The organism is Candidatus Krumholzibacteriia bacterium (assembly GCA_030748535.1).
GTDB lineage: Bacteria > Krumholzibacteriota > Krumholzibacteriia > JACNKJ01 > JACNKJ01 > JASMLU01.
This window is the reverse complement of sequence record JASMLU010000007.1, coordinates 1-57671: the sequence shown is the minus strand read 5'-3', so window position 1 is coordinate 57671 and position 57671 is coordinate 1. Positions and strand designations below refer to the sequence as shown.

The window sequence follows — 57671 nt, the reverse complement described above, 5'->3', positions numbered from 1 at the left end:
GCGTCCTTCCCCAGTGGGTTGATCTGTTCACGAACTGCCTCTCCCTGCTTCTGAAAAAGCAATTCGTGAACCACTGGAAAAGCGGCTCATTCAGCAAAGACGGGTATTTCAGGACCTTCGACGGCGCGCGTCAAGGATGCGCCGAAGCGCAAGATCAAAGTCCAGGTCGGTCTCGATGGGAAGATAATCGATGCGATGGGAACGGCATTCCCTTTCGAGTTGACGACGCCACTCCGCCACACGATTGCGCATCGTTTCCCGCAGGAAGCGGGGATGGCTCCGGATCTCTTCTCCGGTCTCCAGATCCTTCAACTGGAGTTCGTTTTCAAGATCCAGATCAAGCTCCAGGGGGTCGAGAATGTGAAAGACCAGCACCTCGTGACCCCGATGGCGTAAGTGTTTCAATCCAGCCAGAACTTTCTCCGGCTCGTCCATCAGGTCGCTCAGAAGAACGATCAGTCCCCGGCGACGCACTCTCTCTGCGGCGCGATGCAGGATCTCTCCCAGATCCGTCTGTCCACCTGACTCATTGTTCTGAAGCGTGCGAAGAATCTCGTATAAATGAGAACGGGAAGAACGGGGCGGCAGGATTTCGCGGATTTTCTCGTCGAAGGTCATCAGGCCCACGGCATCCTGTTGCCGAACCAGTAGCCAGGCGAGCCCGGCGGCCAGAAGCGAAGCATAGCGATCCTTGCGAATCCGGTCCCGGCTCCCGGAGAACTCCATCGAGCGGCTGGAGTCGAGAAGCAGGGTAGCTCGCAGGTTCGTTTCCTCTTCGAAGAGCTTCACATAGTGACGATCCGTTCGGGCGTAGGCCTTCCAGTCCACGTCTCTGGCCGATTCTCCGGGATTGTGGGGACGGTATTCGGAAAACTCCGCGCTGAATCCGTGAAAGGGACTACGGTGAAGGCCGGCCATGAAACCCTCCACAATCATCCGCGCGATCAACTCCATATTGCGAAGCTCGCTTACGGTCTTCGGCTCAAGAAATCGGCGGACTTGGGAACTCATGGGCTTTCCTTTGATCAAGATTCCAGCATAAGGATAGGCTGTTACTTTACGTAACTTCCAGTGAAGTTATCTCAGGACTGTGGCTTTACGTGTTTTAAACACCTCAATGGTCCAACATTGAATACTCCAAGTGCAAGTGGTCCAACCAGAACACGAAGCTCGGACTGCCATTCCAAACCCCTATTCTGCCTTCAAATACCTCCGCTTATTTTGAACACAATTGAGGTGAGAATATCGCCCCTGTAATCCAGCCAGGAATTGATACTGACATTTACCATGCTACATATAATCGACCAATACGGATGTTTTATTTGATAACACAATCGCATCATAATTGCTTTCTTTACTTATGCTTATGTTCATTTTATCGCTTGACAAACATGTACGTCATGGCTATTATTTCTGTGAGTGGCGGGTGTGTAACATAATTTTAACCCGCGGGTCTGTGTTTCCGGAGAATACCACTGCCAAGAAGGAGGGCACATGATCGCAAGCAATGTCATTAGATCTGTCACAGGAGCAAACAGGAGGAGCCTGCTGGCACTTGCCCGTGCTTATGCGGGCGTCAACACGGCATTTGGCATCGTCCCAATGCGTCAAATGATTGTCCCGCAACACTCTACGGAGGTTATTTCGTCGGTTTTTGTGTCAATGTTCCTCTCAGAGTTGGGTGCAAACCACAAGGATCTTCATCGGTTTAACAAGAAACTGCATGGAGGAGAGACAGACAAGGATCAACATACGGAGATGGCTGCCCGTATCATCACAGAACTTCTCCCCTCTCTCCTTGCAAGAGGGGTAATCCGGCAAGAGGTCTTGGAAGAGTGGAACTACCCGATGGACAGAATTACGAGGGCCGCGAGTTTCCTGCGTACTGAACTTGAGAAAGAGGAGGATGAGCATGAGAACTCATGAAACAAGTCAACACCAGATGGAGCAGTATTCCAAGCCGGACGTTCGCCATGCACTTTCTATCCTGAGATCTGCATTGTGGGGACGCGTTCTGGAGCGATTTCAGACTCGCCCAAATACAGTGCGACAAGAACTGGTCGCTCCAGCTAAGTATAAGCTGGAGCGGTTGATCAACATCAAGGAGGGAGAGAGGGGACACGACTATAGACTGATATTTGGTCCATATCTAAAGGGAGCTCAGGAAATCATCCTTCGGGAGCCCTATCTTGAGAATGTCAATCAATGTCAAAACCTGCGTGACTTTCTTGAACTCGCATGGAGCCAATCCAGAAAGCTCAAGAGAGTAACATTGGTCACAAAGAATGAACTACGAGGGAAATACCCAGGTGTAAGGAGTTCCCTTATTCGACTGGCACAGGACCTAAACAAAAAAGGAGTTCGCCTGGAAACCAGGTACGACAACTACATACATGACCGCCTACTGAAGATCGACTCTCAATGGGAGATTGGGCTGAGCAGAGGTTTAGACATCTTCTATACTCACCATGGAAGAGGTCTCGGTAATTCCCAGCAGGCTCTTAGAGCCTGCCGGGAAACCCGAATCACCGTTCTGCAGTCCGTTAAAGCCTAGGCAGGATAGTCCGCCATGCGAGCCATCTCCAGCTTCCGGATCTCCTGAGCCAGTTCGTATCGGGAGATCTTCTCATTCAAGGTCGAGCGACTGATCGAGAGATCGCGCGCCGCCTGGGCCTTGTTTCCCCGCGAGCGGGAGACCGCATCCAGAATGGCGTGCCTCTCAGCATCCCGGACGACACTGGCCAGATCCTTCCTGCACTCCCCCAGAGGGCTGAAGTAGCGCTCCGGCACAAGATCCGGACTCAGGATTCCGGTCTCCGCCGCAAAGAGCGAAGCCCTCCGGATGAAACTCTCCAGTTCCCGAACATTGCCGGGCCAGGGATAGTTTCGAATCAGGTCCAGAACCTGCTCGTCCATCTCGATGTTGCGACCCAGATGATCGCTTTCCCGGTGCAGGAAGTAGCTCGCAAGAAGTTCAGCATCGCCACCCCGTTTGCGAAGGGGGGGAAGCTCCAGAAGAACGTGGTTCAGGCGATAGAGCAGGTCCTGTCGAAACTCGCCCTGCATGACTCTCGCCTCCAGATTCCGGTTCGTCGCCGAAATCACGCGCACATCCACCCGAAGCTCCCGATCGGAGCCCACGGGGCTGAAACTCCCGTCCTGAAGCACTCTCAGGAGCTTGGCCTGAAGCCGGGGTCCGAGGTCGCCGATCTCATCGAGGAAAATACTGCCCCGGTTTGCCTGGGAAAACTTCCCCTCGCGCTCGCCGTGAGCACCCGTGAAGGAACCTCTCACATGGCCGAAGAGCTCGCTCTCCATCAACTCACCGGGGATCGCCGCACAGTTGACAATGACAAAGGACTCCTCCCTGCGGTCGCTGAGAGAGTGAGCGGCCCTTGCAATCAACTCTTTTCCGGTTCCCGTTTCTCCGGTCACGAGAATCGCACTACGGGAAGGGGCCACCGTCACCAGGGTTTCCAAGACACGGGTCATGCTCGTGTCGGCCGTAATGATGTTGTGCTCCTGTCCCAGTTGGGCGATTCGGATTCCTTCAGGCGCCGTAAAGTCCCTGCGGGGAAGCCGATGCCCCAGAGTATCGAGCATTTCGCGCATCTCTGCCCGGCGAGACTCGATTCCCATTTCCTCATAGAGACCGAGAGCCGCAGCAGCATGCCGGAAAGACTCGTGGAGATCCTCTCCGTGATTCCTGCGCTGGTAGAAGCGAGCAAGATGACGCTGGCTCTTCGCCCTCTCCACCTTTTCCTCCCGCTTCAGGTAGAAGTCGATGGAGCGCAGGAAGAGACTTTCAGCCTCACTGCTCTCTCCACGCCTTTCCGCAAGAAGAGCCAGGGTCCGGAAGATCGCTCCGATCTCGTAGACCTCGTTGACCTTTTCGCAGACTTCCAGAGCAAGGCGAGCCATCTCGAAGGACTCCTGGTCTCTCTCCAGTTCGTAAAGAACCTGTGTCTTGCGACGATACAACTCACCAAGAAGGTCATTGGAGTCGGAGATCCCCAGTGCCAGTTCAATCCCCTCGTCGAGCGTCAAAAGCGCCCTGTGCCAATCCCGATCCAGGGCCAGAGCGTCCGCGCGAGCCTCCAGATTCACGATCCGGCTTCGGAGCGCGGTCTTATCGCTCATCCGCCCTTCAATCTCCTGAAGCAGAATCCCGGAGGTACTGCGATCTTCAAGAGCAATGAAGAGCTTAGTGAACTCGTTGAGATAGAGAACCCGACGCGCATCGGGAAGAGGCATCTCCTGAAGGAGGGCAACTTCCTTTCTGCACTCCTGCAGTTTTCCCATTTTCCGAAGAAGAACGGAACGATTGAAGCGGGCGCGCGCCTCCAGCTTCCGGTGATTCGTCTTCTGGAACAGTTCCGCCGCTCGTTCGAAGAAACGGGAAGCAAGGGCAAACTCGAGGAGGCCCTTGTTGAGAATCCCCTGATAAGTGAGGCCCAGAGCCCGGAGTGCTTCGTATTCATGACTTGCACCCTCAATGGGGAGAAGTGAAGAAACCCGCTCCAGGCAACGCTCTGCAAGTTCTGTCTCGCCCATCTTCCGATACAGGTTGCCCTGAAGAATCCGGAGTCGAATCTGCAATTCAGGGGGAAGGGAAGATGTCTCCAGCCCGGAGATGATTTCCAGAGCCTCCGCCTCCTTCGACTCAAGGCGAAGAGAAAGAACCCGGGTCAGTTCCCGCAGGGTTTCAGAGAGAGGGCTTCCCCCTCTAAAATCCTGAAGGGGTCTCCAGATAGACCTGAAGCCGGAAACATCCCCTTCGGAATAGTAATGCAGGAGTAGCCGGAAATGGGAGAGTTGCGCATCCTCCGCGGTCGGATCCATGACGGGCAGTTGATTCTCAAGCTCCACTACTTCCTGGTCCCTGAGAGAAACCCAGGAATAGGAAATGATCTTCAGATCATTGCTCTGCTTATGACTCTTCAGTATCGCTTGGGTCATTAGAACCACCACCCAAGACAGAAGTAGAGGTAGAAGCCCTTCAGCAGAGTTTGGAAACCGGTGTAGGCCATGAAGTCATCGTCGTCATCGCCGATGACCTGTGTGATTTCGCTGCTTATTTTGGGCGGATCTTCCGGCCCCCCCAGAGCTTCGACAGCAGGACTCATTGTAAACAGGAGAATCAATACAAGAATCAGGGAGAGGGGTTTGCAACGTTTCATGGAATCCTCCTTGCTTGAGTGCGACGAGAGTAACAGCTGGCGGAATGCCGGTCAAGGGAATTATTGATATTAACGCAAGAAAACCAAGTCCGACACACCCATGTTACTTTATCCACAATGGGGCCAGCAAGGGACAACCCTCTTGTATTGTAAGCCAGAGCACCATTTCTCAAGCTATTGCCAGACAATGGGTTTATAATTAACGGGTTGTTGATATTCGATCATTGCGACCGGACACACAATAATGTGTCCGGAAATCCGGACACTGCGACCGGGAATCCGTCAGGCGGAAACCGCCTCCAGGAGGCGGGATACCAGGTCGTCGGGGCGAATGCCCTCGGCCTCGGCATTGAAATTCGTCACCAGGCGGTGGCGAAGAACCGGGCGAGCCACGGTTCGGACGTCTTCGATTTCGGGAACCGGGCGACCCTCCAGGGCGGCCAGACTCTTGGCGCCCAGGACCAGGTACTGAGCGGCCCGGGGACCCGCACCCCAACTGACAAAGTCGCGTACGAAGTCCGGGGCATCCTCGCCGGGACGGCTGGCGCGGGCCAGACGAACCGCGTACTCCACCAGCTGTTCAGAAGCCGGAATCCGCCGCACCAGCGCCTGAAGCTCGACAATATCCTGACGACCCAGAACGGGGCTCAGTTCGGGGGACTCCCCCGCCGTGGTGCGCTCCACGATCGAGACTTCCTCCTGCTCGGAAGGATAGTCCACGAGTATGTTGAACATGAAGCGATCCAGCTGGGCTTCGGGAAGAGGGTAGGTTCCCTCCTGCTCGATGGGATTCTGTGTGGCCAGAACATAGAAGGGCTCTTCGAGCGTATGGGTTTCCCCGGCCGCCGTCACCTGATGCTCCTGCATGGCCTGAAGAAGCGCAGCCTGAGTTTTCGGGGGCGTACGGTTGATCTCGTCAGCGAGAATGACATTGGCGAAGACGGGGCCCTTCACAAAGCGGAAGACCCGCTTGCCCGTGGACTTGTCCTCTTCCAGAATCTCGGTACCCGTAATGTCTCCGGGCATCAGATCCGGCGTGAACTGCACTCGATTGAAACGAAGGTCCAGAGCCTGAGCCAGCGTGGAAACCAGAAGCGTCTTGGCGAGTCCCGGCACCCCCAGCAGAAGACTGTGGCCGCCGGCAAAGAGGGAGATCAGGATCTCCCGCACGACGGCATCCTGTCCAACGATGACCTTGGAAACCTGTTTCTTCAGTTGATCATGTGCCGAGTGCAATGACTCGAGTTTTTCGATATCCAGTTCGGGCCTCCCGCTTTTCTGCAGGATAGCGGCTGGCAAGCAGCGGGTCAATCCATCAGAAGGCGGCCTTCAGCGTGGAGAAAGACTCCCGCGCAAGACCGTTCGCCGGTACAGATGTGGCATTGCCCACCGTGTAGAAAATGTCTGCCCGCGTATCCTCGCTGCCATGAAGCAGAATCGTCACCGGAACATCGGCTCCCGGCGGCAGGGATCCGGTACTCAGGAGAAAAGAGAAGGACTCGTTTCCCGAACCCGAAAAGCTGGCCAGCGAAGTTCCATCGATCAGGATGTCCCCGCTAAAGGGAGCTTCCTGAGAAGGCATACAGAGCATGGAACTGACCGAAAACTGCAGATCGAATTCGCCAGCGAGTTCCGAACCTTGCGGCGGGTCAATGCCCCACGCGTGCGTATCTGCGCCCACATAATCTCCGTCAAGGAAACAGAAGTCGAAGCCGGTTGGATTGAAAGTGAAAATACCCCGAGTGACATAAAACTCCTGACCGTAGACATCGGTCGAAGTCGGATCCGAGACTTCCACCACATGGTCCGCTTCGGGCCAGCCCGCCGAGAAGGACATCAGGGTGAGTCTTCCCAGTTGCAGATAATGCGAGCCGGAAGCAAGTGGTGGATCGAATGTGAAGTAGTAGCGATTGCCGTCTTCCTGCACCTGAAAACCTCCCCAGTCCAGATTGCAGAGTCCGTTGCCCGGGTCTTCGGGAAGATTCTCCAGAGAGAATTCGAGGGAGGAGACCGGGTTGTCGTGGTCCGAAAGATGGGCAATGATCAGGATTTCATAGCTCAGAAAGGGAATGATCGGAGTCTGGCACTCCGTGGCCGCAGGGTCCAGAGACAGAGAGATCCAGTCATTGATGCAGTCTGTGGCAAGAAGCGATGAGGCTCCGAAAAAGGACAGGAGAAGAAAGGTCTTCATAGTCCGACTATAGCACAAAAAGCCTAGAGCCTGTCCTTTACCCAGTTCTCCAGGCCACCGCAGAGAACCAGTTCCTGGGCCGCGGCTCCCACGGGGCTCAGCGCATAGTCCTTGCCCTCCACACTGAGCGAGGCCTGACGGAAGTCCAGTCGCGCTTTCATGCCACTGCGACAGGTAAGTGCATCCGTACCGAATCGCTCCTTCAGATCACGGCTCAGCTCCGGGGCTTCCAGAACGAGAAAACCGTTGTTCAGGGCATTGCGCTTGTAGGTTTCACTGAATGAGCCGGCCAGCAGCAGGCGCAGACCCCGGTGTTTCAGTGCCGTGGCGGCCTGCTCGCGGCTGGAACCCGTGCCGAAGTTGAAACCTCCCACCAGAAAATCCCCTTCGCGAGCAAGATTCTGGAACTCGGGGTCGTAGTTCTCCATAGCCACACGAGCCTGCTCTTCCGCCGTGATGTCATCCTGGTAGGTGTACTTTCCGGGGTAGATGCCATCGGTGTTCAGATTGTCTTCGTGGCAGAAGAGAAGCTCGCCATCGAGAACTTCCGGAAAGCCATCGAGAATCTGCACCGACGCTGCTTCTGTCGGGGGCTTCTCGCTTTCACGGATGTCCGCATTCAAGGGAGCTTCTTCAAAGTTCCAGGCCTCGGGAAAAGTGATCTTCCCGGCGAGGGCACTCGCTGCCACCACGGCCGGCGAAGCCAGGTAGGCTTCGGAGTTTGCAGAACCCATGCGACCCCGGAAGTTGCGGTTCGTTGCACTGATTCCCACCTCACCGTCTTCCAGAAGCCCGACTCCCAGTCCGATGCAGGGTCCGCATCCGGGAGAAAGGGAAATCGCGCCGGCATCGAGCAAGGTCTGCCAGTCGCCCCGGGACTCGCTTTCCGCCTGCACCTCCTCGGAAGCGGCAGCCACATAGAACTCCACGCCTTCGGCCACCTTTCGACCTTTCATCACGGCCGCAGCTTCCGCCAGATCCTCCACACGCGAATTCACACAACTGACCAGGTAAGCTTTCTGAACAGCAAGTTCCCGTTCCGCCATTTGAAGGGCGGAGACCGAAGTCTTCAGGTTGTGAGGGCCGGAAACCTGCGGCACAACGCTCGAAAGATCCAGCCGCACTTCTTTTGCATACCAAGCATCCGCATCCGGCAGGAGAGACTCGGATTCCAGTGCGGCAATGCGCCCTTCGTTCATTCGGGGGTGACAGGAGCCGGAGTCCGAAGGCACTCCTGCGGGGCCGCGACGGGCAATCTCGGAGGACCTGTTTCTCAGCCACTCGATCGTAATGGCATCGACCGGGAAAACGCCCGCAAGCGCTCCCCACTCGGTAGTCATGTTTGCAATCGCAAGACGCGCGTCCACAGAGAGAGAGGCCAGGCCATCGCCCGCAAACTCGAGAGCATGGTTCAGCACCTGGTCTTCATTGAAGAAACCGGTCAGGGAGAGAATCACATCCTTGCCGGTAACGCCCGGGCGAAGCGCGCCTTCCAGAGTGACGCGAGCCACCGGGGGCACCTGCCACCAGGTGCGGCCTGTCGCCCAGATGGCCGCCGCATCGGTGCGCACGATCGGTGTTCCCAAACACGCCAGGCCGCCATACATATTGGAATGGGAATCGCTGGCCACGACCATCGTTCCCGGCCAGGCATAACCTTCCTCGCACATCACCTGATGCCCAATCCCTCGACCCGCAGGGTAGAAGTCCACGCCCATTTCGGCGGCAAAGGACTCGATGCCCGCGTACTTTTTCAGATTCTTCTCGCTTCGGTCCTGCACATTGTGATCGAGGGCATAGACCGGCTGCCCGGGACTGGCCACGGCCCTTGCGCCAATCGACCGGAACTTGGGAATCACGGCCCCGGTATTGTCGTGGGTCAGAATGTGCGCCGGGCGAATGGACAGGAAGTCTCCGCTTCGCACCCGATGACCTTCATCAAGGTCCACGGCAAAGCGTTCAGCGATTTTCTCGATCAGATTCTGGCTCATTGAAATCTCCGGCGTTCAGGGCTCGGGAAGTTCCTCCACGCAAATCTCTCCGTGGGTCTCAGCCATGCGATGGAAAGACCCGCAAGACCCATGACGGAGCCGAAGAAGATGATCGGCAGATTTTCAAGTCTTGTGGACATGGTTCTCCCTTCTTCCATGATGAGGATCTTCCCGTCGAATTCAAGCCCTCTCTTCTGCTTGCTAAACATCCCCCTTGCAGGCATATTATCATCTGGGAGCTTGGGATGAGTCTATACAAGACCAGCGAGTACGCCATCCGCATTCTGGTTTTCATGTCCATGCAAGATCAGGAAGTCTTTTCGGCCATGCATCTTCACAAGGGACTGAAGATGCCCTACAAGTACCCGGGAAAGCACTTGCGCAATGTGGCCAAGGCAGGGTTGCTCGAAGCGCTTCGGGGAAAAAGGGCGGCTATTGTTTTACGCGAGAGAGTTCACATTGTCTGATCCCGCAAAGAAGGTATTTGTAACCGGGGGCGCCGGCTTTCTGGGCATCAATCTTGTTCGCTGGTTGCTTGAGCGTGGCTACGAGGTTAGCAGCTATGACCTCGCCTCTTTTGATTACCCGGAGCGGGAGCAGATCCGGGAGTTCGTCGGCGACATCCGTGACCGCGATGCCCTGGCCACCGCACTGGAGGGACAGGATCTCGTGGTTCACACGGCCGCAGCTCTTCCGCTCTATCGCGCAGAAGACATCTTCTCCACGGATCTGGACGGTACGCGCAATGTTCTGGAGCTTTCCGAGGCCGCAGGCATCGAGCGCGTGCTGCACATTTCCTCCACGGCCGTCTATGGCATCCCGGATCACCATCCTCTCAATGAGGATGACCTGCGAGTGGGTGTCGGGCCTTACGGGGAAGCCAAGGTGCGTGCGGAGGATCTCTGTCTCGAAGCTCGTGAGCGCGGGCTCTGCGTGCCCGTGATTCGCCCCAAGAGCTTCATCGGGCCCGAAAGGCTGGGCGTCTTCGCGCTGCTCTATGACTGGGCAAAAGACGCAAAGGGATTTCCGATGATCGGCAATGGGCGCAATCGCTACCAACTGCTTGATGTGGAAGACCTCTGCGACGCCATCGGTCTTTGCCTGGAACTGCCTGCTGATACCGTCAACGACACCTTCAATATCGGTGCCCGCGAGTTCACGACCATGGGTGAAGACTGGCAGGCGGTTCTTGATGAAGCCGGCTTCGGCAAGAAGGTGCGCGGTTTCCCTGCTGCACCACTGATCTGGACTTTGCGAATTCTGGAAGCCCTGAAGCTTTCACCGCTTTACAAATGGGTCTACGAGACGGCGGCCAAGGACAGTTTCGTATCCATTGAAAAGGCAGAGCGTGTTCTGGGCTATGATCCGAAGTTTTCCAACAAGGACGCACTGGTTCGAAACTATCGCTGGTACCTGGAGAACCTGGATGCCTTCGAAACCTCCCGCGGCGTGAGTCACCGGGTTCCCTGGAGGCAGGGCATCCTGAAGCTCGCCAAGATCTTCTTCTAGAGTTCGTAACGCTCGTACTCATTCATGCAGGGCTGGCCGTCGGTCACCCAGAAGCGCCGCTCATCAAGATCCATGATGATAGAAATTTTCGAGATGATCCTCTGTGAGTCGGGAAGTTCCGTGTCCGGGTGGCGGCAGAGTGAGTTCGGATGATTGACTTCATGGTCACGCAGATGGCTTCTCAGTTTGACTGCCGAGACCGGCTTTGAGGCATGAAGAAGTTCCTCCAGCCGAGCGTGCCGTGTCTGGCTCAGGTGGCGGCGCGGGTCTGGAGGTTCCACAACGCCCGCGGCCACCGGATCCACGAAGTGGTTCGCGTGAACCAGCACTCCCCCCTCAGCTTCAAGAGTCCGGTGTCGGGTCGGGGCCAACTCGATGTCCATGGCGCGGGCGGGACTCTGGGCCAGAAGAAAGTTCGCCGTGCAGCTTCGGGGCGTGGCGCACAGTACGGACACCGCATCGTCGATCTTCCGCGTCCCAAGAATTTCATGACAGCGAAGATGGAAGGGCTTCTCCATCCGCGCCCAGTCATCCTCTGTGCTACCCATGCCGTTGATGGCAAGGCCGAGGCCCTCGTCATTCATTCCGATCTTTGCGCCGAAGATTCCCGCTTCGGTAAAGCCCAGAAAACGGGGACCACCGGGTTCGTCCGAGCGAATCAGTGCGCCCTTGCAGGCGGGAATCCAGTCCCAGTTCTGACCAAGAAGCAGGTGCCCGTTCTCCGTCGCTTCGGGAAGAAGGGCAAAAGCCGTACAACCGTCTTGTGAGGGAGGTCTCAATCGTCCTTCAATCTTCAGGCGGCTGATGGCATGATAAAGCAACTCATAGCGAAGGTTGAGCATGGCAATTTCGCTGAGCTTTCGTTTGGAAGCATCGGCAATGCCCTCCATGCCCTCCACATAGTCCGGAGCCTGCTCGCGAAGCGCCTCCAGTCCGTGACCGGCCCGGCGAAGTAACTCATCGCGGGGGATGCCTGCCTCTTTCTCGAATCGTTCAAAGTAGACTTCCAGGTTGTGGGCAATGTCTTCGCGAAGAGCCTCGCCATGCCCGCGCCCCTGCTCCCGCGTATTGCCGATCAGGTCGAGAAAGGGAAGACTCACGATTCCTCCCGAAAAACGATTTCATAGTGATGCCAGGAGGGCATGGGCTGGAAGCCCAGTCGTTCGTTGATACCCAGCATCCCGCGATTGTTTTCCTCGTTTTCGGTGCGCACCCAGGGATAGCCCTGTGCCTTGGCCCAGCGAAGAGCGCGGAGTTTGCAGGCCGTGGCGATGCCACGCTTGCGGTGGCTTCGAAGAACTCCCGTCAGGCCGGTGTTGATCCCGGCATTGCCCTTTCGCTTCCAGAGGTTGCTGATGCCGACAGGTGTGTCTCCGTCCAGAGCGATCACCCAGCCTTCGGGCGTGAGGTGAGGAGATTCGAAGAGATACTTGCAAAAGGTCTCAAAACTAAGAGGAGTCACGGGATCGCTGGTCGGAATGTCGGGAGAAATTTCGTTGTCTAGTTCCCAGAGCCTTTTTCTCGCTTCCTCGCACTCTGCTTCATACTCGGGCAGGTTCAGGAAACGGATCCCGGTAGCTTCGATTTTCTCGATTTCATCGGGGTAGGCATCCGGATCGTAAGTAGAGAGATCCAGACTGCTCTGTTGCTCAGTGAGCGTAGGCTTCAGCCCCCGCTTTTCCAGAAAACGGAGGCTCCCGGGCATGTCATCCTTGGTGTAGGTACTGAGCTTGATCGGGTCAAATTGCTCAAGCTCGCGAAGAAGGTGGTCGTAGCAGGCCGTTCCAATGCCGCGGTTCTGGAATGCAGGATCGACCAGAATGTAGATCCAGAACTTCTGCGGATGATACATCCAGGCTTCCTGATCGTATTGACAAAAGGCAAGAACGCGGCCCTCTTCCTCCCAAACCCATCGCTTGTGAAGAATCTTTTCCTCGCGAGTGTAGTCACCGTGGCGGAGACTCTCTTCACTATTCGGATGATCGGGAAACACACGGTTTCCAATTTCAAGACGCGCCGCGTAGTCACGGTCTTCAAAGGGCCGAAGCATGCTTCTCCTTATTGCGGGAGCGAGAGGATGGCACCGGCACGCAGGCTCAGGGATTCCACATGCCCGACTCGGGGATTGCCATCCATCAGGGCGTGAATATGGCTTCGGCTCCCATGGTGTGTCAAGATGCCGGCTCGGCCTTCAAAGTAGAAACCCATGAGGCGAAGGGTTTCGTCCTGAAGCCCGGAACGATACACCTCGGCATCGGCCTCTTGCACTGGGCAGAAGCCACCTATGACATGGAAGCCCAGGGTGGCGCACTGCCCTTCAATCAGAAAGGGAATGGGCTTCTCGGGGTTCAGTTTTGCTTTGCGGACTTCATGCGAAAGAAGAGCTTCCAGTTCATCCAGATTATGGGTTTCCGGCAAAGCTTGCGTGGACCATTCGGGGACCTCTGCGAGAGCCAGAAGCGCGGCCATTTCGCCTTCACCGTCGCTATCCTCGGCGGAACCGGAAGACAGGGAGCGGGACACCAGAACCTCTCCGTCCCAGACCAGGATTTCTCCCCCCAGGGCCTCAAGAGCACCGATGCCGTAAGCATGCTCCCGTCCGCAGACTTCATCCAGAGCGATGCGACCCTCGCTTTTTCCAAGGGCGAGGACTTCCTTCAGTTCGCCCCACTGCTCGAATTCGTAGGACTCGCGGGGAGAACAGGCAAGGAGGACAAGAATCAGGACACTCAATCTTTTCACGATGATTCCTCTGTGTTTTCCGGGATCTGTCTGTCGACCGCCGTCACTTCGATGAGGTCGCTTGCGCTGATTTCTCCGCTTCCCACACCCAGCTCCGTGAACTTGCGAGCACTTACCAGAACGCGGCGGTCGAAGGAGCCCATGGCCTTGTTGAAGTGACCGACACTGCTGTTGAGGCTCTTGCCCAAAGAAGCAAAGTGAAGGTTCAGTTTGTCAAGACGCTCGTAGAGGTCTTTTCCAAGTCTCCGGATTTCCTCGGCGTTCTCTGACAGGGTGTGCTGCTGCCAGCCATAGGCCACACTGCGAAGCAGGGCGATGAGCGTCGTGGGAGTTGCCATGATGATCTTCTTATCGACGCCCTCCTCAATGAGAGCCGGGTTCTGGTCGAGAGCGGCATAGAAGACCGCTTCACTGGGAAGAAACATGACGACGAACTCGGGAGTATGGTCGATCAGTTTCTGGTAGTTCTTTCTCGACAGCGATCGAATGTGATCCTTCACGCTCTTTGCGTGCTTGACGAGCAGTGCATGGCGTTCCGCATCGTCTTCGGTGTCATGGGACTGCAGCCAGGCTTCCATGGGAGTCTTTGCATCGACAACGACCTGCTGCCCGTTGGGCATCCGGATGATCATGTCCGGGCGACGGCTCTCGTCAATGTCAGAGACCGAGTCCTGCTCCACGAAATCACAGTACTCGATCATTCCCGCCATCTCGACGACACGGCGGAGTTGCAGTTCTCCCCATTGTCCCCGAACCGAGGACTTGCTCAGCGCATTGACCAGATGTTTCGTTTCCTGACGCAGGCGATCCTGATCGCGGCTGAACTCCTCGAGCTGCTTGGCAAGTCCGCCCTGATTTTCCTTGCGTTCCTTCTCGATGTCGCGGATCTGCTTGTCGACTTCCTTTAGTTGCTTCTCAATCGGCTCGACAAGGTTCTTCACGGCCTCTTCGCGCTGCTTCAGGTCGCCTTCTGCGCGGATCTTCTGCTTTTCGAGCTCCTGAAGAATCGCCTCGCGGTTGCTCTTGAGAGCATCCTCGCCGACCGACCTCATCGTGGACTTCAGGCGCTCCTCGTCCTGCTTGAGAAGGTCCAGCTCCTGTTTGGCGAGGGCGAAATCGCGCTCAAGCTTCGCGGACTTTGCCCGGGAAGTGAGCATCACCGTAAGGCCGCCGAGCACGAAGGCGGCAAGAAGAGCGAGAACGATGGGAAGGGTCATGGGTTCTCCTTGGTGCCAGTGGGCGGTGAGGCATCCCCGCTCATTCTGCTGCGGAAGAATCTCTCCGTGTTCTTGTCCAGAAATGTCACATAACAACCTTTGAGCCCTCGAGTGAGAAGTACTCGATAGGTGTTCTTCACCAAATCAACAAAACGATCTCCGCTTCTTTTCACTACGGTGTCATGAGAAACCGTCTTGTCCCCGATCCATACGCCCGCATCAGGATCATACTTCAGATCCTTCCCGAAAATGACTCCGACATAGTCGAACTCAAAACCCTGAGCCGTGTAGATACAGCCAACCTGATCGATTCCTCCTGATTCTCGCGCCCAGTGATGCGATTTGGGAATTCCGGTCGCCAATCGTGTCGCCTCAGGACGAGCGTTCCATGGGCGCAGGAAGTCGTCGATTTCAACATCGTCGATGAGTGTGCCATCGGGAAGGGGCTTCTTGGACCAGGGCCAGCAAAAACCAGCTACCATTCTTCCCGTATTGCCTTCAGCAGACTTTGAGCGAATGGCTTCTTCGACCCCTGCCGGCGACTCGAGTATTTTAAAATCGAATCTCTCGTCCCCCTCCCAAAGCACATTCGCAGTCTTTCTGATCTCCAGAGTGTTGTCGATCCAGTTCACAAATGCTTCAGAGCCCGAACAACGAAACTGGGCCTCAAGTTTGTAGTCGTGGACAGCCACGCCCAGCTTCCTTGCCATTTCGCGAATGTAATCCGAAGATCCGATCTCGCCAGGGCGCACAACCTGGACATCATCAATGAAAAACACACCCACCTTTGCCGTATTCAGAAGCTCTTCAATCTGGCTTCTTTCATCTCTATCCTCTTTTGGTGTAAAACGGCTCCAGCTGTGCTTCCGAATTCTATGGGACTCATCACAGACCAAGACATCGAGCGCGTTTCGATCGACATTCATATAGGAGTTGAAGTACTTGAACTGCCCGGATCCTCGAGACCCAATCACCTTCCGCAGGGTTTCTGTAAACGCTCTGGATCCAGTTGCATAGTGAACATTCACGCCTTCTCCAAGCATCTTGCCCATCAGGTTGATCGCAACAACCGACTTGCCTGTGCCGGGGCCACCTTGAATAACCACACAGTGCTTTCTGCTGTCCTTTACGGAACTCCTCACACAGGAGAGAACCTTGTCAAAAGCAACTAACTGTTCATCCAAGAGAACGTACTCAGCCTGGCCATCGATCATGCTCGAGACGTGATCCATTAGCTTCTTGCTTGGACGGAGCTTGCTGGACTCGACACGATGGAGGATTGGCATTCCGTCACCCGTCGACACCTTTTCCCTCAGGAACGAGGTTAGTTTGTCGTAGTCATCCTTGGTGAAAATCGGATTGTCTCTCAGGCAAGCCTGATACTTGGGGGAGAAAAGAACATCTTCTCCGCTCCAGGGGTAGTTGTGGAGATAGCAACAAGAGGAGAGGTCGAGAGGGCTTGAGCCTTCGTAAAATGCCGTATGCATATCCTGAAGGTACATTCGATACTGTCCCACTTGAGCTGAGGGATGTAGGACTTCGCGGTGTCCTCCTCCAACCCAAGTCACCACATGTTCTCCATCGGCCTCTTCACACTCTTCCCATTGTTTCAGTTCTACGATAACCGCGCCAGGCCTGGAATCATCGCTCTCGCCGGTAACCATGAAATCCAGCCGTTTTGAAGAAAGAGGAAGTTGATACTCGAGCATGACTCCGGTGTTCATCAACCCTCCATGGGTCAACACATCGGACATGGCTCGAAGCGAATGCCTCCATGAGTTCACTTCGCTCTTGCCGGGGGAATATCGAAAGTACCGAAAGAACTCCGACTCTAGTTTGTCCGCAATCTGGTTGCGTACTGTGTCGTGCACGAATTCAGTCGCTGTTCCCGAGAAGAGTTTCATCGTTGGGCTTCCTTCAACTCCATTAACACCTTTCGCCCTGTTTCCGTAATCCGATAACGCTGCAGTCGGCTTGTCGGCTTGTCGGGTATCGTATATTCAATGTAACCTTGGGTTATCAACTTGGTTAAGGTCCGCTTCATTGCCCCAGATTTGCTTGCTGCTCCAGTTTTTACGGCCAATTCCCCCGCTGAGCATGTTCCAATTCCCAGTATTTCAAGGACTTGCTCCGACTGGGCCCCCGACTGGGCCCCCACCTCAAGACGTACCTCGGGATTGGGGCTGAATGTCGTCGAAAAAAACCCTGTCTCTTCAAAGCTCGGTTCCAGACAGCCATGTTCGTGAGCCTCCTCTCGCATGCGCCGTATACCGGTACCCGCCTTTTCGATAAACCCGATGCGATGAAGCAAATCCGCAATGAGTGCATTTCGACGGACACTCTTTTGCCCCAAATCAATAACCGTCATCCCCTTGGGAAGTGTCCCGGGGCTAGAGACCTCCAGCCTATTTGAATAGATTTCCACAAAGACATTCCCCCCTCTATGAACCAGTCACGGTGCATTACAGCGTTGGTGATGGCCTCTCTTACTGCATTCATGGGGTATTCGGGAATGTTCTCGCGCTGAAGCCCTTCAATTCGCCAAGCTGTTCGGGTGTTGCGTTCGACAAAATGCAAAGCATCTTCAATGTCATCCACAACTCCTCCATCAAAGTCCTTCCGGTCAAGAACATGCACCTTGTCGTGGCCCTTCCCAAGCAAACAAGTGATGTATGCTTGCTTGAAGAAGCGACGAACATCCTTCGCGAAGAAAATAACTCCAGCGTTGCGAAACTGAAGCCCATCTCCAACACGCTCGGCAACATCGATATTAACCAGAATGTCCTCCGTCTTCACCGAGCTACTGATATTGCTCAGTTTTAGCCATCTATTGAACTTGTCATGATCAAAGTCATCTGGGTAGGTAAACCCAGCACAGAGGGCCAAGTCGAATTGAATGGCCTGCTCTTGTTGGAAAAATGTGCGGATTTCCTCGCGAGACAGTTTCTGTGTCACAGCTCCCTGTCGCCAAAAGAACCCATCGCGACACTGAACTGGTTTTATCTCGCTCTCTTGTACAGAGACGACAGTGACTTCGCCCACTCGCTCGACGTGAATACGAACCGGGGGGTCACAGTTGCGCGCAACATCCTGGATTCGTCCACGCAAGTTATTCGTGTCTGCGACACCAAGAACAGTCCCATTGTCTGATACTCCGAGTAGTATCCTGCCTCCACTGCTGTTTGCAAAGGCCACCAGTTCACGAGCAAAAGAGGAAGAAAGCGATTCCTTGAATTCAAGCTGTGCGCCTTCGCCTTCCTGAAGGAGTATTTCAAGTTCGTGAGATTCCATTCTCCCCCTAATCCCCGTACCTTTCCCTCAAGGGCGGCGCAAGGCGCAGCATCAGCAACATGCGCTCGAAAATGTCGAGCCACTCGTCGCGCTCGGTGTCCAGTTCGTCGGCACTGGGGGGAAGGATGCCCGCATCACAGGCTTCGCCAAGTTCTCGATCGACCTTGCTGCGGTATCCCATGAGCAGACGGTCGCCGAAACGCCCGATCTCGTAAAAATCCTCCGAGAGAAAGACGACCACGGGAATGCGGTTTGCCCCAAGAATGCGAAGTTCCTCGCGCAGCTCTTCGCTGGATTCGCGATCCACGAGCATCATCTCGCAGTCGGGGCCAATGGTCTCGGCAATCTGGTGCAGGATCGGCATCTGCCTTGCGCAATCACCACACCAGGCGCTCGCCATGACCAGCACATTCAGAATCCTCCGATGACCCGACAGGCGCTGGCTGTCCAGGGGGTCAATCGCCGGAAGTGCGGCGGCCATTTCCTTCCACTTGGCCTCATGGGGGCCGGCCTTTTCGAGATACTCCTCATAGCTAAGCCCGGCCTCGAATTGCTCCCGCCAGAAATCGGCACGCTTGTCCTGGTATTTGCTGCTCATGCTTGGTGTGTCCTTTCGTGAAGGATCACACTAGCAGACACACCGTGGACGGGAAAGGGGCTTCATAAGGTTTTGGAAGAATTGGCTTTTTTTCTTTCTCCCTGGCTCCGCATTCCCTAGACTCTCTGTCGAAGGGAGACCACTAATGTTAGAACTTTTCCGCTCTTTTCCTCTGCTCCGCGACCTGTCGGATCCGGCCTTTCTTGGGGTCGGTCTTCTCATCGTCCTGCTCTTCGCCTTTCTTGCGGATTTCATTGCGAAGCACATCCTGCTCGGACTGCTTCGACGCCTGATCAAGCGCAGCAAGACCACCTGGGACGACGCCCTGCTCGAGCACCGCGTCTTTCATCGCATTGCCCACCTGGCACCGGTCATCGTGGTGCAATATCTCGCGCCGGGCCTGGTCTCGGACTATGCGACCATCTCCCTGCTTCTTGACAAGATCCTGGTTCTCGCAACGGCCTTCATCGGTCTGTCGTCCATCTACTCCTTTCTCGACGCCGCGCTCGATGTCTACCGCAACTTCGAGATCTCGAAGAACCGCCCCATCAAGGGCTATCTACAGGTGCTGAAGATCGTCCTGGGCGTGGCCATTGGCATCTTTGCCATTTCCACCCTCATGAACCGCTCGCCCCTGGTCCTGCTCAGCGGCCTGGGAGCAATGACAGCCGTCCTGATGCTGGTCTTCAAGGACACGATTCTCGGCTTCGTGGCCAGCGTTCAACTGACAGCCAATGACATGATTCGCATGGGCGACTGGATTTCCATGCCGAAGTACGGCGCCGATGGCGATGTCATCGACCTCAGCCTGACCACCGTGAAGGTCCAGAACTGGGACAAGACCATCACGACAATTCCCACCTGGGCCTTGATCTCCGAGAGCTTCAAGAACTGGCGAGGCATGAGCGAGTCCGGCGGGCGCCGTATCAAGCGCTCCATCTCTATCGACATGAACAGCGTCGAGTTCCTGAGCGCAGAAGAGATCGAGAAGTTCCGCTGCTTTCAGTTCATCACCGACTATGTAAACGCAAAGGAAAAGGAACTTGCCGAGTGGAACGCCTCTCAGAGCGTTGACAACTCCCGGATGGTCAACGGTCGTCGCATGACGAACATCGGGACCTTCCGCGCCTATGTCGAAGAGTACCTCCGCCGTCACCCCCTGCTGCACAAGGGCCTGACGCTCATGGTGCGCCAACTGGAACCCGGCGAGCATGGCATTCCCATTCAGATCTACTGCTTCAGCAATGACCAGGAATGGGTGAACTACGAGAAGATTCAGGCCGACCTCTTTGACCACATCATGGCCGTCATCCCCGAGTTTGGGCTTCGCGTTTACCAGAACCCGACGGGCAAGGATCTCTCGGCACTCGTTCGAGACTAGTATGCGCGTCCTGCATCTGCTTTCCCAGAAACCCGGAAATACGGGAAGCGGCATGATCCTTCATGCCCTGGTCGAAGAGGCCCGTCGTTGCGGACATGTACAAAGAACGGTCTTCGGCTGGCCCGAAGGCGATCCCCTCTGCAAGGTCGGTGGCATGAGTGAAGGTCTCTCCCCGGTTTCCTTTGAAACCTCACCGCTGGATTTCCCGATCCCCGGCATGAGTGATGTCATGCCCTATTCGAGCTCGGTCTGGTCCCGCCTGGACGAGCAGCAGCTGGAACGCTACCGCAAGGTCTTCCACGAGCACATCGCCCGACAGGTCGAGGACTTTCAACCCGACATCATTCACTCGCACCATCTCTGGCTCATGAGTTCCCTTCTCAGGGCCCTCGCCCCGGATACTCCCATCATTCTTCACTGCCACGCTACAGGCCTTCGGCAAAGAGAGCTTTGTCCCTCTCTCGCAGAAGAGGTCGCCCTTGGCTGTCGTCTTGCCGATCATATTCTGGTGCCGCTCGAAGACCACATGGCACGGGTCAGCAGGGATCTGGATTTCCCGATGGAGAAGATCTCTCTTCTCCGGCCCGGCCTGCGAGAAGACCTGTTTCACTTAAACAAGCGCAGGGCAAAGCACGGACGGCTTCTCTATGCCGGGAAACTCAGTAAGTCAAAGGGATTGCCTCAACTTCTCGATGCCATGAGGCAGCTTCCCGATGCCCACTTGGTCGTGGCAGGAAGCGGTAGCGGAGAGGAAGCAGCGGAATTGAAAGTTCGCATGGAGCAGATGCCCCAGGTTCACTGGCGCGGCCCCCTGACTCAAGGGGAACTTGCCGATGAAATGCGGGAGGCCGAAGTCTTCGTTCTTCCATCCTTCTATGAAGGTCTGCCTTTGGTGCTGTTGGAAGCGGCGGCCTGCGGTTGCAGAATCGTGTCCACGGCTCTGGAGGGCGTTCGCAAGACCCTGGCTCCGGTGCTGGGAAGCAAGCTGGAGTTGGTCGAGCCTCCTGCGATGTGCGGTATCGACACGCCGGAAACGGATGCGCTGCCGGCTTTCACAAGGCGTCTTGAGGATTCCATCCGTAGTTCACTCGGGGCTGAGTCTACAGACCCGCCAGACCTGTCCTCCTGGTCCTGGCCTTCGGTGTTTGCCCGTGTTGAAAGAACCTGGGAACTGGAAAGAAAGAAGAACCGCTTTCCTTGACCGCTATTTCAGCAGCGTCATCTTTGCTACGGAGATTTGTTTCGCAGCCTGGATCCGAACGAAATACACTCCGCTTGGCATCGAGTGACCCCCGTCATCCAGACCGTTCCAGGCAATGATGTGCCTCCCTGCTTCCATCCTTCCACACTCGAGATGGCGAAGCGCCCGACCCTCTGCGGAAAACACCTGAAGGGTGACCTCGCTGCTCCTTGAAATCTCGAAATGGATCTCGGTGCGAGGATTGAAAGGATTGGGAAAGTTGCCCAGAATCCGCAAGGGCGCAGCGGCGAACACAGTTTCTTCCACGCCCACCCCTCCAATGTTCGCGGTGCCGGGAGAGGGTTCCGTGAAAAACTGCCATACGGGATCCCCATCCGAGAATCGCCCTTCACTGATGTCCTGACTCTGTGGTCCAAAGTCATAGTAATCAAGCCCCAGAAGAGAGTCCGGGGATGAGAGCATGATCACTTCCGTGCCGTTGGAGGAGAAACCGAAGCCCAGGGCATCCTCATAGACCACCAGAAACTCCCCCGGATCCAAAGTCGATCCCGGAGGGAAACTCCACTTGGAGAGAATGCCCAGTTCGTCCGAAAGAAGAAAACCGGAGAGGTCCAGCATTTCGTTTCCACGATTGAACAGTTCCACCCAGTCATCCTGCCCGCCAAAGGCACTGCTGGTGTGGAACTCATTGATGCAGACTGCGGAGAAAGGCTCGACACCCTCATTGCCCGCTCCCGGGCTGGCCAGGGCCAGGTACTCAGGAGCTGTCGCCACAGGAGAGTTGAAGCCCATCGACACATCGGAAGCCATGAGGCCATAGCTCCATCCGTGAATCATCGTGTTGCCATGATCCACCGTGTCAAAGATGCCGACCGACTCTCCACTGGCAGAAAACTTGAAGTTGCAGTGGTAAGGCCCCTGGCCCGGCTCATTGTCCGCCCAGAAAAGAAGATCGTCTCCCGGATTCAGGATGACCGGCGGAAGGGGCGACTTTCTTTCATTTTCCAAATCATCGCTCACAAACATACCGCTCAGGTTGACGGCCTGATCGCCGGGGTTGTGGATTTCAAACCAGTCGTCGTAGCCACCATATTCGTCAGCCTGGGTCGAAGTGTTGCTTGCCATCAGTTCCGTGATCCTCAGAACGGGGGCAAGGTGGCCCACGGTATAGGCGTGATACTCGGCCGGGGCCCCGTTCGGCCAAAGGTCGCTCTGGCCAATATCATCGAACGCTTCTGCATAGTAGCGCACCAGAGTTCCCGAAACTTGGGCGGGAATCACCGCTCCAAAAATAGAATCGTTTGCCGCCCCGTCTCCGTGGATGCCATCGTCAAACATGTCCATAGCCAGAAACCCGGAACCTGTGTCGACGAAAAGCTGAACCGATGCCAGACCCTCTGCATCGTGGGCCAGCACACTGACGGTCACGGCATCGCTGCTTCCGGGAAGGGGGACATCCCGACTCCCGTCCTTGCAAATCGGAAACGCATTCTCCGCAAAAGCGCTATTCAGTTCTCCGGGGGTTCCCCCATCCACGACACTGGGATCCCAACTCGTGGGGAGACTGTTGTCGAGAAGAGGATTGATGAGTTCAAGGGAAGGCCCATCGCCGTCCGGAGATCCGGGCCAGTCTCCCCCGTCATCGTAGGCCACGAAGTCACGCAAATCATCAACGGCATTGAACAGGTTTACCTCATCACCCGCATTGCCCAGACTGAAGCCGGTACCGGAGGGGTTGAAGGCATTGGGGTTCAGGTTATCCACTTCCGGATACACCAAGGCAAAGAGTGAGAGGTCGGCACAAACCACCAGATATTGCCCTGCTTCCAGAGTCCATTCCAGGAAACAGGGGGGGTGGGTCGGGTCGCTGTCCAGAAGATACCACCCGTCCAGGTTCACAGCGCTCTGGCCATCATTGTATAGCTCGACGAACTCCACATCCGTTCCGGGACTATTGTACATGATCTCGTTGATCACGATTTCTGCACTCAGTGGAAGCGAAAGAAGCAGAATCACGGTGGCCAGTATGTGGTTCTTCAGGAGATGCATGATTCCTCCGGATGCCGGGTCTGTGCATGGAATGTCGCCCCTGAAGCCTGGAGGCACAGGGGCGAATCTCAAGACAAGTATAGCACAATCCACACCCGCGAATCCTAGCCTGCTGTCTCCTTCCCCATCCAGCGGTCATGAAAGAGACCATGGCGAAGGCTGCGATCGCTTACGGTCAGGGAATCGACTTTCATCTTGTCCATGACGGTTCGCACGATCGAAACTCCTGCAAGAATCACCGGAGCTCTTCCGGGCATCAGGCCGGGAACCATTTTTCGTTCCTCGATCTTCAGGGAGCGAAAGAGGGAAAGTTGTCTTTCCACTTCCTCGTAAGGGAGAGTGGTTCCTTGAACGATCTCCGGTTCGTAACTTTCCATCTCGTGCATCACCGAAGCCAGGCTGCTCAAGGTGCCCCCCACTCCGATCAGGGTTTCTGCGAAACTCTCCAATTCGCTGAATTCATCGGAGAGGGAAGACAGCATCCTCAGGAGTTCCGTTTCCGTAACAGGATCCGACTTGCAGTATTTTTCTGTAAACCTCAGGGAGCCAACATTCAGGCTGAACTTCCGGGTGACATTCCCACCTTCTCCATAAATGAACTCCGTGCTTCCCCCTCCGGTGTCGAAGATCGCCACCTGCCCGCTCTGCTTCCCCAATCCGGAAACTACCGCATGGTAAGACAAGCGTGCCTCCTCTTCCCCTGAAATCACCTCTACTTTCAGGCCACACTCGCCCTCCACCAGAGAAAGGAAGTCCTGACTGTTGGAAGCAGAGCGAAGCGCCATCGTTCCCACAAGAGCAATCTCCCCGGCACCCAGATTCCTTGCCTCTTCGACAAAACCGAGTACCGCGGTCGCAGCTCTGTCCATGGGTTTCCGACCAAGTCGACCGCTTTCCTGAAGGCCCTCCCCCAGACCGCAAACTTTCACACTGTCACGGAGAACCTTCCAGCCTCCGGCCAGGCTTGCCACATGGAGCTTGACGGAGTTGGAACCAATATCGATCACGGCTTTCACAGACATCAATGGCCCCTTCTGCCTTGCCCTGACACCCGGCTACTATTCTTTGCCACTGTGGGTCAGGATTGCACGGGCAATGTTGGCCGTATAGCTGTTGATTCTTCTCAGGAAGTCCATGAGATCCAGATGGATTTCACTACTTTGGACGGACTCCTCAACGGCTTTTGATATGCGCTCGAAGTGCGCCTGCCGATAGTCCCCTTCGAGGGCGACATACCTTTCCTGCTTCTGCTCCATTTTGCGAGCCATCTTCAGGCTGGACTCGGTAAATGTTTCCAGGCTCCTTGCGACCTGCTTGAGCATTTTCAGGTGATAGGCTCTTACTTCCTCACCCCCGGATTTTGAGAACTCAATTCCTCCGGTCGCCATTTTCCTGGCAAGAGGGCGAAGCTCCTTGTCGATGATGTCTGCGACATGCTCGTACTGCTTCGTTACATGCATCATGAGGTAGACCTCTTCGGCCTGATGCTCGCTGATCTTCTGCTTTCCAATGTCGATCAGATACTCACTGATCGCCGCATCCAGATCGTCGATTTCCTCTTCGAACTCATGAAGCCGATCGCAGACCCCAAGGTCATTGGTGAAGAACGGTTCGATCGAAAGCTCTGCCATGGTCTTTACCTTTTCCCCCATGCGCAGGATCTCTACCTTCGCCAGGTTCAGGGCCAGGGCGGGTTTGTCGAGCATTGAACGATCCAGATGTCGAGCACGATAGCGGTGAGTGGGAATCTCCTTTTTCTCCGGCATGAGTCGGAAGATCACCTTTGCAAAGACGGTCGTGAAGGGCAGAAAGATCAGGGCAAGACCGACATTGAAAACCGTGTGAGCGTTGGCAATCTGGCGGGGAATGTACCGTGCCATAGCTTCCGCATCGCCAAGGGCGACATGACCGCCGGGCGAGAGCTTCTCCACGAAGGCGGCCAGAGCCGTGATAAACGGGAACATCAAGGCTACTCCCGAAACCTTGAAGAGGGTGTGCGCAATCGCAACTCGCTTTGCCTCGCGCCCGGTGTTCAGGCTTGCAAGAGCTGCGGTAACACAGGTTCCGATATTGGCGCCAAAGATCAGGGGAATGCCCGCAGTCAGGCTGAGAAAGCCCTGTTGCGCCAGCACGATGATGATCCCCGTAAACGCAGAACTACTCTGGATCAGGGCCGTAAATGCCGTTCCAACCAGGATTCCAAGAACGGGATTCTCAAGATTCGCCAGGAGGTCCAGGAACGGTTGGTAGCTTCTCAGGGGAGCCATGGATTTGCTCATGACACTCATCCCGAAAAAGAGCATTCCAAAGCCGAGAGCCACCGCGCCTATGTTCCTCAGTTTTTCCTTCTTCGAAAGCACCCTCAGCCCGAAGCCAATGCCGATCATCAAAAGCGCATAATCCGTAAGCCTGAAGGCAACCAGTTGGGCGGTGATCGTTGTGCCAATATCTGCGCCTAGAATCACCCCGAGAGTCTGGGCAAAGGTCATCAGCTGGGCCTGCACAAAGCTGACCAGCATGACCGTTGTTGCACTACTGCTCTGGATCAACATGGTGACGAAGGCTCCAACACCCAGACCGACGAAACGGTTCTTCGTCAAGGCACCCAGAATCGAGCGCATCCGGCTTCCCGCGCTCCTCTGCATGGACTTGCTCATCATCTCCATGCCGAAGAGGAAGAGCCCCAGACCGCCGAGAAGCCCGAAGATCATGAAAAGGACCCAACTCTTCTTTCGAACAGGAATGTGGTAGGTGATCCTTGCGCTATCGCCGGGCTGTCCTTCTATCAGTGCCTGAATCAGGCTCTTGCCGGGGCTTGTACCCGCACAAAAATCCAGATGCGCAACCCCGGACCTGGCGCTGTGGACAACTCCCAGCAAACGCTCTTCGGGTGACATCTCGTAGAATGTGACAGGGATTCCCTCGATGGCTTTCCCACTATCATCTCTTACGAGCGCCTTCAGGGAAAGGGTTTCTCCCACGAAAACGGTGCTTCGGTCCCCGGAAATCCGTTGCTCGTTATCATTCGTGGGGTGGGACAGATGAAGCCCGGTGGCTTGCGCCGCAAGCAAGGGCAAGGCCCATGCGACGACGAGAATCATGGCTAGTAGTAGGGATCTCCGCAAAACTGTACCTTTCAAGGAGCCTTCTGTGCTCTGTAGATTCCAAATCCGGGAGAAGTTAGTTCTTCAACTCCACCCGGTCCCTATACTCATCGAGAGCTTCCGGGTTGAGCAGTGCTTCGATGTTCTGCGCCGGGCGACCATGAACAGCATTGCGCACTGCGATCTCACTGATCTTCCCGCTTCGGGTTCTCGGGATGTCAGAGACCTGTGCGATGACACGCGGCACATGGCGAGGCGTGGCATTGTCCCGAAGCTGTTTGCGGATCTTCTCCCTAAGATCCTCGTCGAGGGTCGCCCCTTCGCGAAGTTTCACAAAGAGAACCACACGCTGGTCGCCGTCGGCATCCTGGCCCACAACGATCGACTCCTCAATTATATCAAGTTTCTCCACCTGTCGATAGATTTCCGCAGTGCCGATTCGAACTCCCCCTGGATTCAGGGTCGCATCACTGCGCCCGTGAATCACCATGCCATTGGATTCCGTAAGCGTGGCCCAGTCGCCATGACACCAGATATCGTCGAAACGCTCGAAATAGGCGGCCCGGTAGCGGGAACCGTCGGGATCGTTCCAGAAACTCACCGGCATGGAAGGAGCGGGAGCCGTGCAAACCAGTTCTCCGGCTTCTCCCCGAATGGTCGCACCGCTCGCATCCAGAACATCCACCTTCATGCCCAGGCCCCGGCACTGCAGTTCACCACGATGCACGGGAAGAACCGGGCAACCCAGGGCAAAGCAGGACACGATGTCCGTGCCCCCGGAAATGGAAGCCAACTGCAGATCTTCCTTGATGGATCCATAGACATAGTCGAAGCCTTCGGGCGATAGAGGAGAACCCGTAGACAGAATTGCGCGCAAGTCGCCGAGTTTGTGGGTTCTGGCAGGCGCGACTCCTGCCTTCTGACAGGCATCCAGATACTTTGCGCTGGTTCCGAAGAAGTGCAGTCGCTCGTCGCTGGCAAAATCCCAAAGCGCCTCGGGCCCGGGATAAAAGGGATTGCCATCGAACAATACCACCGTGGCACCGCTGGCCAAGCCTGTCACTAGCCAGTTCCACATCATCCAGCCCGTGGTCGTAAAGTAAAACAGACGATCGCCGGGGCCGACATCCGTGTGCAGTTGGTGTTCCTTCAGGTGTTGGAGAAGAGTCCCGCCCGCACCATGGGTCATGCATTTCGGTTTCCCGGTGGTGCCAGAACTGAAAAGAATGTAGAGCGGGTGCTCAAAGGGAAAGCGCGGAAAGTCCGGCTCCCCGACTCCCTCGCCCCGTGCTCTAAACTGCTCGTAAGATTCGGTGTTTGCGAAAGCTGAGAAGTCCGGTTCCTGTTCCACATAGGAAACCACCAGGGTCTTTTCCACCGTGGGCAAGCCCTCGAGAATCCCCGCCAGTTTCTCCTTCGTGGAATAGACACGGTCCTTGAAGAGATAGGCATCGGCCACGATCAGGAACTTCGGCTCCACCTGGCCGAAACGATCCACCACGCCATCCACTCCGAAGTCCGGAGATGCGGAACTCCAGATTCCGCCCAGACTGGAAACTGCGAGCATGGCCGTGATCGCTTCCGGGATGTTGGGAATGAAGGCAGCAACACGATCGCCGGCCTGAAGCCCCGCCTCGCGAAAAGAGAATTGCAGGGCGGCCACTTCGCTTCGAAGCTCACGAAAGGAAATCTCACGGCGAAAACCGTCTTCCCTCCTGAAGATCACAGCGGGATCATCGTCGTTTCGCTGAAGAAGATTCTCGGCAAAATTGAGTCGGGCCTCGGGAAACCACTTTGCTCCGGGCATGCGGTCGCCATCTTCCAGCACCCGGTCGCCCGGCTCCCCGACCACTCCGCAAAAGTCCCAGCACTCTCTCCAGAAATCCTCCGGGGAATCCACTGACCACTGCCAGAGCGAGTCATAGTCGCTGTGGGCAGTCTTTTGCATGAAGTCGTGAAGCCTGCTTGTCTTCTTCGGGTCTGGTTTCCAGAGGATCACGCTGTCTCCCTCAGTCCACGGGTTCCAGTTTCAGGGTCCGAGTATCGGCCAGAGGACTGCGATCGGGCAAGCCCGGAGCAAGCATTTTCATCACGCTTTCGGCGGTCGCGCGGTAGGTGGTGAGCTTTCCTCCATAGATGCTGAGAAGATTGACGGGAGCCAGGGTTTTAAGAATGGCATCGCGGCTTCTGGCAAAGGGGCGTTTCGCATCATGGGGCAAGACCCGAAGCCCCGCAAAAGAGGCAACCACATCCTTTCTCGAACAGGTTTTGGAAGGGAAGAAACGGGCATGGCTTTCCAGAAGGTAGTCAAGTTCTGCGTCCAGGGGGAAGGTCGCCGCAGGGTCGGTGTTCCATGGCGTTTCCGTTGTGCCAAGAAGAATGTTCCCCCGCCAGGGAATGGTGAAGATTGCTCGACCGTCTTCCGCTTCGACATAGTAAGAACCTTTTTCCAACTGTCCGGGCAAGACCAGATGGCTTCCCTGCACGAGTTCCACCTTCAGGACCTCGTGCGCGGGCTTGATCTTCTCCAGCACACGGTTTACCCAGGGACCCGCCGCATTGACCAGTGCCTTGCAGCGCAACTCGCGGGGCTGATCGCCTTCCCGTATCGACAGGATCCACTGTCCATGATGGCAGCGAGCCTTCTCCAAAGGAGTAGACAGGAGAAGTTCTGCGCCCATGGATTGCGCAGAGGCCATGATCGCGCGCGTGAGGGCTGCGTCATCGGTCTGTGCGTCCCGGTAGCGGAAGACGGCCTTCAGCTTCTTCTCGTTCAAGCCATCCAGGTTCCGCCACTCTCTTCGTGGCAGTTTCTCAAAACGGTTCTCCTCCAACATTCCCCCAAGCGCAGCATAGAGCGAAAGCCCCGCGCGGATCTTCAGGGGGCCTCGATTCATGGGCTGGTAAACGGGAATGTGAAAAGGCATGAGTCGAACAAGGTTGGGAGCAAGTTTCAGAAGAAGCGCCCGTTCGCGGAGGCTCTCGCGCACCAGGGAAAACTGTCGGGTTTCCAGATAACGCAGCCCCCCGTGAATCAGTTTGCTCGAACGGCTGGAACTGCCCTGAGCGAGACTCGGATACTGTTCCAGAACCAGTGTCTGGTAGCCGGAAGCTGCGGCGGCCTGCGCCACGCCGGCACCCTGAATGCCGCCGCCAATGATGACCAGATCGTATTCACTCGCCATGCGCGCTTCCTTCCAGAAGTTCGCCAATGCAGTTGCTCTCTACATAATGAAAGCCCCGGGCCATCCATCCCTGCAGTTCTTCTCGCTTGTCCACGCAATAGACCGCCCATTTCCATGGCCCCGGCCAGGGCTGAAAATCTGCGTCCAGTTTTGCGCGGTCAATGAAGAGCTCATCCGGGGCAAGCGACTCGGCGAGCGTGCGGCACTGCAGGTTTTCCAGCACCCAGCCGATTTGATCGAAGCCCCGGGAGCGCGCGAGAGCGAGCAGATCGTGGTCGAAGGTAATCAGGCTGAAGCGACCCCGGATTGGCTGGAGATCCACGGCCAGTCGCTCGAGAACCTCTTCCCGGGTGAAATGATCGAGAACCTCCCGCTTGAGTTCCACAAAGGAAAAGACATCGGGATTGCCGGCGAGCCAGCGAGCGGTGTCGTCGAGCCGGGGGATTCTTTCTGAAGCAAAGCGTTCACCGAAACGAAGCGGCTCCCCGGCACTCAACTTGGCAAGTTCCTCCCAGGCCTGCTCTGCGATCGCAGCGCTTCCATTGCTGCACCTCTGCAGATCGGCATCGTGAAACAGGACCGGCACGCCATCGGCGCTGAATTGAATGTCGAACTCCAGAAAGCGGGCCCCCGCCGAGACGGCAGCCTCAAGAGAGACACGCGTGTTCTCGGGGTATCGCTTTGGATCGCCGCGGTGGGCAACAAGGTGGTCTGCGTCCATGGTTTCCTCGATATGACGCCGGGAGTATGTCCGCTTAGAAGGGGAAGGGAAAGGCTTTCCTTTTCGCAAAAGGAGACCCTGTGCTAGGGTTTCCCCATGAGAGATACCCTCTTCATCGCAAACCCCGTGGCCGGTCGCGGTCTGGGCGGAAAACGAAGCCGGGAACTTCGGAAGCTCCTGTCCTCGCAAGACCTGGACTACGAACTTCACATGACGACGGCCCCGGGCGATGCACGAAGGGTCGCGGAAGCAGAAGCCGCGAACTACTCCCGCATCGTGGCTCTCGGGGGTGACGGTACCATTCAGGAAGTCGCCAACGGTCTCGTACGCGCCCGGATGGATGCAGCGACCCCCCATCCCTCACCCTTTGCCAGTCTTGGAATCCTGCCGGCGGGAACCGGCAATGATCTGGTCAAGGCTCTCGGCATTCCCAGAAAACTTGAGCAATCGCTGGAGAGACTTCTTCAGGCCAAGGAAAAGCCTCTGGACATCGGGCGACTTCGTTACCGCATTGCTGACGACACGGTTGAGCGCGAACGGATCTTCACCAACAACATGGGCCTGGGCTTCGAAGGCCAGATCGTGCGCGTGGCGGAGGCGATCCGCCTGCCTCTTCGCGGCCAGGCTCTCTACGGCTATGCCCTTGTGAAGATGCTGCCCAGGCTTTGTCGCCCTCAGATGACCCTGACTTTCAGTGATGAAAAGATCGAAGGCGAGTTTCTCCTGCTCAGCGTGGGGAACGGCCATAGCTGCGGTGGCGGCTTTCTCCTGACCCCGGACGCCTCTCCCCATGACGGGCAACTGGACTTTTGTCTTCTGGACGCACAAACTCCCGCGCGCGTTCTTCGTTTTCTGCCAAAGGCCATGAAGGGGAAACACATTGATGTCGAAGGGGTGCGTATGCGTCGTGCGCCGTCCCTGCAGGTTGACATTCCCGAAGGCACCTTCGCCCACGCCGACGGGGAACTGCTCAGCGAGCGATGCACCCGGATGAACATTGAAATCCTGCCGGGATTCCTGCCGGTTCTTGTATAAAGGAGCACGATGAGTCTCGATGAACTTCGCAAACGAATCGCAGATCTTGACGAGAGTATTCTGGATCTCGTGAGCGAGCGCATGGAAGTAGCGCGCGAGGTCGGTGAAATCAAGAGCCGGGAAGAAGTTCCCATTCGCAATTACCCGGTAGAAGCCCGGGTGATGGAGCGCTTCCTTGAGGGAAGCTCCCGGCGGGGTATCGAAGCGGAGTTGGGAAGCGGCCTTGCCTCTCTTCTTATTGATCAGGCAGTGCGCCTGCAGTCCGGCTACCGCGACATGAGTTTCAAAAAGGGAAGCGGACGCGTTCTGGTGGCAGGCGGGAAGGGGAAGATGGGCCGCTGGCTCTGCGATTTCTTTCACGCCCAGGGATATCAGGTCGAAGTCTGCGATCCCGGTCCCGGTGAATCGGAGTATCCGCTTCGCGATGACTTTGCAGAGGCAGCTTCGAGGGCAGATCTCGTGATTCTGTCTGTTCCTATTCTGGAGATCGAGTCCATGCTCCAGTCTCTGGATCCCGAGCATCATGATTGCCTGATTCTGGACATTTCCAGTCTCAAGACTCCGATTAAAGAGCCTCTGCGCGATGCCGCTTCGCGCGGACTGCGTGTGGCTTCGATTCACCCCATGTTCGGACCGGATGCTGTTCACCTGATCGGACTCAACATCGTCTTCTGCGACTGCGGAAATGCGCTGGCGCTTGCTGAAGCCAAACAGCTCTTCGTGGATCTCGGGGCGAATCTGGTGGAACTCAGCTTGGAGGAACATGACCGTCGCATTGGCTATGTTCTCGGGCTTGCCCACCTGGTAAACATACTCTTCTTCCGCACTCTGTCCGCCAGTGGTCTCGACTACGGAGAACTGGGACAGGTGGCATCGACCACTTTCCAGAAACAGATCGAGTCGGCCCGCGATGTGGCGCGGGAGAACCCCGGTCTCTATTTCGAGATCCAGTGCCACAATGCCGAAACGCCGACGATCGCGGACAACCTGCGCAACGCCCTCGAGGAATTGCTGGAGTCGGTTGCTTCCGGCGATCTTACCCGATTCGAAAAGCTCATGGAATCGGGACGCGACTTCTTCCTTGCGCGACCGCCCTTGCGCTAGTCAATTCACGGCAGGACTGCCCACGCGCCGGACAGCTCCCCGTCCGCAAAGCGCGTCATGCCGTCTGTTTTTCCGGCACGGCTTCTGCAATCCCCCTGCGCCTCTTCCCTCATACCCTATTTGCCGGGAGGCGAAATGCGAAAGTTACTCTTTCTTTGTCTGGTTCTGGCGGTCTCAGCCGGAGCACAAGTCGCCGAGGACAGCAACTGGTCCCACGTGAAGTCCCTGTATCAAGCGGGACAGCCTTCAGAAGTTCAGTTTAGCGAAACGGGCGACCTTGGCCCGTCTTCACCCACCCTTACCCCTCTGCCCGAGCAAGCCAGTCGATTTGCCTGGTCCCTGATCCAAAGGGCGAAACAGGAGTATCCCGATCTTGAGATCTGGAGGGATTCCGCATTTCTCGAACTCGAAGCACTGGGCGATCGCGGGATTTTCGGAGATGCCTGGGCCAAGATCAAATCCTGGCTTCAGGAACATGTCCAGCTTGCCTTTGGCGCCGGAATTGGACTTCAGTTTTCAGGCGACGATGGTGGTTGCATTATCATCATGTGGATTCCCCCCAACACTCTGATCATCCTTCCCTGTTGACCTTGAGGATTCCATGAAACTGCTGAACCTGATTCTACTGTGCGTGCTTTTCCTTGCGTGGCTCCCCCTTTCCGGGGGGGCCACGCCCCTCACCCTGACCTGGGCTCCGGGAAAACCAAAGCTGGATTCAGACTCCGGAGAGCGCTTGTTACAGTCCCTGCAAAGACTGTCAGATGCTTGGAAGTCCGGCGAAGCGGACTCCCTCTGGAGCTTGCTGGATCGAGGCCGTGGTCAAATGCTCTGGAAGGCATTGGCCTCCGACACCTGCCGTTACTCGCCGATCTTCGATGGCATGGGAGACGGCTCCTACCGCGAATGGCAGGAATCTCTCTGGCTGGAGGGAAAGAACCTCACCTTTGCGATGAGCGACACTCCTTCACTCGCAGAGAACAAGAGCCTCTTCGAGAGCCGTTCTCACTTTTCAACTCTTGTTTCTCTGGGGAGCTTCGATCCATTTTCCGTCTGGGGAAACGAAGAGAAACACAGCGATCACCCTTTCCTTGACCGGGTTCTTGTCCTCAGCGTTCTTAGTCCCCTCGGTCCGCCTGGAGACTTTGCCGTGAAGGAGGAGCCGCGAAGCTCCTGTTCCCTCATTCCCGGACTCCCGACCTTTTCCCTTGGCAATGGAGAAAGTCGGGATCAAGTATCTTCGCGACTGGATTCCCTTTTGCGCGAGCACCCGAGACTGAAAAAGGTGGGTTGGCTGAAGAGGATCCTGATACGGAAGTCATTGAGGAAGGCCGCGCTGGAGTTGCGTGATCGGGAGATGATCTGGCAGAAGTACCGGGAAAGACAGTCCCGGGGAGAGGCCTGCCTCTCGGGACACAGTGTTCTGCGGCTTGTCTATCTGAGAGAGGGTTCCGTGTCTGCAAAGTGGCGACTGTCCATGATTCTCCACACGGGAATCAATGACGGAACAGCCCTGGATCTTTCCCGCGAGCCGGGGTACCGGAAGTTCAGGAAAAGCCTTGATCTCTAGAGTTCCAGGCGATCGCCATGCTCGCGAAGCCAGCGTCTCTGCTTCCTGTAAGCGGGAAGCACGCTCTCGACCAGATTCCAGAATGCGGAAGAATGGTTTGGTTCCTCCAGGTGGCACAGCTCGTGAACCACCACATAGTCGAGAACCTCCGGGGGAGCCATTACCAGCTTCCAGTTGAAGTTGACCGAGCCTTCCGACGAACAGCTGCCCCAGCGGCTGCGGTTGTCCCGTTGCGTGATGCGCTTCGGGTGTAGCCCCGTTATCTCGGCCCAGTGGCGGGTTCTTTCCAGCAGAACCTTTCTGGCGAGTCTGCGCAACCAGGCTCGCAGGACATCTCCCGCTTCCGCCTGTTCCGGCAGCCTGAGGACGAGGGTCCCTCCAGCGGCACTTACCTGGGCACGCTTCCTTGAGGACTCCCGCTCCACCCTCAGGCTCCAGTCTACTCCCAGCAATCGCAGGGTCTCGCCACTTTCAAACTTCATGGGAGGATTTTCCTGAAGCCAGGCCTCCCGCTCCCGGAGACCCTTGCGAATCCAGTTTTCCTCTTCGCGAAGCAAGGCTTCGATATCACGGAGAGGAAAGCGGCGGGGCGTCCTCACAAGAAGACCTTCCCGGGGCCGCAAATACAGGGAAACACTGCGGCGCCCGCGACGACGCTCCAGTTGGTAAGGGATATCCCTTCCATCCAGACGAAAGGTCCCGCTTCTTCGATCCACACTCATTTCTGCACCCTGACACAGCCGGGCTTTACCTTCCATGAAAAGAGACTCCTTTGCTTCTTTCGTCTTCCCTCTCCTGAATGATGTCAGGAGGCCATTCCTCTTGACCGCAGGGAAAGACAGGGCCAAGCTCCCGGGAGGGGGTTACCATGAAACAAGCTTTGCTATTTCTCTGCATCGCGCTTTCCGCACAGGCGACAGACTGGGCCGCTCGCGGAGACAGCATGGTGACAGAGTTCGACAACCGGGCAGCCTATGACTGTTTTCTCCAGGCCAGAGAAACGGACTCCGGACTGGACCTTCTCGGCCGCCTGACGCGATCCTGCCTGGATGTGGGAGAGGATCTGGATTCCGAAGAGTCCGAAGAATGGTATCTGCGCGGTCGCCGCTATGCGAAAGAAATCCAGAAGCTCTATCCGGATGAGGGTCTGGGCTTCTACTACGATGCCGTGGCGGCGGGGAGGATCGCTCTTTTTCGCGGAGGGAAGAAGAAGGTCACTCTCGGACTGGAAGTCCGCACCCTGATTGATCGTTCTCTGGAACTGGACGACCAGAATCCCGAGGCCTGGCTCACTCGCGGGGTCTATCACTATGAGATGGCAACCCTGAACCCGGTCCTCCGGCTCTTTGCAAAGCTGCTCTACGGAGGAGTGCCCAAGTCTGACCTCCCGACCGCTCTTGCAGACATGATAGAGTCCGTTCGACTGCGCCCTGCCTTCATCAATGCGCACCTGAAGCTCGCAAAAGCAAACTATGCCCTGAAGGACTACGAGTCCTGTCTCGCAGAATGCAGGCTCGTGGAGGAGCTACCGGTGGACGACCATCTTGACCCGGCACACAAGAGTTCGGCGAAAGCGCTGGCGGCAAAGGCGGAGAAGAAGCTCTAGGAAATCAGTTCGCTCAGGATTTCCGAAGCCTTGCCCTGAAGGCTGTGGTGGTAGAGCGGGGAGAGCGGTGTCTCCTCAAGATTGATCTCGATGGTCGTCGCCCCAGCCTGCATGGCAATCAGGGGCAACTCTGCCGCCGGGTAGACCGAAGCTGAAGTGCCGACGCTGAGCAGACAGTCGCAGTCGCTGATGGCGCGAACCGCCGATTCGAGCAAGGAAGAATCCAGAAGATCCTCAAACCAGACAATGTCCGGGCGTAGAATGCGGCCACAGTCGCAATGACGCGTGGAATATTGGGGGCTTGCCAGGTCTTCGCGAACCTTGCCACAGGGATCGCAACGAAGCCGCCACAGGCTCCCGTGCAGTTCCAGAACCCTGCCTGCGCCCGCTCTTTGCTGAAGTCCGTCGATGTTCTGGGTCAGGATAAGGGAAGAAGAACTCCCGGAAGCAAAGCGGGCGATCCTCCGGTGCGCATCATTCGGCTCGCAAGACAGGGCCACGCTTCGCCGCTCTTCATGAAAGTCCAGCACCTTGCCGGGATCGCGCTCGAAGGCCGACTGACAGGCATAGTCCCGATAGTCATAGGAGTCCCAAATGCCGCCGCTCCCGCGATAGGTGGGCACTCCACTTTCTGCGCTCAGGCCCGCTCCGGTGAAAAAAACAACTCGCGAGTATTCCCGGAGCGAGAGGCTCATGGCAGTAGATCTGGTGGATTCTTCTCGGGCCGACGCCAGCGCCAGTGCCAAGGCTCCCAGACGATTCCGCTTCCCGAATGTTCGGCGTAGCTCTCCGTAAAGCCGAAGTCCTCGCCATGCGCCCTCAGCCAATGGTAGGCCGGGTTGGATTTGTAGTTTCCGCCAAGAGAGAGGTCGATCGTGGTTCCCAGCATGTGTTCTGAATAGCCGGGGGGCGCCACACTGCGTGCGATATTCCGAAAACTGCGACCCTGCGCGAGCCGCTTCTCGACAATCTTCGTCTGTGTGTGTGAACTCCGGTAGCCGGAATTGACCACAAGATAGACTCCATCGCGATAGGCCTTGAAGGCCATTGTAATGAAATACTCCCAGGCATCTTCCCGAAGATAGATCGGGCGGCCTTTCTCGCAGAGGATGGAAGGAAGTCGTCGCAGGTCCCGGGGGCGAGGATCGCCCAGATTCCCCAGTCGAAGCCCTCGCCACCAATCAGGCACCGGAAAGTCCTTCCCGGCAAGTTGAACCGTGTCCGGCCAAGCCTGTATCGTGTCGGGAGCGTCCATGGCAAGAAGCGCCAGGGGAAGAAACAGTGCTGTCATGAACCAGCGAAGCAAGAGATCCCTCTCGTGAAATGCCCGTGGAAGAAAGCTAGATTCCGAAGACCCTGTGTAACAGAATCAGAAGACGATTTCAATGTGCCCGGGGGGCTATAATTTGGAGAAAATACAGCCGGGGGAATCCGGATGAGACAGACCCGCAGAAACAAGCTCAATAATTCCATCAAGGCGGGACTGTTCACCGCACTCGCCCTTGCGCTCTGGATTCTGCTTTACCGGAATCTCGCAAGCTTGGCATCCCTGCTTACCGCCGTAATCCCGGGACTAAACCCCCACTCGAAACTCGCTCATGCGATTGGCTTTTTCGTTTACGAAACTCCACAAGTGCTGATGCTGCTCCTGCTCGTGGTCTTTGCCGCGCTCTAACAAGAATGCTTGCTTCAATAGCCGCCCTGCTCCACAATTGCGTACGAAATCAGTGAGGTCGGCATGGAATGTTACAAAGAATACCCGCGAAGCGTCGGGATCCTGACCGGGATCACTTCTCTGGTCTATCTCCTTGCAGGTCTCTCCCTGCTTTTGAACATCAGCAAGATTGCCGCGATTGCTTTCTTCCTGCTCTACCTGGGCGTTCAACTCGTCTACTATCCCGCGAAAGCCTGCAGGAACTGCTACTATCGGGGGCGAAACTGCATCTCGCTCAAGGGACGCTGGTGTCAGTTCCTGATGGACCCGGGCAATGAATCCGACTTCCCCGCAGGGATGCGGAAGGCCAGAAAAGCTCTCTACCTGCTATGGCTCTTTCCTTTTCTCATTCTCATTCTTGCGCAACTGTTCTGGAGACCCCTCAGGCTCGACGACCTGATTCTCGCAGCCATGCTCATCGCTCTCTCCCTGATGCGACAGCTCATGCGTCGGCATCTGGGTTGTCGGGTCTGCATGATGCGCGAGAACTGCCCCAACCCCGGCGCCGATCCCCGAAGGCCCGTGAGCATCACCCACTCTCCCGCCGGATCAAAGCCCTGAGGAGTTTCCATGTCTGAAGAACATCGTTGCAGCGTCAAGGTTCGCTACGCGGAAACCGACCAGATGAAGGTACTCCATCATTCTGTCTGGCCGGTCTACTGGGAAGTGGCTCGCGGAGCCTTCATGAAGAGCCTCGGCTTTCCTTACGGTGAACTTGAGAAGCATCACGGAATCTATTTTCCTGTGCTGTCTCTCGGGGCGGAGATCCTCGCGCCGGCATATTTCGAGGACGACATTGAACTTCGAACACGATTGAGCAAACTGGGGCGGGTCAAGCTGCGCTTTGAGTACGAGGGTTGGCGCGGAGAAGACCTTCTCGCCCGAGGGCACAGCCAGCACGGCGTGATTGATCTGGACTGGAAGCCCCAGCGACTGCCCGAGGAACTGGCCCGGGAACTGGAGAAACACCATGCAATGTGAGTTACCCGAAAACCCGAGTAGCCCGGATGAGATTCGCGGCATTCTGGAAAACTACCGGGTGATTGCCGTCGTCGGCCTGAGTCCGAAGCCCGATCGACCCAGCCACCGGGTCTCGGCCTATATGCAGGAACAGGGTTATCGCATCATTCCCGTACACCCGATTGCCGAAGAAATCCTGGGCGAAAAAGCCTGGCCCAGCCTGGAGGCTATTCCTGCCGAAGAGGGCGTGGAAATCGTCAATCTGTTCCGTCCTCCGGACAAGGTTCCTCCTCATGTGGAAGAGGCCATTCGCATCAAAGCAAAGGTGGTCTGGATGCAGGAGGGCATCGTGAACAACGAAGCCGCGAAACGGGCAAAAGAGGCGGGGCTTGAGGTTGTGCAGGGTCGTTGCCTTCTCAAGGAACACAAGCTTCTCTAGGGAGTTGCATTTTCCAGTGTCCCACCGTATCTTCGGGTGAAATCCACCCCAACCGGTGAGGATTTCCCATGAGTGAAGCTGTCTTGCCCGTCGGCCTGACCTATGACGATGTCATTCTGAAACCCGCTCACAGTGCGATTCATCCGCGCGAGGCTTCTCTTGAAAGTCGCTTGAGCCGCAACATCTCTCTGAACATTCCCATGGTTTCTTCGGCCATGGACACGGTCACCGAAACGGACATGGCGATTGCCATGGCTCGCGAGGGAAGCCTGGGTGTGATCCACAAGAATCTCTCGCCCGAGAGGCAGGCCGAACAGGTAGACCAGGTCAAGCGATCCGAGAGCGGCATGATCACGCGACCCATCACTCTCTCTCCGCGTGCCCTGGTCGCAGAGGCCATGGAACTGATGCGCCGCTACCGAATCTCCGGTGTGCCGATCACCGAAAGCGGGAAACTCGTCGGCATCCTCACGAACCGTGACCTGCGCTTCAACGACAGCCCGAACACGCCGGTCAGTGAACTGATGACCCGCGAGAACCTGGTCACCGTGAGGGAAGGAACCACTCTCGACGAGGCCAAGGCTCTTCTCCACCAGCATCGCATTGAGAAACTCCCCGTTGTCAGTGAGGATGGGGAGTTGCGAGGGCTGATCACGGTCAAGGATATCCAGAAGAAGATTGACTACCCGCTGGCCTGCACGGATGAAAAAGGGCGGCTCCGCGTCGGCGCAGCCATTGGCGTAGGAGAGGATCTGGAAGTCCGCCTCCCTTTGCTGCTGCAAAGTCAGGTAGACCTTCTGCTGATCGACACAGCCCACGGGCACAGTGAAAACGTCATTCAGGCGGTAAGAAGAGCCAAGGAGCTGGCACCGGAGATGGATGTCGTGGCCGGCAACATTGCCACGGCAGAAGGTGCAAAAGCCCTGATCGAAGCGGGAGTCGACGGCGTAAAGGTCGGCATCGGTCCCGGGACCATTTGCACGACCCGCGTTGTCAGCGGCATCGGTGTTCCCCAGATCACGGCCATCTTCGATGTGGCCGCCGTCACCCGCGAAGCCGGCATTCCCATGATCGCTGACGGGGGCATCAAGTACAGTGGCGATATCACAAAGGCCCTGGCTGCAGGAGCCGACACGGTCATGATCGGAAGTCTCTTTGCCGGAACCAGCGAAAGTCCCGGAGAAACCATCCTCTTTGAAGGCCGAAGCTACAAGGTCTACCGGGGCATGGGCAGTCTGGACGCGATGAAGGAAGGTACCGGCGATCGTTACCGACAGGACGGTGTGGAAGAAAGCAAATTGGTGCCCGAAGGGATCGTCTCCCGCGTTCCCTTCAAGGGCCCGGTGCGCAATACCGTCTATCAACTCACCGGCGGACTTCGCTCGGGCATGGGTTATATCGGGGCAAGAGATCTGGATGATCTGCGCAAGAAGGCGGAGTTCCTGCAGGTGACTGCCTCCGGCTTGCGGGAAGCTCATCCCCACGATGTGACCATCATCAAGGAAGCCCCCAACTACCAGATTGGCTAGCATGGAGCTGGACGGTAGATTCGGGAAGAAGGGGCTGAAGACCTATGTCCTTCGACTGGCCTTGCAGACCGGCTTTGCAGCATTCCTGATCTGGATCGGCTTTCAGTTTTCCCGCTACTTTCGGGCGGTGGAAACAGGAAGCCTGCCCCTTCCTGATCGACCCACCGGAGCCGAAGGTTTTCTTCCTGTCAGTGGCTTGATGGGACTGCTGGACTGGTTCTATCAGGGACAGCTCAACTCGGTCCATCCTGCCGCAACGGTTCTTGTGCTGGCCTTCACCCTGATTTCTCTCGTCTTCCGCAAAAGCTTCTGCTCATGGATCTGTCCCGTGGGACTGCTCTCGGAAAGCCTCGCCCGCTGGGGCCGGAGGATCTTCGGTCGTAACTTCCGGATCTGGAAGTGGCTGGACATTCCCCTTCGCTCCGTCAAATACGCCTTGCTACTTTTCTTTGCCCTCAGCATCGCCATGATGAGTGCAGAGGCGCTTCAGGCTTTCATCCATTCGCCCTACAACAAGGTCAGCGACCTGAAGATGTACGCCTTCTTTGCCGACCCAAGCGTTTTGGCGGGGAGCATACTTGCCGTGCTGGCAATCGGCTCGGTTTTTGTCCACGGCTTCTGGTGCCGCTACCTCTGTCCCTATGGAGCCTGGCTGGGATTATTCTCCTGGGCATCTCCGGTCTCCATTCGGCGCAGCAAGGGAACTTGCACAGACTGCGGACTCTGTGACCGCGTCTGCATGGCGCGCCTTCCCGTTTCCTCAAAGGACAGGATTCTCAGCGTCGAGTGCACCGGCTGCCTGGACTGCGTGGCGAGTTGCCCGGTGCCCCTGACCCTGAAAGCAGGAACAAGGAAACACCCACTCCGCCTGCAGTATTTTGCGGGAGGTCTGCTCGCAGTCTTTTTGCTGATTTATCTGGCAGCCCGGGTTTCGGGCTATTGGCAGAGTGGTGTTGAGGGCGGAGAGGTGGTTCACCTCTTTAGAATCATGGACCAGCTCAGCCACTAGTCCAGTTTCAGGCGATAGCCACGACCATGAGCGGTCAGGATCCTCCTCGGCTTTGAGGGATTGTCTTCCAGGATCTTCCGCAGACTGAGAACGAAGTTGTCGACGGTGCGCGTACTGGGATAGGCGTCGTAGCCCCAGATGCGGTCGATGATCGTATCCCGATCCACGGGCTCGCCCGACCGTTCGGCAAGAAGGCGCAGGATCATGGCCTCCTTTTCCTTCAAGGTCACCTTGCCTGCGGGGGTCTCGGCCTCGAAGCGTCGAAGGTCGATGCGCACGCCTTCCCATTCGAGGATCTCTTCGGAGGGCTGCTCATGGTACCAGTCCTGTCGACGGAAGATGCCCTTCACGCGAGCGAGCAGTTCCTTCAACTGAAAAGGCTTGGTGATGTAATCATCGCCACCTTCCTCCAGACCACGAATCCGGTCATCGGAGCGGTCACGGGCCGTCAAAAACAGAATCGGAACCCGGTCGCCTCGATCCCGAATGATGCGTGTCAGCTCAAAACCGTCCATTCCCGGAAGCATGACATCCATGAGGATCAGATCCACTCCTCCGCGTTCCCAGAGAGAGCGACCATCTTCTGCACTCGGGGCCAGAACCGGTTCATAGCCTTCCAGTTCCAGATTGATCCGCAGGCCCTCTGCCAGATGCTCTTCATCCTCCACAATCAGGACGCGTTTCTTCATTCCTCTTCCTCCATGGCTGGAAGGATCACGGTAAAGGTGCTCCCGACACCTTTGCGGCTTTCCAGTTCGATGCGGCCCCCCAGAGCCCTTGTATTCCTGTTCACCAGATACAGACCCAGCCCTGCGCCATGTACACCCTTCGGGCGCACGCCGGATTCCCCGATCCGGTAAAAACTACGAAACACTTTCTTCTGTTGGGAACGCGGGATGCCCACTCCCTGATCCCGGACAAGAATGCGATGCCAGTGTTTGCCGGGAATCAGTTCCACGCTTACCTTTGCGGGAGCCTCGGAGTACTGAACGGAGTTTTGAATGAGATTGCGAAGAACTACCGATAGTGCCAGGCGGTCACCGAGTATCCAGGCCGGGGAGCCAGGGGAGTTGGTCACCTTCGCTTTCTCATTTTCGAGAAAAGGAGAAAGCGAGTTCAACACCCCGAGCAACTCTTCCTGTAGTTCAATTCTCTCCCTGCTTGTGATCCTGTGTTTTTCCAGGCGGCTGACAGCCAGCACCTGCCCAACCATGCCGTCCAGGCGGGCGATGTCTTCCCTCATGTGAACCAGCAGGTCCTCCTGTTTCGCCTCATCGATACCCTTTCGGCCGAGAGTCTCTGTGAAAAGTTGGAGGCTGGCCAGCGGGGTCTTGAACTCGTGCGTCACTCCGGCAAGTAGCAACTCTCGCGATTGCCGGTAGATCATCTCGCGGCGCCAGGCCAGGGTCAGCACAACCGAGCCAGCCAGGAGAAGTGTGATAAAGAAGATCCCTTCTCCGAGAAACATGTTCCTTCGTCTACGGGCCTCTTTTTGCACCTCCTGTTCGGCGGAGGGGAGGATCCGGATCTGCATCCTTCCTCTCTGGTCGCGATCGAAGGAAAGGTGGGGAAACTCGCGTTCCAGATGAATGGAGGGATTGCTGGCAGTTTCCCGGACGGCCTCTATGAGATATGCGGCATGGAGTCGGTCAGTCTGGAAGCGCTGATACTGATGCGCAAGATAACGGTCGCCCTCGCGGCTAAGGTAGATCACCCACCAGCTGGATTGGGCCACCATGATCAGAAGCAGGATCCAGTAGATCCAGGCGTAGTATCGACTCAGGCGCATCGCCCTCCCTGTTATCGACAGGATAATACGGCTTGGGCGGAAATTGTCACCAAATCTACATCCGGAGAATCAAAACTCCACACTCTCTCTGGTCGCATAGACGAGAAGTTCCGCCAGTGTCGCCAGGTCGCAGAAGTTGTGTTCCCAGACCCCTGCCAACTCTTCTGAACGCCGGGTATGGAGGTAATCCTCCCAGACCCGGGGAACTTCACGCCCCGGCAGATCGTTCAGGCGGCGGCGACCAAGAAGTCTCCGCTCCAGTGTTTGAAGCTTGCAGTCCGGAAGCGCATGTCCCCAGAGGCGGCGAGCGAGGTAGAGTAGGTCGACATGACGATAGTCCAGCGGCTCGAGGAAACCGTGAAAACGGAGGCGGCTTTCCAGAAAAGGTGCGTCGAAACTTCGACCGTTGAAGCTCACCATCAAGGGTCTTCGACGAAGCACCTTGAGAAAGTCCTCCAGAAAAGGGGCCTCTTCGTCGAAGTTGCGGGCGAAACACTGCCGAACCTGTAGCGGCTTCTCCCCGGGACCAATATGCATGTAGCCCAGAAGCACGATGATGCCCCGGTGCAGACCCGTGGTCTCCAGATCGAGAAAGAGAAGGTCTTCAGGCTCTGCTGCTGCCAGGCACTCTGCATCCCGGGTCAGGCCCGCAAGGGAGGCCATTTCGGGCAAGGCGCTGATGAGCGCCGCAGCCAGACCTTTCGTACGAGGAAGATGTTTTTCCACAGACAGCTTCCTCGCAAGATACCTCCCCCGTCCGTTCACGCGCACCCGCGCCCCCACCCTTGATGGCAAGCTGTCTTCGGGGAGTTGAATGCGTCGGGGTTTTTTGGCGGGCCTGTTTTCATGATGGTCCCGACGCAGGCCCTGCAAGTGTTCCAGAATGTCCCGGAGGTCGCGGTCAGGGTTGATGAACACGGCTATCTCCAGTTCCCGAGGCTGACGAAAGCGCCCCAGTAATGCGGGTGAAGACTCATGCCGCGCCGGCGCCGGTCTTTCAGAATGGAAAGACTTGCCTGCCAGGATGCCTCGCCACTTGCAAGCCCGTCATGAAAATGTCCTTTGTAGAGAAGCCTCATCCATTGTCGAGATTCCTGATCACGCACTGACCAGAGGCTCATCACCATCGTCTGGACACCGGCGATCTGAAAGCTGCGCCGAAGGCCGAAAACCCCTTCGCCTCCGTGGATTTTTCCCAGCCCTGTGCCGCAGGCAGAAAGCACCACCCAGCGGAGTCCCCGAAGATCCATCGTCAGGATCTCTTCGGCGCTGAGAAGACCCTCATCGCTCTCGTTTGCATGAGCCAGTGCGAGGCCGCTTCCGGAAAGACCGGACTGAAGCAAGGAGGTGCCTGGGTCGCGGAACACCCCGTGCGTGGCAAGATGCAGGACTTCGCAGCCCTTTGCCTTCTTCAGGAGATTCTCCTTCGATGCGGCAGAGCCAAAAAGATACTCCGCATCGTTTCGCCAGATTTCCTGTAGATCGTGAAGCTCAAGCAGTGAGGACGGAAGCTCTGCAAAACCGGTTTCATCCTCAGCGGGAAGCCCGAAGTCCGGCGCGGCCAGAGCGAGCAAACCGTGTCCGACAGGGAGTTCGGCTGAATAGCGAAGCAGGTCTCTTTCCGTGGAGAGAAGCTGAATGCGGCAATCCAGTTCAGCGAGAAAGCGCCCGTCTTCTGTGGGAAGCGTCGCCGGGTTCAAAAGAAGGGTGCTACCTTCAGCAACCAGAAAGAGGTGTTCTATCCCTTCCAGTGCCGGAGACAGCGGATCCCAGAACTTCCTCCGCAAGGCACGACCCACCGAAGCCCAGCCACCACTGCGATGCGAGAGTGCAGAAATCAGGCTTGGCTGCCGGGACAGTTCCGCACGCCATTCTTCGACCAGAGAATCCAGAGTTGCGGAAAATCCCAGAGGGATGACCTGAAGTTCTTCCGACGCTCCCCGGCAAAGGAAGGCCAGTGACCGCTGTTTTCCCGACTCCGGGTCACGGTAGCGGGCAAGAGAAAGAAGGGCCTGCCCGGGGGCCAGTGTGGCCGCAAGCGAAGTAGCATCCGCTCTCTCTTCAGCGAGGGCAGCACGAAAATCACGGCTTTCTGCGGCAAGAGCACGCTCTGCCTTTTCCCGACGCAGACGGGCAGCGCGAAAGACCTCAGCATAGTCTTTTTGATGCCGACGAGCGTGAGCGGCGGCGGCCAGATCGGCCACTTCCTTTCGTGCTTCCTCCAGAGCGGTCGTCAGCTCATGATTGTGGAAGTCCGGGTTGCCGTGGCGACGCATCAATTCATCCAGCACCAGAGAGCGTGAGTGAATCAGCGCGTCCCAGACCTTTCGGCGACCTTCTGCATGGTCGCTTTCGGCGAGGGAAAGCAACAGGTCCATGCTGGATTCCCAGGTGTCCTGATAACGCAGAGCCTCCGTCTCGGAAAGCAGGCGGGCGGTCATGCGGAAATGCTCCCTGCTCAATTCCTGCGCACGAAGTGCGAAGCTGCGTGCTTCCTCCCGCTGGCCTTCCTCCCGGCATACATGGGCCAGTTCCAGACAGGTCTCCGACATGCGGGGGTGCTCTTCACCGAGAACTTTCTGCAGAATCCCAAGGCCGCGTGTCAGCTGCGCTCGAGCCGTGGCCAGCCTCCCCAACCTGCGATTGAGAATGCCAAGGTGCTTCAGGTTGTGAGTCAGGTCGGGGTGTTCGGCGCCCAGAGAGGCTTCTCGCTGCAGGAGAGCCTCTTCGGCATGGGCCAGTGATTCTTCCAGACGACCGAGGTCCATGAGAAGAATGGAGAGATTGTTGCGTGTGCGGGCGACATCAGGATGATCTGCACCAAAATTCGCAATCTTGATGGCAAGCGAACGCTCGAAGAGTGGCAAAGCCTCTTTTAGTTCACCCCGGTAGTATCGAAGAATGGCAAGGTTGTTGAGCGTCAGACCAATCTGGCGATGCCCGGAACCATAGAGTTTTTCCTCCGCTTCGAGTTCGCGCAGGTAGAGGGGAAGAGCGGCATCGTAGTCACCCAGTTGCCGGGAAATCGCCGCCAGGTTGCCGACTACTTTCAGCAAAAACGGATGGTCAAACGAAAGTTCGACTTCCAGAATCTCCAGGGTCTCCTCAAAGTAGCGGCGCGACTCTTCATAGTACCCGCGTGTGCGGGCCAGAGTCCCCAGACTGTTGAGAACCGTAGCCATGTCGCGGGTATTTGCCTTGCCGTTCCCGTTTCGGATGTCCCGGGCACGAAGCAAGGCCTCCTCGGCCGATTCGTAATTGCCAAGCGCCTGATAACAGAGTCCCAGGTTGTTGAGGGTACCCGCAACCAGGTCGTTCTGGGGATCCATGTGCTTTTCGCGAATAGCAAGGACTCGATGGTATATCTCCAGAGCCTCTTGATCGCGGAACTGTTCCCGATAGACCAGAGCCAGATTGTTCAGGCAGGTGGCCACGGCAAGGTGGTCTTCCCCGTAGAGCTGCTGGCGAATTGACAGGGATTGACCCAGAATGGACAGCGCCTTGTCGAAGTTGCCGATCCGATAGTGAACCAGGCCGATGGCGTTGTGTGCTTCAGCGATCAGCGAGTCGGTTTCGCCAAAATGCTGCCGCAGAATCTCAAGACTCTTTTCGCCATACGAAAGGGCCTCATCAAGGAAGCCGTGGTCCTTGAGCCTATGGCAAAGTTTCCTCTGCGCCATAGCTGCGGCCACTGATTTCTCTCCATGAAGCTGCTCCTGCGTGGCCAGTTTCCTGCGTGCATCTTCAATTTCTCCGGCAAAGCTGGAGAACGGAAGAGAAAGGCAGATCAATAGAACCGCCAGAAAGTGCTTCATCGGTTTCCTGTCTTTTCCCCGGGCACATCCCCGGGGATTCCCAGCATCCCTTCCAGCAATACCCGGGTGGCTTTTTTTCCGGGAATTGCAAAATCAGGCGAGAGGTCGGGGTCTTCGCCGCGCCCCGGAGGACGGTTGGGAAGGCCCACACAGGCGGGACACCCATCTTCGCAGTCGCAGGCGACCAGCATCTCCAGGCAGGCTTCCAGCACACTCTGCAGTTCCTCAAAGCCGACGCGACTGTAACCCAAACCCCCGTAGAAACGATCATACACGAAAAGGGTCATCTGTCCCAGGTTGCTTGCATCGACGACGGCTCCCAGGTCCGCGCGGTCACACATGGCAAAAACGGGCAGGGATGACAGGACCAGGGTCTTCAGTCCGGCCATCGCTTCTGCCAGCTTTTCTCCGCTTGCGGCCACTTCCTTTCTCAGGGATTCCGTGGGGCAAAGCCAGAAGGCGCGGCTTGGCAGTTCGTGCCAGGGCAGGTCCAGCTTGCCCCAACCCAGGGAATCGAGACTCCGGAACTTCACCTTCTTGAAGGCAAAGGTGGTCTGGCTCACCGTGACATCCCCGAAACCGGTCTGAAGCCGGTCCTTTCCGAAAGTCTCCTCGTCGGTCTTTGTGTCCAGTCGCACCTTCTGTTCGCTGATCGGCTGCGTGTAGTAATCGACATTGCGTTGCTCGACATAGGCCACTTTCTGCTCCAGGTCGAGCTCCCGCACGAAGTGGGTCTCGCCGTCATGCAAATAGATGGCCTCGGGATAGACCAGTTGCATGGCTCCCAGGAGATCCACATTTCCGATCACCGTGTTTCCGGGAACTTCCACAATGCTCACCGTGTCGAGACTCCCCTGCCGCAGGCTCAGGTCGCCGGAGGGATAGTCGGTCGAGGCATAGTAGCCCTGCTCGCCGGCCCTGCGAATGTCGCCCCGCTGCTCCAGAATCTCCGTGAGGCTCCCGGTCATGGGGCCAAAGAGTTCCCGATCCTTTTCGTCCAGGGGAAGCTCGTAGGCCGCGCATCGAAGCTGCGGGAGCAGGAGAAAGGGGTTGGCGTGATCGACGACAGCCTTTTCCGGGTTCTGGCGAAAGAAGAAGCCGGGATGACGCATCATGTATTGCTCGGCAGGGTCGTTGTGCCCGACAAGCACGGCGCAGCTTTCCCGCTCGCTTCGTCCTGCGCGGCCCGCCTGTTGCCAGGCGCTGGCGACTGTTGAGGGCATGCCCACGAGAATCGCCGCGTCCAGACCGCCCACGTCGATGCCCAGCTCCAGGGCATTCGTGCTGGAAACCCCCATCAGTTCGCCGCTGAAGAGTTGTCGCTCAATTTCTCGCCGTTCCTCGGGCAGATAGCCGCCGCGGTAGGCACGGATTTTCCCCGCAAGATGAGGAGCCTCTCTTTCCAGCCGGTCACGGGTGTAGCGGTAAATCAGTTCGCTCGACACGCGAGTTCTGCTGAAACAAATCGTCTGCCGACCCTGCTTGAGTAGCTCCGCCATGATCTCGCGCGCCTCGCTGTTGGCGCTTCTCCGCTCGCCGCCTTTTTCTTCCAGGCGCGGCGGGTTCCAGAAGACAAAGAGCTTCTCACCGCGGGGGCTTCCATCGCTGTCGATCAGGGTGACAGGCTCCCCGATCAGGCTCTCGGCCAAGTCCTTCGGGTTCCCGATCGTTGCGCTCGAGGAGATGAAGACCGGATCGCTACCGTAGTGTCGGCAAATGCGTCGAAGCCTACGCAAGACCGCGCCCACATTGCTTCCGAAGATGCCACGGTAGCTGTGAATCTCATCAATCACAACATAGCGAAGCTTCATGAAGAAGCGGGCCCAGCGCGTGTGCGAGGGCAGGATCCCCGCATGCAGCATGTCGGGATTGCTGAGGATCAGGCGACCTTCAGCTCTCAGCTTTCGACGCGTGTGCGTGCTGGTGTCGCCGTCATAGGTTCCGCAGGGAAAGCGCCCGAGTTCAGGCATGGCTCCGGCAAGACGCAGGATGCCCTTCAACTGATCCTGAGCGAGAGCCTTGGTGGGAAAGAGGTAGAGAGCCGTCGCCTCCGGGTCGGCAAGTAGGTTTTCAAAGACCGGCAAGTTGTAGCAGAGCGTTTTTCCGCTGGCTGTCCCCGTGACGACCACCGTGTTGTCCCGGCGACGCACCGTGTCCAGCGCCTGAGCCTGGTGCAGGTAGAGTTCGCCGATTCCCTCTTCTGCCAGTGCCCCCGACAGGGGCGAAGGAAGGGGCTGCTCCGGCGATGCAAAACGGGCTTCGCGAGCGGGGATTTTCTCAAGATGGGCGATACAGTTTTCCCGGCCGGGTTCGAGCGACAGGCGCCGGAAGAAGTCTTCCAGGGAAACTCCGGCGGGGATACTCCCGGCCCGGCGCATCGAACGGCTGGAAGCCCGCTGTGCCTCATAGTCCGGTTCGCGTGGCCCCTGGGGCCGGGGGCGTGCGTCCTCGCCTGCAAGGGCACGATGATGGTGTCCCGGCCCGGCACTACGCCCGCAGACCGGACAGAGTTCTCTTTTGAGAAGGGCCAGTTGGCTGGAGTGGGGATTGGCGAAATGGGCCGGAGCCCGAAAACCAATGGCTCGACGAGACATGAAAAATCCTCCCGAATAGGCGACCGCTCCGGAAAAACCGGACACGGGGGAAGGCCTGAAGGGAGGGTGGCCAAAGGGAAGCTACTATACAGATGACGAGTGGTCAAGGGACTTCGCAGAACAGGAGCGGAGCCGGAGAAATGCGGCGCCCAGAAGCAGAAAGGAGTCCTGGATGAGCAGGCCGAGTCCCACCTTGTGGCTTCCCTTGCCGAAACAACCGCAGGAAATGTCCAGATCCCGCAGCACTGCGCTCAAGAGTGCGGCAATGAAGAGCATGCACATCAGGATGATCAGAATCTCTGCGCCGCTCTTCCAGGGTCCAAAGACAATCGCAAGTCCTGCCACCAGTTCCAGCCAGGGCAGATAGAGCGCAAACAGGTGCAGGAGCGACTCCGGGAGAAGGTGATAGTAGTAGATCGCACGGGCAAATTCATCCGGGTGGGCGATCTTGCTGAAGGAGGCGTAGAGAAAGACCCCGCCAATGATCAAGCGAAGTGCCCATTCCACGATCAGGAGAAACCGCTGCTGCTTACTCACCGGAAACCTCCCCGCCGGCCTCTTGCCATGCCGGGAAACCGCCGAGAAGAATGCCCTCCACCCGATAACCCCGCTCTGCAAAGCGTGCGGCCACGGCCTCGCTCTCCTGCAGGGTAGTGCTACCATAGAAAATCAGGGCATCTTCGGGAAAGAGAAAGTCGCGAAGCTCCCGAAAATCCTCATCAAAGGAATCCCTGTGCACGAAGAATGCGCCGGGAATGCTTACCATGACCAGTGCTTCGCTCCTTGTATCCACGAAGATCGTCTCCCCGGACTCAAAGGCGTGCAGGCAGGTTTTTACATCCAGAACCGGGAAGCGAATGTCCATGGCATAAAGCCCCGGTTCGGGGACAAGCGGCAGGCGCGGCGTACGAAAAACCCAGGACAGGGCCGCAAGAAGAAGGGTCACGGCCAACAGTATCAAAACCTGGCGAATATCCCGTCGCTGCATCTCAGATCCTCATCATGTAGAGAACATCGACCTTGATCTCGGGTTGGTCGGGGTGATCTGTATGAATCTTCAAGGCTCCCCGCATCCGCCCCCGCTTCTTCTTTGCTCCCGGATCGTCTTTCGCCAATGACTTCCCGTAAATGCGAATCCCCTGCTTGAGCGAAGCGGTATCGGAGAGAAGCTCGGCCTCCAGGCCCGGCAGGTCGATCTGTGCAGACAGAACCCGAAACTTGCGACCGCTGCTCTTGATCTGCAGGGTCTTCTCCAGAGTCTGCCCCGGCTTTACCATGCGGAAGTTTACGCGCAGGGGATCGGCCATAAGCTCGGCCTCCACAAGGCCGCTGATCTCAATGTCGATCTCCTTCATCTTCTCCGCATTGGTCTCCAGTCGAATCAGCCCGCGAAAAGCTCCTGCGGGAATGTCCGGGCGAAGCTGAACTTCCAGTTCGGCATTCAGGGCCTGATTTCCCGGCTTCACGCTCGCCAGAAGCAACTCTTCGGGAGATTCAAGAATGCGGATCTCCAGAGACGCCTCTGCTTCAAATCGGGCAGTCAGGCTCGGGGCGGAACCATTCTTCACTCTCCCGAAATTGAGATGGCGGTCTGCCGGGTCTACCATGATCGGTGCCGCGATAAAGGCCCGAACCGGGAACTCGATCAGGGAACGCTCAGGATCATTGGAAGCAATCTCGACGATCTTGTCGATCTCGCCCTGGTAGTCCTTGCTGCTGAAAGTGATGGTGAGAAGAGCCGAGCCACCGGGAGCGATTTCGCGTTCCGGCATTTCTGGATAGGTGCAGGGGCAGGAAGTCGATACCTCGTCAATGCGGAGGGTCTCGTCCCCCAGGTTCAATACCAGAACCTCTCTCTCGAAGACCTCTTGCTGCCCGATTTCTCCAAGCTGAAGAAGAGGAGGTTCAAGGCGGATCTGCGGCGCAGCAAAGAGCGTGGCCGGGAGAATAAGAAGTGCAAGAGTGCGAATAAACATGGACTTCCCTTGATTCGGTTCAGGGTGAAAATACGCCCTTCGACGCAAAGCTCCAAGGAAATTGAAACTTCAAATCTCCCGGCGCAGCCCCTTGGTTTCGATTTTCGGAAACACGAATCAAATTGAGTATAGCGGATCCGGGAAGATGGAAAGAGAAGTTCTGCAGGAAAGATGGTGCTGATCGACTAGCTGGATGGTCTGAAAGCAAGGCCCCCCTCCCATAAGGAGGGGGGCTTTTTTATTAGAACACGTGGCTCTCGCTGGAACCGTCCAAAAGAACGGCAGGAGCCATGGTCGTCACGGGCTTGCCGTCATTTGCCCGAAGCGTCTCCAGGTACTCCAGTTCCCTCTCACTAAAGACATTCCTTGCAGGGTTCCGGAGGCGAGCCATTTCTTCCGAAGAAAGTCCCAGAAGACTGGGAGTCAGGCTTCCGAAATTGAACTGGCCGAGCGAAGGTCCCTGACTGATGGCCACCGTTTCGTCCGGATCAATGCCGGCCAACTCCTTGGCCAGTCGAAGAGCATCCCAGAGCCCTCCGAGTTCATCCACCAGACCATTGTCCAAGCCACGAAGTCCGCTCCAGACACGGCCCTGGGCTACTTCGGCCACTTCCTCCACGCTCATGTCGCGGCCTTCAGCGACCTGTTCCAGAAATCCCTGATAGAGATCCTTGATCGTGTACTCGACCCGCTCCAGTTCCCTCTCGTCGAAAGGGCGCGAGGGAAGCGTGCCCAGCAAGGGAAGGGAGATTCCTGAGTAAAGATCGGAATGTGATCCGCGCTTCAGGGTGTAGGGCTTCATGCCCAGCTTGTCACCCAGGGTCTTGTTGTAGAAGTGCCCGCCAATCACGCCGATGGAACCGGTGACCGTCAGGGGAGAAGCCAGAATGCGGTCGCTGTGCATGGAAATCCAGTAGCCGCCGGAGGCCGCCACCTGCCCCTGGCTGATGATGACCGGCTTCTCCTCCATGGTGAGCTTCAGTTCGCGTGCTACCAGATCACTGGGAAGGGGATCTCCGCCTGGCGAGTCGGCACGAAGAACGACGGCCTTGACTCTCTTGTTCTCGCGCGCCTTTCGGATTGCCTTGGAGAGCCTTCTTCCCTGAATGCCCGTGTCCATGGAGCAGCCGCCGATGGCATAAAGCAGGGCGATGCGATCCGGCTCGCCCCAGTTCTCGCCCCGCCAGGCGGGATCGCCCGACAGCCCGGCCAGTTGCGTGTAACTGCTGTCCAGAGTCTCGCGCCGGCCGATGTCCTTGGCGGACTCCTTCATGTCGTGGAAATCGCCAATGGAATCCACGAGGCCTTCGGCCAGGGCTTCCTTCGGGCTCAGATCTCCCAACTCTTCCACCATGCGGTCCCAGGTTTCACGATCAACACCTCGGGCTTCCAGCGAAAGCCCCACCGCTGTTTCATAGAGATCTTCCAGCAGTGCATCACTCTGCTCGGTTTGCCCCTCGCTCGGCTCATAGCGAGCCAGAATTTCCAGCGCTGACTTGTACCTGAAGTAGCGGAACTCCTGAATACCAACTCCAGCCTTGTCCAGGGTTTCCTTCATGTAGGTCGAAGTAAAGGCCAGTCCCCTCAGGTCGAGACCGCCCTCCGGGTCAATCCAGATCTGGTCGGCAACGCTCGCAAACATGTAGCCGAAGAGGGAAGCCCGATCCACATAGACGATGACTTTCTTCCCCTCTGCCCGGAATCCCGCCAACTGGTCGCGAAGCTCCAGAATCTGTTCAGGAGAAGTCCCGAAACCGGAGGCATTGATGACCAGGCCCTTGACATTCGGGTTCTCCGCATAACGGTTGATTTGGCGAAGAGTGCCGAAAAAGGTGCGGCCCTTGTCAAAGAACTCGTAGCGGCGATAGGCAAAGCCGCCCTTCAAATGAAGCTCAGGGTAGGCAGAGCCTTTTTCGGGAACCCTGTAGTGACTTCCCCGGCGTCCCGACTCCATGACATAGGCCGTGTGCGTGGACTCTCCATCTTCATCCATGAACTGAACGGCGCCGAGGCGACCCTTTTCGGAGCTCAGTTTCAGTCCCAGGCTGATCTTGCCATCGTCCCATCTTTTGGCCGCAAGGGCGACACCTGGAAAGACGAAAGCTTCTGCGCCAAAGGCGTGGGTCAACGAGTCGGGATCTTCGGTGGAGCTCGCCTCGGCAAAGAGGGTCAGGCGGGGACCAAAGGGGCGAATTCCAAGATCGGCCTGGTAGACGGGATTCTCAAAGTCCCCCGTCCAGTTGCCGGAGAGACCGATGGAATAGAGGCGATCCCTCTTGATGACTCCGAGATTGTTTTGGCTCTCGCTCTTGTCCCCCATCCAGGTTTGGGAGAAACCGAAGGCAAGATCGCGGTCACCAAAACTGAAGCCGAGCGTGTAGTCCGTCAGCGATTCACCGTCAAGCCAGTGGTTTTGATAGCCGAAGACCAGGTTCTCGGAAGAAAGCACTCCCGAGAGATTCCAGTTCTCGGAGCCCTGAGGCTTGCAAAATGAAAAAAGACTCCCTCCGCTACCCTGAACAGCCCAGGCCGCCGGATTGACAAAGCCCGCCAGCAGGCTGTTGGACGCCCCCGGGGATTCCACCAGGGGAAGCTCTGCAAGAGCGGGAAAGGAAAGAAGAAACACAAGGAAAAGAGTGAGGATGAATCTCATAAGCACCGTCCCGTTTGTGGAATGAACTGACCGGAGGAGTTACGCACATTTCCATGTCGGGTTTCAAGGTGCCTGAACCTGATAATCGGGATTGGACGCTGATCCGCGGCGGCTGGCCCGCGGTCCACAGCAGATACATGGCGTTGCGGTGCAGCATCTCGGGCACATGAACGTCGGTGGCATGCGGGTAGTGAAGGTGTGCCAGCCACCGATTTCGATCTCGCCCATCATCAGCGTGTCGTTGAACTTTTGGCGCTCGAACAACGGCAACGACGGCTCCATTGGTTGCCGTCGTTGCCGTTGAGATCAGGGATCTTGAGCCACGCGGGTTCCGTGTATTCTGATCGCTACTCGCGGCGATGGTCGGCTAGCGATAGCAGCTCTTCAGGACGCTCCAGGTCAGCGTCTCGGTCGGGGTCTCCTCATCGATCACGATCGACTTCTGGTCATCTGCGGTGTACTGCTCCGGGACCGATCCTGCCGAAGCTAAGATGCGCACAATGACCTCGTCTCCCGGAGACAGGCTCTCATACTCATAGCCATCCGGCTCGATCACGACTCCGCACCAGCAGCCGAATTCCGAGACGTCGCAATAACCCGGCTCGCAGCCGGACGTGCAGTTGCAGTTGCCGGCGGGGCCACCGCTGATCGCGAGAGGGAAGTGATCTTCGTACGTCAGGACGTCGTTGACAAGGAACTGCACCAGCAGGCTGGCGTCCACGCCGTCGGCGAGATCAGTGAATCCCACCACCGAGACTTGGGTGTGGGCCGTCCACAAGTCTCCGGCGGCTCCGGGCGGAAAGACCTCGAGGGAGACGACTCTCCTGTTCCAATCGGGGGAAGACTGGGCGAAAGCCGACGCGCTGCCGAGCACGGCGAGCGCAAGGAACAACATGCAGGCTACAGTGGACGTTCTCAATTTGTTTGCCATGGCGAGATCTCCTAATTTGCGTAGAGGGGGTAGTCTGCGGCGCCACAGTGCACCAGCATTGAATGTATTATAGCAGATACTATCCGATAAACCAACCCCCTGGAATTGGAAACCCGGAGTTTCACCTTGATAGTCAGCGATTATCGAGCATCAGCAGCTGTGCCTTCTGCGTATTCTACCGGCCACGCCGGCATGTCGGTCAACGCCTCGGTGACGATCACGGACTGGGATCAACATGGCCTGGAGCGAATGGCTAGATTGGAAAATGTCGGGTTTCAAGACCTCTGCGGAATTTCAAAAAGGGGCCGCAACCATATATGGTCGCGACCCCGTTCCGCTCCGCTGAGGAGTGGTTCTACTTGCTCAGCACCAGTTTGCGGGACTGCACTTCTCCCCCGCCTTCGATCCTGGCAAAGTAGATGCCCGAGCTTACGGCTCTTCCGCGATGATCCCGTCCATCCCAGACCTTCTCGTGGTTTCCGGCATTCAGACTGCCATTGACCAGAACGGTGACCTCGCGACCCAGCACATCGTGGATGCTCAGCCGGACCTCGCCCTGTTCCGCCAGGGAGAAGCTCAAGGTCGTTTTCGGGTTGAAGGGATTCGGGTAGTTATGGTTCAGGATCGGGGCAACGCCCAGGGGGCTGGTCGCAATTCCGGTTCCTGTTGCATAAGTGACGCAGACATTGTCCATGTAGAACTGCTGACCACCGATGGCAAAGCTGCGAACGTCTCCCGTGAGTGTCACGATTCCCGCCGCCGTGCCACTGGCAATCGGCCACCAGTCCACGCTGCAGGTCACGCCTGTGGCGATGTCCACCGGGGCGCTCGTCAGTTCCCCGAAATAGGGAGCTTCGCCATTGACCTGCAGGTTCTCGATGCCGTCCCAGTCGACAAACTCGAAGCTGACACTTGCCACCTCGGGGCCACCCTCAAGGTCAGGGACTTCAAAGCCCGCCAGTACATTGCTGATGAACAGTGCTTGCCCGTCGCATACACCGTAGCCGGGGATGGCACTGTCGATGAAGCAATTCAGGAAGACCCAGTTATAACCATCCCAGAAGTTGTCGACGGTCACAGAAATCTCGTCTTCCGTAATGATGGTGTCTCCGGGCACGTTTCCGAAACCGCCACCCCAGGCGGAACCAAGGACCTCATCTTCGAAAAGAACCTCGTGGTCGCATTCGATGGGAGGAACTTCCGTGCTTTCATAGACACAGATGTCATCAACACAGAACTCCTGTCCTGCGATGAGAAGGCTCTCGACATCGCCGACGAGAAGAACTTTCCCACACCTGTAGTTGCCAAAGTCGGTGTAGTAGACCGTGCAGGTCACGCCCGGGGCAATGTTGGAGGGAGCACCCGTGATGTCGCCCTCGTAGCGGGGATAGCCGTTCACGGCCAGATTCTCTTCGCCACCGAAGTCGGTGAACAGGAAGGTGACGCTGTCGGTAGCCGTCACCGCTGAAGCGATGTCGTAGACATTCGCGATGTTGTTGAGGTTCATCACCTGGTTGTCCAGGCAGCCGGCGGGATCGTTGACAATCTCTGCCTGATAGAAACCGGTGTAGGCTCCCAGGGTGATCGTTCCCAGGTGAACCGGAATGCCGTCCTCGGTGAAGGCCAGATCGCCGGGGGAGTCGCCAGAGGCGCTGCCCCAGGTCTGTCCAATCGTCAGGCTCTCGTGGTCAACCAGACGATCACATTCGTCGGGGACAACAGGCTCGCCTTCATAGACACAAACATCGTCGAGGAAGAATTCCTGCCCGCCGATGCGCAGCTTCTGCACGTCGCCGACAAGCACAAGTGTTCCGCATCCATTGGCGTCCTGACTGACACTGCAATAGACTCCGGGAGCCACGGTCAGACCGTCGAGGTCGGCGAGCCAGGGAACTTCATGGAGCGTGCCGCCATTGACCTGCAGGTTCTCCGAACCACCCCAGTCGATATAGTCGAAGGTCACGCTATCAGTCCCTGCCACCGCCGATGCGATGTCATAGGTGGCCGTCAGGTTACTGACCCAGGCAACCTGATTGTCCAGGCAGCCCACAGGATCCATCATCACACGAAACACATCAAAGCCAGTCCAGGAACCAATCGAGATCTCGGAAATGCTGACGGGAATGCCGTCTTCGGTGAAAATCCAGTCTCCGGGCGAATTGCCATTGGCATTGCCCCATTCCTGTCCAAGGACCAGACTCTCGTTGTCGGAAAGCAGGTCACATTCATCGGCCGGGGGGGTTCCATGGCCCTCATAGACACAGATGTCATCAACATAGAACTCCTGTCCTGCGATGAGAAGGCTCTCGACATCGCCGACGAGAAGAACTTTCCCACACCTGTAGTTGCCAAAGTCGGTGTAGTAGACCGTGCAGGTCACGCCCGGGGCAATGTTGGAGGGAGCACCCGTGATGTCGCCCTCGTAGCGGGGATAGCCGTTCACGGCCAGATTCTCTTCGCCACCGAAATCGGTGTACAGGAAGGTGACGCTGTCAGTCCCCGCCACCGCTGAGGCGATGTCGTAGACATTCGCGATGTTGTTGAGGTTCATCACCTGGTTGTCCAGGCAGCCGGCGGGATCGTTGACAAT

General features: G+C 57.1%; 52 protein-coding genes. 17 read left to right on the top strand and 35 right to left on the bottom strand.

The features are described 5' to 3' along the window. Positions 1 to 108: 108 nt before the first annotated feature. Positions 109 to 1011 (bottom strand): DUF58 domain-containing protein, encoded by a 903-nt coding sequence (locus QGH30_07590; GenBank protein ID MDP7022197.1) that lies wholly within the window; start codon positions 1009 to 1011, stop codon positions 109 to 111. A 483-nt stretch (positions 1012 to 1494) separates the two neighbouring features. Here QGH30_07590 and QGH30_07585 point away from each other — a divergent pair, with 483 nt between their 5' ends. Together QGH30_07585 and QGH30_07580 are read left to right on the top strand one after the other, a co-directional pair. After that, the gene (locus QGH30_07585) at positions 1495 to 1926 is read left to right on the top strand and encodes a hypothetical protein (protein ID MDP7022196.1); all 432 of its coding nucleotides are present in this window, start codon (positions 1495 to 1497) and stop codon (positions 1924 to 1926) included. Continuing rightward, positions 1913 to 2554, top strand: coding sequence for an MIT C-terminal domain-containing protein (locus tag QGH30_07580; protein ID MDP7022195.1), 642 nt, complete (start codon positions 1913 to 1915; stop codon positions 2552 to 2554). The genes QGH30_07585 and QGH30_07580 overlap by 14 nt, the downstream gene beginning before the upstream one ends. Here the strand turns inward: QGH30_07580 and QGH30_07575 are convergent. The 6 genes from QGH30_07575 to QGH30_07550 form a co-directional block, all read right to left on the bottom strand. Beyond that, the gene (locus tag QGH30_07575; protein MDP7022194.1) at positions 2551 to 4959 is read right to left on the bottom strand and encodes a sigma 54-interacting transcriptional regulator; all 2409 of its coding nucleotides are present in this window, start codon (positions 4957 to 4959) and stop codon (positions 2551 to 2553) included. The two genes, QGH30_07580 and QGH30_07575, sit on opposite strands and share 4 nt — an antisense overlap. Beyond that, positions 4959 to 5180: a hypothetical protein gene (locus QGH30_07570; protein ID MDP7022193.1), complete on the bottom strand. Its 222-nt coding sequence runs from the start codon at positions 5178 to 5180 to the stop codon at positions 4959 to 4961. Before QGH30_07570 ends, QGH30_07575 begins: the two co-directional genes overlap by 1 nt. A 282-nt stretch (positions 5181 to 5462) precedes the next feature. Next, the gene (locus tag QGH30_07565) at positions 5463 to 6479 is read right to left on the bottom strand and encodes a MoxR family ATPase (protein ID MDP7022192.1); all 1017 of its coding nucleotides are present in this window, start codon (positions 6477 to 6479) and stop codon (positions 5463 to 5465) included. A 16-nt stretch (positions 6480 to 6495) separates the two neighbouring features. Next, positions 6496 to 7371 carry a hypothetical protein gene (locus tag QGH30_07560; GenBank protein ID MDP7022191.1) on the bottom strand — a complete coding sequence of 292 codons (876 nt, stop codon included), beginning with the start codon at positions 7369 to 7371 and terminating at the stop codon, positions 6496 to 6498. A 23-nt stretch (positions 7372 to 7394) separates the two neighbouring features. Beyond that, complete coding sequence (gene lysF / locus QGH30_07555) at positions 7395 to 9362, bottom strand: homoaconitase (protein MDP7022190.1); 1968 nt, start codon at positions 9360 to 9362, stop codon at positions 7395 to 7397. Next, on the bottom strand, positions 9359 to 9502 hold the full coding sequence (locus QGH30_07550; protein MDP7022189.1) for a hypothetical protein: 144 nt from the start codon (positions 9500 to 9502) through the stop codon (positions 9359 to 9361). The genes lysF and QGH30_07550 overlap by 4 nt, the downstream gene beginning before the upstream one ends. Before the next feature lie 105 nt (positions 9503 to 9607). Between QGH30_07550 and QGH30_07545 the strand changes: the two genes are divergently transcribed. Together QGH30_07545 and QGH30_07540 are read left to right on the top strand one after the other, a co-directional pair. Then, positions 9608 to 9829 (top strand): Rrf2 family transcriptional regulator, encoded by a 222-nt coding sequence (locus QGH30_07545; GenBank protein MDP7022188.1) that lies wholly within the window; start codon positions 9608 to 9610, stop codon positions 9827 to 9829. Beyond that, a complete protein-coding gene (locus QGH30_07540) occupies positions 9822 to 10871 on the top strand; it encodes an NAD-dependent epimerase/dehydratase family protein (protein MDP7022187.1) in 1050 nt (349 codons plus the stop codon). The genes QGH30_07545 and QGH30_07540 overlap by 8 nt, the downstream gene beginning before the upstream one ends. Here the strand turns inward: QGH30_07540 and QGH30_07535 are convergent. From QGH30_07535 to QGH30_07500, 8 genes are all read right to left on the bottom strand, one after another. Further along, positions 10868 to 11971: a C45 family autoproteolytic acyltransferase/hydrolase gene (locus tag QGH30_07535; protein ID MDP7022186.1), complete on the bottom strand. Its 1104-nt coding sequence runs from the start codon at positions 11969 to 11971 to the stop codon at positions 10868 to 10870. The genes QGH30_07540 and QGH30_07535 overlap by 4 nt on opposite strands. Beyond that, the gene (locus QGH30_07530) at positions 11968 to 12921 is read right to left on the bottom strand and encodes a GNAT family N-acetyltransferase (protein ID MDP7022185.1); all 954 of its coding nucleotides are present in this window, start codon (positions 12919 to 12921) and stop codon (positions 11968 to 11970) included. Before QGH30_07530 ends, QGH30_07535 begins: the two co-directional genes overlap by 4 nt. 8 nt (positions 12922 to 12929) lie before the next feature. Next, on the bottom strand, positions 12930 to 13613 hold the full coding sequence (locus QGH30_07525; GenBank protein MDP7022184.1) for a hypothetical protein: 684 nt from the start codon (positions 13611 to 13613) through the stop codon (positions 12930 to 12932). Beyond that, positions 13610 to 14830 (bottom strand): DNA recombination protein RmuC, encoded by a 1221-nt coding sequence (gene rmuC / locus QGH30_07520; protein ID MDP7022183.1) that lies wholly within the window; start codon positions 14828 to 14830, stop codon positions 13610 to 13612. The genes QGH30_07525 and rmuC overlap by 4 nt, the downstream gene beginning before the upstream one ends. After that, on the bottom strand, positions 14827 to 16554 hold the full coding sequence (locus QGH30_07515) for a DUF2075 domain-containing protein (GenBank protein MDP7022182.1): 1728 nt from the start codon (positions 16552 to 16554) through the stop codon (positions 14827 to 14829). Before QGH30_07515 ends, rmuC begins: the two co-directional genes overlap by 4 nt. Before the next feature lie 176 nt (positions 16555 to 16730). Beyond that, the gene (locus tag QGH30_07510) at positions 16731 to 17255 is read right to left on the bottom strand and encodes an ATP-binding protein (GenBank protein ID MDP7022181.1); all 525 of its coding nucleotides are present in this window, start codon (positions 17253 to 17255) and stop codon (positions 16731 to 16733) included. Then, positions 17195 to 18121, bottom strand: a complete 927-nt coding sequence (locus QGH30_07505; protein ID MDP7022180.1) for a putative DNA binding domain-containing protein — start codon at positions 18119 to 18121, stop codon at positions 17195 to 17197. Before QGH30_07505 ends, QGH30_07510 begins: the two co-directional genes overlap by 61 nt. A 7-nt stretch (positions 18122 to 18128) precedes the next feature. Beyond that, positions 18129 to 18719: a thioredoxin family protein gene (locus tag QGH30_07500; protein ID MDP7022179.1), complete on the bottom strand. Its 591-nt coding sequence runs from the start codon at positions 18717 to 18719 to the stop codon at positions 18129 to 18131. A 145-nt stretch (positions 18720 to 18864) separates the two neighbouring features. Between QGH30_07500 and QGH30_07495 the strand changes: the two genes are divergently transcribed. Then, on the top strand, positions 18865 to 20100 hold the full coding sequence (locus QGH30_07495; protein MDP7022178.1) for a mechanosensitive ion channel family protein: 1236 nt from the start codon (positions 18865 to 18867) through the stop codon (positions 20098 to 20100). Between the two features lie 52 nt (positions 20101 to 20152). After that, complete coding sequence (locus tag QGH30_07490; protein ID MDP7022177.1) at positions 20153 to 21301, top strand: glycosyltransferase family 4 protein; 1149 nt, start codon at positions 20153 to 20155, stop codon at positions 21299 to 21301. Positions 21302 to 21304: 3 nt separating this feature from the next. On the opposite strand, the gene QGH30_07485 is transcribed toward QGH30_07490, so the two are convergent. The 6 genes from QGH30_07485 to QGH30_07460 form a co-directional block, all read right to left on the bottom strand. Further along, positions 21305 to 23350 carry a lamin tail domain-containing protein gene (locus tag QGH30_07485; GenBank protein ID MDP7022176.1) on the bottom strand — a complete coding sequence of 682 codons (2046 nt, stop codon included), beginning with the start codon at positions 23348 to 23350 and terminating at the stop codon, positions 21305 to 21307. A gap of 104 nt (positions 23351 to 23454) precedes the next feature. Further along, positions 23455 to 24372: a Ppx/GppA phosphatase family protein gene (locus QGH30_07480; GenBank protein MDP7022175.1), complete on the bottom strand. Its 918-nt coding sequence runs from the start codon at positions 24370 to 24372 to the stop codon at positions 23455 to 23457. Between the two features lie 36 nt (positions 24373 to 24408). Then, the gene (locus QGH30_07475) at positions 24409 to 26451 is read right to left on the bottom strand and encodes a Na/Pi cotransporter family protein (GenBank protein MDP7022174.1); all 2043 of its coding nucleotides are present in this window, start codon (positions 26449 to 26451) and stop codon (positions 24409 to 24411) included. A gap of 79 nt (positions 26452 to 26530) precedes the next feature. Then, a complete protein-coding gene (locus QGH30_07470; GenBank protein ID MDP7022173.1) occupies positions 26531 to 28453 on the bottom strand; it encodes an acetoacetate--CoA ligase in 1923 nt (640 codons plus the stop codon). 10 nt (positions 28454 to 28463) lie between these two features. Further along, positions 28464 to 29639, bottom strand: coding sequence for a glycerol-3-phosphate dehydrogenase/oxidase (locus QGH30_07465; GenBank protein MDP7022172.1), 1176 nt, complete (start codon positions 29637 to 29639; stop codon positions 28464 to 28466). Continuing rightward, positions 29629 to 30360: a glycerophosphodiester phosphodiesterase family protein gene (locus QGH30_07460; protein MDP7022171.1), complete on the bottom strand. Its 732-nt coding sequence runs from the start codon at positions 30358 to 30360 to the stop codon at positions 29629 to 29631. The genes QGH30_07465 and QGH30_07460 overlap by 11 nt, the downstream gene beginning before the upstream one ends. 96 nt (positions 30361 to 30456) lie before the next feature. Between QGH30_07460 and QGH30_07455 the strand changes: the two genes are divergently transcribed. From QGH30_07455 to QGH30_07440, 4 genes are all read left to right on the top strand, one after another. Next, on the top strand, positions 30457 to 31395 hold the full coding sequence (locus QGH30_07455; GenBank protein MDP7022170.1) for a diacylglycerol kinase family lipid kinase: 939 nt from the start codon (positions 30457 to 30459) through the stop codon (positions 31393 to 31395). Positions 31396 to 31404: 9 nt separating this feature from the next. Next, positions 31405 to 32499, top strand: a complete 1095-nt coding sequence (locus QGH30_07450) for a bifunctional chorismate mutase/prephenate dehydrogenase (protein ID MDP7022169.1) — start codon at positions 31405 to 31407, stop codon at positions 32497 to 32499. 135 nt (positions 32500 to 32634) lie between these two features. Then, positions 32635 to 33087 (top strand): hypothetical protein, encoded by a 453-nt coding sequence (locus QGH30_07445; GenBank protein MDP7022168.1) that lies wholly within the window; start codon positions 32635 to 32637, stop codon positions 33085 to 33087. A 13-nt stretch (positions 33088 to 33100) separates the two neighbouring features. Then, on the top strand, positions 33101 to 34066 hold the full coding sequence (locus QGH30_07440) for a hypothetical protein (GenBank protein ID MDP7022167.1): 966 nt from the start codon (positions 33101 to 33103) through the stop codon (positions 34064 to 34066). On the opposite strand, the gene QGH30_07435 is transcribed toward QGH30_07440, so the two are convergent. After that, positions 34063 to 34824, bottom strand: coding sequence for a SprT family zinc-dependent metalloprotease (locus QGH30_07435; protein ID MDP7022166.1), 762 nt, complete (start codon positions 34822 to 34824; stop codon positions 34063 to 34065). The two genes, QGH30_07440 and QGH30_07435, sit on opposite strands and share 4 nt — an antisense overlap. 110 nt (positions 34825 to 34934) lie before the next feature. On the opposite strand from QGH30_07435, the gene QGH30_07430 reads away from it, so the two are divergent. Continuing rightward, positions 34935 to 35672 carry a hypothetical protein gene (locus tag QGH30_07430; protein MDP7022165.1) on the top strand — a complete coding sequence of 246 codons (738 nt, stop codon included), beginning with the start codon at positions 34935 to 34937 and terminating at the stop codon, positions 35670 to 35672. Here QGH30_07430 and QGH30_07425 read toward each other — a convergent pair. Next, complete coding sequence (locus QGH30_07425) at positions 35669 to 36367, bottom strand: NAD-dependent deacylase (protein ID MDP7022164.1); 699 nt, start codon at positions 36365 to 36367, stop codon at positions 35669 to 35671. The genes QGH30_07430 and QGH30_07425 overlap by 4 nt on opposite strands. Further along, positions 36364 to 36963, bottom strand: coding sequence for a M15 family metallopeptidase (locus QGH30_07420; protein MDP7022163.1), 600 nt, complete (start codon positions 36961 to 36963; stop codon positions 36364 to 36366). Before QGH30_07420 ends, QGH30_07425 begins: the two co-directional genes overlap by 4 nt. Positions 36964 to 37107: 144 nt before the next feature. Between QGH30_07420 and QGH30_07415 the strand changes: the two genes are divergently transcribed. The 6 genes from QGH30_07415 to QGH30_07390 all read left to right on the top strand — a co-directional run bounded on the left by QGH30_07415 (position 37108) and on the right by QGH30_07390 (position 41323). Continuing rightward, a complete protein-coding gene (locus tag QGH30_07415) occupies positions 37108 to 37347 on the top strand; it encodes a hypothetical protein (protein ID MDP7022162.1) in 240 nt (79 codons plus the stop codon). Between the two features lie 63 nt (positions 37348 to 37410). After that, positions 37411 to 37947: a hypothetical protein gene (locus QGH30_07410; protein MDP7022161.1), complete on the top strand. Its 537-nt coding sequence runs from the start codon at positions 37411 to 37413 to the stop codon at positions 37945 to 37947. Between the two features lie 9 nt (positions 37948 to 37956). Then, positions 37957 to 38367, top strand: a complete 411-nt coding sequence (locus tag QGH30_07405) for a thioesterase family protein (protein MDP7022160.1) — start codon at positions 37957 to 37959, stop codon at positions 38365 to 38367. After that, positions 38357 to 38785, top strand: coding sequence for a CoA-binding protein (locus tag QGH30_07400; protein ID MDP7022159.1), 429 nt, complete (start codon positions 38357 to 38359; stop codon positions 38783 to 38785). Before QGH30_07405 ends, QGH30_07400 begins: the two co-directional genes overlap by 11 nt. Before the next feature lie 68 nt (positions 38786 to 38853). After that, on the top strand, positions 38854 to 40314 hold the full coding sequence (gene guaB, locus QGH30_07395; protein MDP7022158.1) for an IMP dehydrogenase: 1461 nt from the start codon (positions 38854 to 38856) through the stop codon (positions 40312 to 40314). A 1-nt stretch (position 40315) separates the two neighbouring features. Continuing rightward, positions 40316 to 41323, top strand: a complete 1008-nt coding sequence (locus tag QGH30_07390) for a 4Fe-4S binding protein (protein ID MDP7022157.1) — start codon at positions 40316 to 40318, stop codon at positions 41321 to 41323. On the opposite strand, the gene QGH30_07385 is transcribed toward QGH30_07390, so the two are convergent. The 11 genes from QGH30_07385 to QGH30_07335 form a co-directional block, all read right to left on the bottom strand. Further along, the gene (locus QGH30_07385; GenBank protein MDP7022156.1) at positions 41320 to 42012 is read right to left on the bottom strand and encodes a response regulator transcription factor; all 693 of its coding nucleotides are present in this window, start codon (positions 42010 to 42012) and stop codon (positions 41320 to 41322) included. The two genes, QGH30_07390 and QGH30_07385, sit on opposite strands and share 4 nt — an antisense overlap. Continuing rightward, positions 42009 to 43112, bottom strand: coding sequence for a HAMP domain-containing sensor histidine kinase (locus QGH30_07380; GenBank protein MDP7022155.1), 1104 nt, complete (start codon positions 43110 to 43112; stop codon positions 42009 to 42011). Before QGH30_07380 ends, QGH30_07385 begins: the two co-directional genes overlap by 4 nt. A 69-nt stretch (positions 43113 to 43181) precedes the next feature. Further along, positions 43182 to 44030: a ribonuclease H-like domain-containing protein gene (locus QGH30_07375; GenBank protein ID MDP7022154.1), complete on the bottom strand. Its 849-nt coding sequence runs from the start codon at positions 44028 to 44030 to the stop codon at positions 43182 to 43184. Between the two features lie 2 nt (positions 44031 to 44032). Continuing rightward, positions 44033 to 46927 (bottom strand): tetratricopeptide repeat protein, encoded by a 2895-nt coding sequence (locus QGH30_07370; GenBank protein ID MDP7022153.1) that lies wholly within the window; start codon positions 46925 to 46927, stop codon positions 44033 to 44035. Next, on the bottom strand, positions 46924 to 49521 hold the full coding sequence (locus QGH30_07365) for a DEAD/DEAH box helicase (GenBank protein MDP7022152.1): 2598 nt from the start codon (positions 49519 to 49521) through the stop codon (positions 46924 to 46926). The genes QGH30_07370 and QGH30_07365 overlap by 4 nt, the downstream gene beginning before the upstream one ends. 84 nt (positions 49522 to 49605) lie before the next feature. Further along, positions 49606 to 50058 (bottom strand): MauE/DoxX family redox-associated membrane protein, encoded by a 453-nt coding sequence (locus QGH30_07360; protein ID MDP7022151.1) that lies wholly within the window; start codon positions 50056 to 50058, stop codon positions 49606 to 49608. Beyond that, positions 50051 to 50509, bottom strand: a complete 459-nt coding sequence (locus QGH30_07355) for a rhodanese-like domain-containing protein (protein MDP7022150.1) — start codon at positions 50507 to 50509, stop codon at positions 50051 to 50053. Before QGH30_07355 ends, QGH30_07360 begins: the two co-directional genes overlap by 8 nt. A 1-nt stretch (position 50510) precedes the next feature. Then, positions 50511 to 51497: a DUF1573 domain-containing protein gene (locus tag QGH30_07350; protein MDP7022149.1), complete on the bottom strand. Its 987-nt coding sequence runs from the start codon at positions 51495 to 51497 to the stop codon at positions 50511 to 50513. Positions 51498 to 51738: 241 nt separating this feature from the next. Continuing rightward, complete coding sequence (gene sppA / locus QGH30_07345) at positions 51739 to 54150, bottom strand: signal peptide peptidase SppA (protein MDP7022148.1); 2412 nt, start codon at positions 54148 to 54150, stop codon at positions 51739 to 51741. Positions 54151 to 54517: 367 nt separating this feature from the next. Further along, the gene (locus QGH30_07340; protein ID MDP7022147.1) at positions 54518 to 55081 is read right to left on the bottom strand and encodes a hypothetical protein; all 564 of its coding nucleotides are present in this window, start codon (positions 55079 to 55081) and stop codon (positions 54518 to 54520) included. 355 nt (positions 55082 to 55436) lie between these two features. Next, positions 55437 to 57671, bottom strand: a 2235-nt coding sequence (locus QGH30_07335; protein MDP7022146.1) for a T9SS type A sorting domain-containing protein, incomplete at its 5' end; no start/stop codon positions are given.

Coding starts and splice junctions, on each gene's coding strand:
- QGH30_07590 (MDP7022197.1), bottom strand. CDS start 1,011: ATGAGTTCCCAAGTCCGCCGATTTCTTGAGCCGAAGACCGTAAGCGAG.
- QGH30_07585 (MDP7022196.1), top strand. CDS start 1,495: ATGATCGCAAGCAATGTCATTAGATCTGTCACAGGAGCAAACAGGAGG.
- QGH30_07580 (MDP7022195.1), top strand. CDS start 1,913: ATGAGAACTCATGAAACAAGTCAACACCAGATGGAGCAGTATTCCAAG.
- QGH30_07575 (MDP7022194.1), bottom strand. CDS start 4,959: ATGACCCAAGCGATACTGAAGAGTCATAAGCAGAGCAATGATCTGAAG.
- QGH30_07570 (MDP7022193.1), bottom strand. CDS start 5,180: ATGAAACGTTGCAAACCCCTCTCCCTGATTCTTGTATTGATTCTCCTG.
- QGH30_07560 (MDP7022191.1), bottom strand. CDS start 7,371: ATGAAGACCTTTCTTCTCCTGTCCTTTTTCGGAGCCTCATCGCTTCTT.
- lysF (MDP7022190.1), bottom strand. CDS start 9,362: ATGAGCCAGAATCTGATCGAGAAAATCGCTGAACGCTTTGCCGTGGAC.
- QGH30_07550 (MDP7022189.1), bottom strand. CDS start 9,502: ATGTCCACAAGACTTGAAAATCTGCCGATCATCTTCTTCGGCTCCGTC.
- QGH30_07545 (MDP7022188.1), top strand. CDS start 9,608: ATGAGTCTATACAAGACCAGCGAGTACGCCATCCGCATTCTGGTTTTC.
- QGH30_07530 (MDP7022185.1), bottom strand. CDS start 12,921: ATGCTTCGGCCCTTTGAAGACCGTGACTACGCGGCGCGTCTTGAAATT.
- rmuC (MDP7022183.1), bottom strand. CDS start 14,830: ATGACCCTTCCCATCGTTCTCGCTCTTCTTGCCGCCTTCGTGCTCGGC.
- QGH30_07515 (MDP7022182.1), bottom strand. CDS start 16,554: ATGAACACCGGAGTCATGCTCGAGTATCAACTTCCTCTTTCTTCAAAA.
- QGH30_07505 (MDP7022180.1), bottom strand. CDS start 18,121: ATGGAATCTCACGAACTTGAAATACTCCTTCAGGAAGGCGAAGGCGCA.
- QGH30_07500 (MDP7022179.1), bottom strand. CDS start 18,719: ATGAGCAGCAAATACCAGGACAAGCGTGCCGATTTCTGGCGGGAGCAA.
- QGH30_07495 (MDP7022178.1), top strand. CDS start 18,865: ATGTTAGAACTTTTCCGCTCTTTTCCTCTGCTCCGCGACCTGTCGGAT.
- QGH30_07490 (MDP7022177.1), top strand. CDS start 20,153: ATGATCCTTCATGCCCTGGTCGAAGAGGCCCGTCGTTGCGGACATGTA.
- QGH30_07485 (MDP7022176.1), bottom strand. CDS start 23,350: ATGCATCTCCTGAAGAACCACATACTGGCCACCGTGATTCTGCTTCTT.
- QGH30_07480 (MDP7022175.1), bottom strand. CDS start 24,372: ATGTCTGTGAAAGCCGTGATCGATATTGGTTCCAACTCCGTCAAGCTC.
- QGH30_07475 (MDP7022174.1), bottom strand. CDS start 26,451: ATGATTCTCGTCGTCGCATGGGCCTTGCCCTTGCTTGCGGCGCAAGCC.
- QGH30_07465 (MDP7022172.1), bottom strand. CDS start 29,639: ATGGCGAGTGAATACGATCTGGTCATCATTGGCGGCGGCATTCAGGGT.
- QGH30_07460 (MDP7022171.1), bottom strand. CDS start 30,360: ATGGACGCAGACCACCTTGTTGCCCACCGCGGCGATCCAAAGCGATAC.
- QGH30_07455 (MDP7022170.1), top strand. CDS start 30,457: ATGAGAGATACCCTCTTCATCGCAAACCCCGTGGCCGGTCGCGGTCTG.
- QGH30_07450 (MDP7022169.1), top strand. CDS start 31,405: ATGAGTCTCGATGAACTTCGCAAACGAATCGCAGATCTTGACGAGAGT.
- QGH30_07445 (MDP7022168.1), top strand. CDS start 32,635: ATGCGAAAGTTACTCTTTCTTTGTCTGGTTCTGGCGGTCTCAGCCGGA.
- QGH30_07440 (MDP7022167.1), top strand. CDS start 33,101: ATGAAACTGCTGAACCTGATTCTACTGTGCGTGCTTTTCCTTGCGTGG.
- QGH30_07435 (MDP7022166.1), bottom strand. CDS start 34,824: ATGGAAGGTAAAGCCCGGCTGTGTCAGGGTGCAGAAATGAGTGTGGAT.
- QGH30_07430 (MDP7022165.1), top strand. CDS start 34,935: ATGAAACAAGCTTTGCTATTTCTCTGCATCGCGCTTTCCGCACAGGCG.
- QGH30_07425 (MDP7022164.1), bottom strand. CDS start 36,367: ATGAGCCTCTCGCTCCGGGAATACTCGCGAGTTGTTTTTTTCACCGGA.
- QGH30_07420 (MDP7022163.1), bottom strand. CDS start 36,963: ATGACAGCACTGTTTCTTCCCCTGGCGCTTCTTGCCATGGACGCTCCC.
- QGH30_07415 (MDP7022162.1), top strand. CDS start 37,108: ATGAGACAGACCCGCAGAAACAAGCTCAATAATTCCATCAAGGCGGGA.
- QGH30_07410 (MDP7022161.1), top strand. CDS start 37,411: ATGGAATGTTACAAAGAATACCCGCGAAGCGTCGGGATCCTGACCGGG.
- QGH30_07405 (MDP7022160.1), top strand. CDS start 37,957: ATGTCTGAAGAACATCGTTGCAGCGTCAAGGTTCGCTACGCGGAAACC.
- QGH30_07400 (MDP7022159.1), top strand. CDS start 38,357: ATGCAATGTGAGTTACCCGAAAACCCGAGTAGCCCGGATGAGATTCGC.
- guaB (MDP7022158.1), top strand. CDS start 38,854: ATGAGTGAAGCTGTCTTGCCCGTCGGCCTGACCTATGACGATGTCATT.
- QGH30_07390 (MDP7022157.1), top strand. CDS start 40,316: ATGGAGCTGGACGGTAGATTCGGGAAGAAGGGGCTGAAGACCTATGTC.
- QGH30_07385 (MDP7022156.1), bottom strand. CDS start 42,012: ATGAAGAAACGCGTCCTGATTGTGGAGGATGAAGAGCATCTGGCAGAG.
- QGH30_07380 (MDP7022155.1), bottom strand. CDS start 43,112: ATGCGCCTGAGTCGATACTACGCCTGGATCTACTGGATCCTGCTTCTG.
- QGH30_07370 (MDP7022153.1), bottom strand. CDS start 46,927: ATGAAGCACTTTCTGGCGGTTCTATTGATCTGCCTTTCTCTTCCGTTC.
- QGH30_07365 (MDP7022152.1), bottom strand. CDS start 49,521: ATGTCTCGTCGAGCCATTGGTTTTCGGGCTCCGGCCCATTTCGCCAAT.
- QGH30_07355 (MDP7022150.1), bottom strand. CDS start 50,509: ATGCAGCGACGGGATATTCGCCAGGTTTTGATACTGTTGGCCGTGACC.
- QGH30_07350 (MDP7022149.1), bottom strand. CDS start 51,497: ATGTTTATTCGCACTCTTGCACTTCTTATTCTCCCGGCCACGCTCTTT.
- sppA (MDP7022148.1), bottom strand. CDS start 54,150: ATGAGATTCATCCTCACTCTTTTCCTTGTGTTTCTTCTTTCCTTTCCC.
- QGH30_07340 (MDP7022147.1), bottom strand. CDS start 55,081: ATGGCAAACAAATTGAGAACGTCCACTGTAGCCTGCATGTTGTTCCTT.